At 73.3% G+C, this 42623-nt stretch carries 29 protein-coding genes and 1 rRNA gene; 20 read left to right on the forward strand and 10 right to left on the reverse strand.

Annotated features, from left to right (window positions below; all coding sequences use genetic code 11):
• Nucleotides 1-12 precede the first annotated feature (12 nt).
• Nucleotides 13-129 (forward strand): 5S ribosomal RNA (rrf, locus tag B7P34_RS18945).
• A gap of 164 nt (nucleotides 130-293) precedes the next feature.
• Here rrf and B7P34_RS36775 read toward each other — a convergent pair.
• A complete protein-coding gene (locus tag B7P34_RS36775; protein ID WP_146166852.1) occupies nucleotides 294-1565 on the reverse strand; it encodes a glycerophosphoryl diester phosphodiesterase membrane domain-containing protein in 1272 nt (423 codons plus the stop codon).
• A 190-nt stretch (nucleotides 1566-1755) separates the two neighbouring features.
• Here B7P34_RS36775 and mtnA point away from each other — a divergent pair, with 190 nt between their 5' ends.
• The 7 genes from mtnA (at nucleotide 1756) to B7P34_RS18990 (ending at nucleotide 10519) form a co-directional block, all read left to right on the forward strand.
• Nucleotides 1756-2913, forward strand: a complete 1158-nt coding sequence (gene mtnA / locus B7P34_RS18955; RefSeq protein ID WP_106677970.1) for an S-methyl-5-thioribose-1-phosphate isomerase — start codon at nucleotides 1756-1758, stop codon at nucleotides 2911-2913.
• A 152-nt stretch (nucleotides 2914-3065) separates the two neighbouring features.
• Nucleotides 3066-3743: a two-component system response regulator MtrA gene (gene mtrA / locus B7P34_RS18960; RefSeq protein WP_055539974.1), complete on the forward strand. Its 678-nt coding sequence runs from the start codon at nucleotides 3066-3068 to the stop codon at nucleotides 3741-3743.
• A gap of 1 nt (nucleotide 3744) precedes the next feature.
• The gene (gene mtrB / locus B7P34_RS18965) at nucleotides 3745-5799 is read left to right on the forward strand and encodes an MtrAB system histidine kinase MtrB (RefSeq protein ID WP_106677972.1); all 2055 of its coding nucleotides are present in this window, start codon (nucleotides 3745-3747) and stop codon (nucleotides 5797-5799) included.
• Entirely contained in the window at nucleotides 5789-7624 is a 1836-nt protein-coding gene (locus B7P34_RS18970; RefSeq protein ID WP_223267988.1) for an LpqB family beta-propeller domain-containing protein, read from the forward strand. Before mtrB ends, B7P34_RS18970 begins: the two co-directional genes overlap by 11 nt.
• Nucleotides 7625-7757: 133 nt before the next feature.
• Nucleotides 7758-8510: a ComF family protein gene (locus tag B7P34_RS18975; protein WP_106677974.1), complete on the forward strand. Its 753-nt coding sequence runs from the start codon at nucleotides 7758-7760 to the stop codon at nucleotides 8508-8510.
• 316 nt (nucleotides 8511-8826) lie between these two features.
• The gene (gene hpf / locus B7P34_RS18985; protein ID WP_223267989.1) at nucleotides 8827-9516 is read left to right on the forward strand and encodes a ribosome hibernation-promoting factor, HPF/YfiA family; all 690 of its coding nucleotides are present in this window, start codon (nucleotides 8827-8829) and stop codon (nucleotides 9514-9516) included.
• A 259-nt stretch (nucleotides 9517-9775) separates the two neighbouring features.
• The gene (locus B7P34_RS18990) at nucleotides 9776-10519 is read left to right on the forward strand and encodes a response regulator (protein WP_106677980.1); all 744 of its coding nucleotides are present in this window, start codon (nucleotides 9776-9778) and stop codon (nucleotides 10517-10519) included.
• A gap of 49 nt (nucleotides 10520-10568) precedes the next feature.
• Here the strand turns inward: B7P34_RS18990 and B7P34_RS18995 are convergent, their stop codons facing one another.
• Together B7P34_RS18995 and B7P34_RS19000 are read right to left on the reverse strand one after the other, a co-directional pair.
• Nucleotides 10569-11768 carry a winged helix-turn-helix domain-containing protein gene (locus B7P34_RS18995; protein WP_106677982.1) on the reverse strand — a complete coding sequence of 400 codons (1200 nt, stop codon included), beginning with the start codon at nucleotides 11766-11768 and terminating at the stop codon, nucleotides 10569-10571.
• Nucleotides 11769-11835: 67 nt separating this feature from the next.
• Nucleotides 11836-12426: a GNAT family N-acetyltransferase gene (locus B7P34_RS19000; RefSeq protein WP_106677984.1), complete on the reverse strand. Its 591-nt coding sequence runs from the start codon at nucleotides 12424-12426 to the stop codon at nucleotides 11836-11838.
• 254 nt (nucleotides 12427-12680) lie between these two features.
• On the opposite strand from B7P34_RS19000, the gene secA reads away from it, so the two are divergent.
• Entirely contained in the window at nucleotides 12681-15476 is a 2796-nt protein-coding gene (gene secA, locus B7P34_RS19005) for a preprotein translocase subunit SecA (protein ID WP_223267993.1), read from the forward strand.
• A gap of 88 nt (nucleotides 15477-15564) precedes the next feature.
• Here secA and B7P34_RS19010 read toward each other — a convergent pair whose 3' ends face one another.
• The gene (locus tag B7P34_RS19010; protein WP_106677988.1) at nucleotides 15565-16107 is read right to left on the reverse strand and encodes an Rv3235 family protein; all 543 of its coding nucleotides are present in this window, start codon (nucleotides 16105-16107) and stop codon (nucleotides 15565-15567) included.
• Between the two features lie 301 nt (nucleotides 16108-16408).
• Here B7P34_RS19010 and B7P34_RS19015 point away from each other — a divergent pair, with 301 nt between their 5' ends.
• From B7P34_RS19015 to B7P34_RS19030, 4 genes are all read left to right on the forward strand, one after another.
• Nucleotides 16409-16915 carry a DUF6912 family protein gene (locus tag B7P34_RS19015; protein WP_106677990.1) on the forward strand — a complete coding sequence of 169 codons (507 nt, stop codon included), beginning with the start codon at nucleotides 16409-16411 and terminating at the stop codon, nucleotides 16913-16915.
• A gap of 53 nt (nucleotides 16916-16968) precedes the next feature.
• On the forward strand, nucleotides 16969-17640 hold the full coding sequence (locus tag B7P34_RS19020; protein ID WP_106677992.1) for an HAD family hydrolase: 672 nt from the start codon (nucleotides 16969-16971) through the stop codon (nucleotides 17638-17640).
• A 347-nt stretch (nucleotides 17641-17987) separates the two neighbouring features.
• Nucleotides 17988-22976: an NAD-glutamate dehydrogenase gene (locus tag B7P34_RS19025; RefSeq protein ID WP_106677994.1), complete on the forward strand. Its 4989-nt coding sequence runs from the start codon at nucleotides 17988-17990 to the stop codon at nucleotides 22974-22976.
• A 130-nt stretch (nucleotides 22977-23106) separates the two neighbouring features.
• Nucleotides 23107-24378: a DUF2079 domain-containing protein gene (locus B7P34_RS19030; protein WP_106677996.1), complete on the forward strand. Its 1272-nt coding sequence runs from the start codon at nucleotides 23107-23109 to the stop codon at nucleotides 24376-24378.
• Here B7P34_RS19030 and B7P34_RS19035 read toward each other — a convergent pair.
• Nucleotides 24306-24908, reverse strand: coding sequence for a GtrA family protein (locus B7P34_RS19035; protein WP_106677998.1), 603 nt, complete (start codon nucleotides 24906-24908; stop codon nucleotides 24306-24308). The two genes, B7P34_RS19030 and B7P34_RS19035, sit on opposite strands and share 73 nt — an antisense overlap.
• A 147-nt stretch (nucleotides 24909-25055) precedes the next feature.
• Here B7P34_RS19035 and B7P34_RS19040 point away from each other — a divergent pair, with 147 nt between their 5' ends.
• The 6 genes from B7P34_RS19040 to B7P34_RS19065 all read left to right on the forward strand — a co-directional run bounded on the left by B7P34_RS19040 (nucleotide 25056) and on the right by B7P34_RS19065 (nucleotide 33880).
• Nucleotides 25056-26135: a sugar phosphate nucleotidyltransferase gene (locus B7P34_RS19040; protein WP_106678000.1), complete on the forward strand. Its 1080-nt coding sequence runs from the start codon at nucleotides 25056-25058 to the stop codon at nucleotides 26133-26135.
• Nucleotides 26136-26274: 139 nt separating this feature from the next.
• Nucleotides 26275-27084, forward strand: coding sequence for a polyprenol monophosphomannose synthase (locus tag B7P34_RS19045; RefSeq protein ID WP_106678002.1), 810 nt, complete (start codon nucleotides 26275-26277; stop codon nucleotides 27082-27084).
• Nucleotides 27059-28597, forward strand: a complete 1539-nt coding sequence (locus B7P34_RS19050; RefSeq protein WP_223267990.1) for a hypothetical protein — start codon at nucleotides 27059-27061, stop codon at nucleotides 28595-28597. Before B7P34_RS19045 ends, B7P34_RS19050 begins: the two co-directional genes overlap by 26 nt.
• Nucleotides 28594-29886 carry a glycosyltransferase family 87 protein gene (locus tag B7P34_RS19055; RefSeq protein ID WP_106678004.1) on the forward strand — a complete coding sequence of 431 codons (1293 nt, stop codon included), beginning with the start codon at nucleotides 28594-28596 and terminating at the stop codon, nucleotides 29884-29886. Before B7P34_RS19050 ends, B7P34_RS19055 begins: the two co-directional genes overlap by 4 nt.
• 2 nt (nucleotides 29887-29888) lie before the next feature.
• Nucleotides 29889-32738 (forward strand): bifunctional glycosyltransferase/CDP-glycerol:glycerophosphate glycerophosphotransferase, encoded by a 2850-nt coding sequence (locus tag B7P34_RS19060; RefSeq protein WP_106678006.1) that lies wholly within the window; start codon nucleotides 29889-29891, stop codon nucleotides 32736-32738.
• Nucleotides 32735-33880 (forward strand): glycosyltransferase, encoded by a 1146-nt coding sequence (locus B7P34_RS19065; protein WP_223267991.1) that lies wholly within the window; start codon nucleotides 32735-32737, stop codon nucleotides 33878-33880. The genes B7P34_RS19060 and B7P34_RS19065 overlap by 4 nt, the downstream gene beginning before the upstream one ends.
• Before the next feature lie 207 nt (nucleotides 33881-34087).
• Here the strand turns inward: B7P34_RS19065 and B7P34_RS19070 are convergent, their stop codons facing one another.
• Nucleotides 34088-35704, reverse strand: coding sequence for a glycosyltransferase family 2 protein (locus B7P34_RS19070; RefSeq protein WP_223267992.1), 1617 nt, complete (start codon nucleotides 35702-35704; stop codon nucleotides 34088-34090).
• Nucleotides 35705-35805: 101 nt separating this feature from the next.
• On the opposite strand from B7P34_RS19070, the gene B7P34_RS19075 reads away from it, so the two are divergent.
• Nucleotides 35806-37368 carry a glycosyltransferase family 39 protein gene (locus B7P34_RS19075; RefSeq protein WP_106678008.1) on the forward strand — a complete coding sequence of 521 codons (1563 nt, stop codon included), beginning with the start codon at nucleotides 35806-35808 and terminating at the stop codon, nucleotides 37366-37368.
• A 225-nt stretch (nucleotides 37369-37593) separates the two neighbouring features.
• Here the strand turns inward: B7P34_RS19075 and B7P34_RS19080 are convergent, their stop codons facing one another.
• The 4 genes from B7P34_RS19080 to B7P34_RS19095 all read right to left on the reverse strand — a co-directional run.
• Nucleotides 37594-38475 carry a carbohydrate ABC transporter permease gene (locus tag B7P34_RS19080; RefSeq protein ID WP_106678010.1) on the reverse strand — a complete coding sequence of 294 codons (882 nt, stop codon included), beginning with the start codon at nucleotides 38473-38475 and terminating at the stop codon, nucleotides 37594-37596.
• A gap of 85 nt (nucleotides 38476-38560) precedes the next feature.
• Nucleotides 38561-39913, reverse strand: a complete 1353-nt coding sequence (locus B7P34_RS19085; RefSeq protein WP_106678012.1) for a carbohydrate ABC transporter permease — start codon at nucleotides 39911-39913, stop codon at nucleotides 38561-38563.
• Nucleotides 39914-39928: 15 nt separating this feature from the next.
• Nucleotides 39929-41305, reverse strand: coding sequence for an ABC transporter substrate-binding protein (locus B7P34_RS19090; RefSeq protein ID WP_106678014.1), 1377 nt, complete (start codon nucleotides 41303-41305; stop codon nucleotides 39929-39931).
• Nucleotides 41306-41506: 201 nt separating this feature from the next.
• Nucleotides 41507-42623, reverse strand: a 1117-nt coding sequence (locus B7P34_RS19095; RefSeq protein WP_286157490.1) for an FtsK/SpoIIIE domain-containing protein, incomplete at its 5' end; no start/stop codon positions are given.

Below are 42623 nucleotides of genomic sequence, written 5' to 3' on the forward strand. Positions count from 1 at the left end.
ATTTCATAGTGTTTCGGTGGTCATAGCGTTAGGGAAACGCCCGGTTACATTCCGAACCCGGAAGCTAAGCCTTTCAGCGCCGATGGTACTGCATGGGGGACCGTGTGGGAGAGTAGGACGCCGCCGAGCAATTATTCAGCCTCAGGCCTGGGATATTCATCCCGGGCCTGAGGCTTTTTTGCGTTCCCGGAACAACGATTTCCCGGATTCCCTGGATTTCCCCGGATTCCACCGGCGCGTTCGGCTGCTTCCCTCCCGGGAAGCAGCCGAACAGCTGAGCAGAACAAACCTTCTTACTTGCCCTCGCCCGCCGACCGCGCGAGCTCGACATCAAGAGACTCACGCCGGATGCGCTGGTCCATGTACAACAGGGCCGTCATGCCGGCCGACACCGGCAGCGTAAGAGCCGAGCTGACCACCGCCGCAATACCGATCTCGATCAGCGACGCCCAGTCGGTCGCATCGGCCACCGACTGATCCCCGATGCCATGGATGAAGACGTCGAAGACGACAACGACGGCCTGCGCCATCAAAGCGACCAGCGCGGTGATGAGGATCGAGATGAGCTGGATGCCGAAGACGCGCCACCACGCCCCGCGCACCAGCTTCGCCGACCGCTGCATCGCTGCCGCGACACCCTGCTTCTCCAGCATCAGCGCCGGCGCCGCGAGGCTGTAGCGGATCCACAGCCAGGTGGCCACGACCATGGCCGCCAGCCCACCCACGGCCGTCAGCGACATTCCCGCCTGCTCCGCCCCGGCTGCCGCCGCGAGGAGCCCCCAGACGATACCGACGGCGAACACACCGATCAGCAGCATCGGCACCAGGACCATCAGGCCGGCCATCCGGCCCAGCTGCGGCCTCGCGCTCCGCCACGCCTCCCGGGCGGTGACCGGGCGGCCCAGGACCGCGCGGCTGACGATCACCGTCAGGAGGGCCGCCGCCGTGATGGAACCGACCAGGCTGAGCAGCCAGGCCACGCCGATCCCGCCCAGGCCGTTGCCTATGGCCTCGACCAGCTCCTGAGGGGTCTCCGGGGTCGCTCCGCCGAGCGGATCGAGCTCGGGCGTCCCCCGGTCCCACAGCCGGTCGACCACCGTCGCCACGGCCTGCGTGCCGACCGCGACCGTCAGCGAGATGCCGAGGACCGCCCGCCAGTGGATACGCATCGTGCGGACCGCGCCCTCCACGATCTCGCCGGCCTGCAGCGGCCGCAGCGGGATCACACCGGGCTGCGGCGCCTGCGGCCGCCCCCACTGCGGCCGGCCGGCTTGCTGCCAGCCCGCCTGCGGCCCCTGCGGGCCCGGCACGCCGCCCCCGGCCCCGTGGCTCGGTCCCGGGCCCGTCCGGGCCCGGGCTCTCTCGCCGGTGCTCCGGCGCTGCCGCGGCGGGCCCTGGGCGGAGGTCGACCAGTCCCCCGGCGGCGGCTGTTCCTGTGCCCACTGTGCGGGGCGCCCCTCCTGAGCGGCCTCGGTGGCCTCGATGGCCTCGGTGGTCTCAGCGGCCTTGTCGGTCTCTTCGGACGGGGAGGATCCGGGCGAGGTCCGGCCCGGAGAGTCAGTCATGTGCGTCTCGCTCCTTCTCGGTGCCCGCCCCTCCGCCGGTGCGGCGGCGAGCGGCTGTCAGCAATCGTGTCACGGGGTGTTCAACGCCCCACGGGGCGCAGAGGCGCCCGGCGGGGCCCGTCAGCTCGTACGGGGGAGGAATCCTCAGGCGACCTTTCCCTGCCCGGGGCGTCCGGGCCAGACTGGACAGATGGCTGATCAGTTCGCGGCATCCATGGCGTCCGTCGAGCCCGGCTCCATTCCTTCGCTGAGATGGGAGGAGCGGCCGGAGGGGCCCGTGCTCGTGGTCCTGGACCAGCGGCGGCTTCCCGCGGAGGAGGTCCAGCTGGTGTGCACGGATGTGCCGGCGCTGGTCGACGCGATCCGTACGCTCGCCGTGCGCGGAGCCCCGCTGCTGGGGATCGCCGGCGCGTACGGGGTGGCGCTGGCGGCCGTACGCGGCTTCGACGTGGCGGAATCCGCTGAACTGCTCGCGCACGCGCGGCCCACGGCCGTGAACCTCGCCTACGGGGTGCAGCGCGCCCGGGCGGCGTACGAGAAGGCCCTCCGCGACGGGCTGGGGCCCGGGCAGGCCGCCGCGGCCACCCTTGCCGAGGCCCGCGCCCTGCACCGCGAGGACGCCGAGGCCAGCGCGCGGATGGCGGAGCACGGGCTGGGCCTGCTGGCGGAGCTCGTGCCCGGCGGCGGGTTCCGGGTGCTCACGCACTGCAACACCGGGGCGCTGGTCTCCGGCGGCGAGGGCACGGCCTTCGCCGTGGCGGGGGCGGCGCACCGCGCGGGGCGGCTGAGGCGCCTGTGGGTGGACGAGACGCGTCCGCTGCTGCAGGGGGCGCGGCTCACCGCGTACGAGGCGGCCCGGGCCGGCATGGCGTACACGCTTCTCACCGACAACGCGGCGGGGTCGCTGTTCGCCTCGGGCGAGGTGGACGCGGTGCTGATCGGGGCGGACCGGATAGCCGCCGACGGCTCCGTGGCGAACAAGGTGGGCAGCTATCCGCTGGCGGTGCTGGCCCGCTACCACCACGTGCCGTTCGTCGTCGTGGCCCCGGTGAGCACCGTGGACCTCTCGACGGCCACGGGCTCGGCGATCGAGGTGGAGCAGCGCGCGGGGCACGAGGTGACGGAGTTTACGGTCGTGCCCCCGGGGGCAGGCGCGGAACCCGGGACGGGCGTGCCGGTGGCGCCGCTGGGGGCGCAGGCGTACAACCCGGCGTTCGACGTCACCCCGCCGGAGCTGGTGACCGCGATCGTCACGGAGAACGGCGTGGTGTCGCCGGTGACCCGGGCCGGCCTGGCGGAGCTCTGTGCCGGGCCGCAGCAGGGATCCGGGAATGGGATCCGGGAGTGAGCCGGGCTGATCCGCACGTGTACTGTCCACCCCTGGCGGCGAACGCGATCGGGATCCCAGGTCAACGGGACACACCGGAGTGTGTCAGTCGCGCCAGGTGAGCTCCGTCACCCGGCTCTATGGACCGGATGCGAAAATGGGATGATGTCGATATGAAGGGACGCGTCCTTGTCGTCGACGACGACACCGCACTGGCCGAGATGCTCGGCATTGTGCTGCGTGGTGAGGGTTTCGAGCCGTCGTTTGTAGCGGACGGCGACAAGGCACTTGCTGCTTTTCGTGAAGTGAAGCCCGATCTGGTGCTGCTCGACCTGATGCTGCCCGGCAGGGACGGCATTGAGGTGTGCCGGCTCATCCGCGCCGAATCCGGTGTGCCGATCGTGATGCTGACCGCGAAGAGCGACACGGTCGACGTGGTCGTCGGCCTGGAGTCCGGGGCGGACGACTACATCGTCAAGCCGTTCAAGCCGAAGGAGCTGGTGGCGCGGATCCGCGCCCGCCTGCGCCGGTCGGAGGAGCCCGCGCCGGAGCAGCTGGCGATAGGCGACCTGGTCATCGACGTGGCCGGGCACTCGGTCAAGCGCGACGGCCAGTCGATCGCGCTGACGCCGCTCGAGTTCGACCTGCTGGTCGCGCTCGCCCGCAAGCCGTGGCAGGTCTTCACCCGCGAGGTGCTCCTGGAGCAGGTGTGGGGCTACCGCCACGCGGCCGACACCCGCCTCGTCAACGTGCACGTACAGCGGCTGCGCTCCAAGGTCGAGAAGGACCCGGAGCGGCCGGAGATCGTGGTGACCGTCCGTGGTGTGGGTTACAAGGCCGGGCCGAGCTGACATGTCGCGCAACGGTGCCGCCCCGGAGCGGGGCGTGGGGCGGCCCGTCGAGACGGCGGGCGGCATATCCCTCTTCCGGCGGCTGTGGCGGGCCGGGCAGATGCTGTCCGACGGCGCGGCCTCGGGGCCGGTCCACCCCGTGCTGAGGCTGTACGTGCGCTGGGTGCGGCGGCCGCTGCTGCCCGCGATGCGGCTGTGGCGGCGCAACATCCAGCTGCGCGTGGTGGCCACGACGCTGCTGATGTCGATGGGCGTCGTGCTGCTCCTCGGCGTGGTCGTCGTCGGGCAGGTCCGCAACGGCCTGCTGGAGGCCAAGCGGCACGCGTCGCTGAGCCAGGCCGAGGGCGGCTTCAAGGCGGCGCGGGACGCCGCCGACGCCGCGGGTGACACCCGTGGGCAGGACGCGCAGTCGGGCAGCCGCAGCGGCACAGATCCCGGTGCCTGGCTGACGGCGCAGGTGCAGCAGCTGTCCAGCGGCGGGCAGGGCGTCTACCACGTGGTGGCGCTCAGCTCCGGGGGCGGCGACCTCGCGTACGGCGATCCGGGCTACGGCGACGTCTCGTCCGCCGGCGCGCGCGGCCCGCGCGCCTCCGGTGACATCGACCCCGAAGCCAGCATCCCCGCCGACCTGCGGAAACAGCTGGACACCAAGACCGGGGCGCTGTGGAAGTCCGCGTCGGTCAAGCACAACTCCTCCGACGAGGGCGAGCCCGCGCTGGTCGTCGGCAAGCGCATGTACGACCCCAACGGCAAGGCGTACCAGCTGTACTACCTCTTCCCGTACACGCAGGAGGAGAAGTCGCTGGGCCTGGTCAGGGGCACGCTCGCGACCGCCGGGGTGTTCGTGGTCGTGCTGCTCGGGGCCATCGCCTGGCTCGTGGTGCGGCAGATCGTCACGCCCGTGCGGATGGCCGCCAGCATCTCCGAGCGGCTCGCGGCGGGCGTGCTGCAGGAACGTATGAAGGTCACCGGCGAGGACGACATCGCCCGTCTCGGTGAAGCCTTCAACAAGATGGCGCAGAACCTCCAGGTCAAGATCCAGCAGCTGGAGCAGCTGTCGCGGATGCAGCGCCGGTTCGTCTCGGACGTCTCGCACGAGCTGCGGACGCCGCTGACGACCGTCCGCATGGCCGCCGAGGTCATCCACGAGGCCCGTGAGGACTTCGACCCGGTCACCGCGCGCTCGGCGGAACTGCTATACGGGCAGGTCGACCGCTTCGAGTCGCTGCTGGCCGACCTGCTGGAGATCAGCCGGTTCGACGCGGGCGCCGCGGCCCTGGAGGCCGAGCCGGTCGACCTGCGGGACGTCGTGAACCGGGTGATCGAGGGTGCCCTGCCGCTCGCGGACCGCAAGGGCAGCCGGATGCTGGTCCAGGGCGCCGAGCAGCCCGTGATGGCGGAGGCCGACGCGCGGCGCGTGGAGCGCGTGCTGCGCAATCTCGTGGTCAACGCCGTGGAGCACGGCGAGGGCCGGGACGTGATCGTGCGGCTGGCGGCGGCCGGCGGCGCGGTCGCGGTCGCGGTGCGGGACTACGGCGTGGGGCTCAAGCCCGGCGAGGCGACGCGGGTGTTCAACCGCTTCTGGCGCGCCGACCCCGCGCGCGCCCGCACCACCGGCGGTACGGGCCTGGGCCTGTCGATCGCCGTCGAGGACGCGCGCCTGCACGGCGGCTGGCTGCAGGCGTGGGGCGAGCCGGGTGGCGGCTCGCAGTTCCGGCTGACCCTGCCCGCCACGGCGGGTGACACGCTGCGCGGGTCGCCCATCCCGCTGGAGCCGGAGGACTCGCGGCGCAACCGAGGGCTGAACGACGCCGGGGTGCCGCTGGCCGTCCAGGGCCGGTCCGGGGGCGTGCCTCCGCAGGGCAGCGGCCTGAAGCCCGTACCGCCGCAGGCGAAGAACGTGCCCGCAGTGGATCCGGCGGCCCTGCCGGGCAGCGGTGCCCGAGTGGTGGCCCGGTCGGGCGGCCAGGGCGGTGCGCAGGACGGTGGCAAGCCCGCGGCCGGGGCCGCGGAAGAACGTGCGGGAGAAGGCGAAGGGCGGGCGCGTGGGCGCTGAACGCAAGCGGCGGCAGGTGCGGGGCCCGCACCGGCGGGCCGCCGGGCTCGGCGCGCTCGTCGTCAGCGGCGCGCTGCTGGCCGGGTGCGCCTCGATGCCCGACAGCGGTGAGGTGCGGCCGGTCGACTCGTCGCAGCGCGCCGACGCGGACTCGCAGGTGCGGGTCTACGGTGTGGCGCCGCACAAGGGCGAGCGTCCGCAGGAGCTGGTGACGGGCTTCCTGGAGGCCACCACCAGCGACGACCCGGACTACGGCACGGCCCGCATGTACCTGGCCAAGAGCAAGCAGCGGGAGTGGGACCCGGCCGGCGGCGACACGGTGGTGCTCGCGGAGCCCCCGCAGGTGCACGTGGAACGCGCCGACGACCGGGACCAGGACTACGTCGTCACCCTGATCGGCAAGCAGGTCGCCAAGATCGACCCCAAGCACGCGTACAAGCCGGAAGAGGGCACGTACAAGGAGCGGATCCACGTCGCGCGCGAGGGCGGCGAGTGGCGCATCGACATGCTGCCGCCCGGACTGGTGGTCGGGGTCGCCGACTTCCAGCGCATCTACCGCTCCGTCAACAAGTACTACTTCGCGGAGCTGGGCACGTCCGGGCGGGGCAAGGAGGAGATCCTCGTCGCCGACCCCGTCTACCTCCGCAAGCGCATAGACCCCGTGACGTCCACGGTCAACGCCGTGCTCGACGGGCCGACCAACTGGCTGGACCCGGTGGCCGCGACGGCCTTCCCCACCGGCACCAAGGTCGTGGACCGGCGGCTCTCCGTGGACGACTCCAACGCCCTGAAGATCCGCCTCAACAAGAAGGCCGCGGGCACCAACCAGGAGCAGTGCCGGCGCATGGCCGCACAGCTCCTCTACACCGTGCAGGACCAGTCGGCGAAGGTCTCCCAGGTGGTGCTGCAGCGGGAGAACGGCTCGCAGCTGTGCTCGCTGGCGCGGGAGGACGCGCGCAAGTACGCCCCCGACCAGGCCGCCGGCCGCGGCGCCGACCAGCAGTACTTCGTGGACGCGCAGCACCGCATGGTGAGCCTGGCCGACGGCGACGAGGAACCGCGCCGGGTGCCGGGGCCGTTCGGCGCCGACAACGCCCTGCAGCTGCGCTCGGTCGCCGTGGACCGGAAGGAGCAGCGCGCCGCGGGCGTGGCGAACAACGGCCAGGCGCTGTACGTCGCCGGCATGGAGGCGGGCGCGTCGCTGGGCGATCCGCGGGTGACCGCGCGCGGCGGGGTGAAGTCGGGGCTGACCGCTCCGAGTTGGGACGGGCTCGGCGATCTGTGGGTCGCCGACCAGGACCCGGACCGGCCGCGGCTGCTGCGGCTGCCGGGTGGCACGGGCAGCCCGGAGGAGGTCCAGGTGCCGCGGCTCGACGGGCGCATCACCGGGCTGCGGGTCGCGGCCGACGGCGTGCGGGTCGCGCTGCTGGTGACCAAGGGCGACCGCACGAGCCTGAAGCTGGGCCGGGTCGAGCGGCGCGTGAGCGGCGGGCGGCTGAGCCTGTCGGTGCAGGAACTGCGCTCCGTGGCGCCGAGGTTGGAGCAGGTCGACGCGGTGTCGTGGGCGGGCGGGAGCCGGTTGCTGGTCGCGGGGAACGAGCAGGGCGGGTTGCAGCAGCTGCAGTACATCGACACGGACGGCTCGCTGTCGAACGCCTCCGCGCTGCCCGGGATCACGGGAGTGCGCGGCGTCGCGGCGTCGGAGAGCGCGGCCAAGGCGCCGGCGCTGGTGGCGGAGCGGGACGGCGGGATCGTCCGGCTGCTGCCGGACAGCAACTGGAAGCTCGTGACCAAGGAAGGCTCGGCGCCGGTCTATCCGGGGTAGCCGGGGGTCCGGGGCGGGCGGCGCGGCCGGTGCGGGAGGCGCGGGCGGGTGCGCCGGGGGCGTTCTCGCGGGGCCGCGCCGGGAGTTTTCCACAGGGGTGGCGGGGCGCCGCGCCCGGCGGGACAGTGGATCTGTGCGCGGTTGGTGGCAGGAGATCGCCGGGCTGGTGCTGCCGGGCGAGTGCGCGGGGTGCGGGGCGCCGCGTTCCGTGCTGTGCGAGGTGTGCCGGGCAGCGCTGGGTGGTGGCGGTGCGTGGCGCGTCAGGCCGGATCCGGAGCCGGCCGGGCTGCCGCCCGTCCATGCTGCCGCGCGCTACGAGGGCCCGGTGCGCTCGGCGCTGCTCGCGCACAAGGAGCGCGGGGCGCTGGGGCTGGCGGGGCCGCTGGGGGCTGCCCTGGCGGGTGCGGTGCGCTCCGCGGCCAGTTGCCCGGGAGGTGGCCGGCGGGGCGGGGGAGGGGCCCTGGAGGCCGGTGAAAGGCCCTTGCTGCTCGTCCCCGTCCCCTCCGCCCGCCGTGCCGTCGCCGCCCGGGGCCACGACGCCGGGCGGCGGCTCGCTCTCGGGGCCGCGCGCGCCCTTCGCGCGGGCGGGTTTCCGGTCGCCGTGGCGGCCGTGCTGCGGCAGTGCAGGGCCGTCGCCGATCAGGCCGGGCTGGGCGCCCGGCAGCGCAGAGCGAATGTCGCCGGGGCACTGGGGGTACGTATGGGTACAGAGAGGCTGTTGGTGCGCGAAGGGCCGGTGGTGCTGGTAGACGATCTGATGACCACCGGGTCCTCGCTGGCCGAGGCGGCCCGAGCCGTCTCCCTCGCGGGCGGGCGCGTGCTGGGTGCCGCCGTCGTGGCCGCGTCCGGAGTTCCCCCGCCCGCGGCCGAAAAGAACCGGAACTGAAGGGCAACGTCATTCGTTGCTGATGGTAACGGCAGGAAAACACCTGAATGGAGGTACGTCCCGGTAGGGGCTACCGACAGGCGTCCGAGCGAGATATGTTCGGTTGTGAGGAATGGCAGGGGCTATGCCTCGCATTTCCGAATGGCGCGCTTTGCGCGCTTTCACGGAAGCTTGAAGTCGATGGGGTGCAGACCTTGCCGATGGGGGAGGAGGAGGTGAAAACCGCCAAGTCGGTGGCTCCGGGTATCCCCGGAGTCTGATGCAAGAGGGATGCGCTCCGCACCTTCGGCGGGGCGATCCGGGAACGGAGTTCTGCGTGGACATCGTCGTCAAAGGCCGCAAGACCGAGGTGCCCGAGCGCTTTCGCAAGCACGTGGCCGAGAAGCTGAAGCTGGACAAGATCCAGAAGCTCGACGGCAAGGTGATCAGCCTCGACGTCGAGGTGTCCAAGGAGCCCAACCCCAGGCAGGCCGACCGCTCCGACCGGGTGGAGATCACGGTGCGTTCCCGTGGCCCGGTGATCCGCGCGGAGGCCGCAGCAACCGATCCGTACGTCGCACTGGACCTGGCCACCAGCAAGCTCGAAGCACGACTGCGCAAGGAGAACGACAAGCGCCACACCCGGCGGGGCAACGGCCGCATCCCCGCGAGCGATGTCGCATCGACCGTCATCGGCGCCGCCGAGCTCACCGACAGCGGTGAACTCGCCGCCGAACAGGCGTCGGACGGGGTGCCGGTCACCCGCATGGGATCCTTGGAGATCCGGGGAGAAGGCCCCGTGGTGGTCCGCGAGAAGACCCACTCCGCAGCGCCCATGAGCCTCGACCAGGCGCTCTACGAAATGGAGCTGGTCGGGCACGACTTCTACCTGTTCGTCGACTCCGACACCAAGCAACCCAGTGTCGTCTACCGGCGGCACGCCTACGACTACGGCGTCATCCACCTCAACGCCGACCCGCTCTTCGAAGGAGAGCCCGGTGGTGCGGGCGGGGAGCTGGGCGGCTGACCCGGGAGGCCCCGGCCTCCCGCGTCCGACGCCGTAGTCCACCCGAAGCCAGGTGCCCTCGGAGCGCGCCCCCCGCGCTCCCGGGGCACCGGCGTGCGACGGCAGGTACCCGGGGAACGCGCTGCCCGCGGTCCCGGCATGAAATCATGACCCCGGCAGCCAACCACCGGCACCGGGGAACCGGTTGGGCGGCGCAGCACGCAGCACAGTGCAACCGCGAGGGGCTCTGGGCCTTCAGGGGTCTTCAGGGGGAGGAACAATGGCGGACAGGTTCGGGCCCGTACTCGAGCCCGGCGAGGACGACGACGAAGGCTCCTGCACGGACAGGGGCGCGGCGCGCGAGGAGCCCATCCGGGTCCTGGTCGTGGACGACCACGCGCTCTTCCGTCGTGGCCTGGAGATCGTCCTGGCCCAGGAGGAGGACATCCAGGTCGTCGGCGAGGCCGGGGACGGCGCGGAGGCCGTGGACAAGGCCGCGGACCTGCTGCCCGACATCGTGCTGATGGACGTCCGCATGCCCAAGCGCGGCGGCATCGAGGCCTGCACCTCCATCAAGGAGGTGGCCCCCAGCGCGAAGATCATCATGCTGACGATCAGCGATGAGGAGGCCGATCTCTACGACGCCATCAAGGCCGGGGCCACCGGCTATCTCCTCAAGGAGATCTCCACCGACGAGGTCGCGACGGCGATCCGGGCCGTGGCGGACGGGCAGTCGCAGATCAGCCCCTCGATGGCCTCCAAGCTCCTCACCGAGTTCAAGTCGATGATCCAGCGCACGGACGAGCGGCGGCTGGTGCCGGCGCCCCGGCTGACCGACCGCGAGCTGGAGGTCCTCAAGCTGGTGGCCACGGGGATGAACAACCGCGACATCGCCAAGGAGTTGTTCATCTCCGAGAACACCGTCAAGAACCACGTGCGGAACATCCTGGAGAAGCTACAGCTGCACTCCAGGATGGAGGCCGTGGTGTACGCGATGCGGGAGAAGATCCTGGAGATCCGCTAGCCGCGGATCCGCCGGCCGCGGTGGATGCCGGCGGGGCCGGCCGGCAGGCTCAGGCCAGGGCCTTCACCAGCTCCGCCGCCAGCTTCGCGTCGTCGCAGCGCTCGATCCGTACGGTGTGGCAGCCCACCCACTCCGCCGCCTCCCGCAGGGCCCGGGCCATGGGCTCCACCGCCTTGGGCCCGTCGAGGGAGACCTGCCGGGCCACCAGCGTGCCGCCGTCGCGCGCCGGGTCCACACGGCCCAGCAGCCGCCCGCCCGCCAGCAGGGGCATCGCGAAATACCCGTGTATGCGCTTGGTCTTCGGCACATACGCCTCCAGACGGTGGGTGAAGCCGAAGATCCGCTCGGTGCGGGGCCGGTCCCACACCAGCGAGTCGAACGGCGACAGCAGCGTCGTGCGGTGCCGGCCGCGCGCCGGTGCCGCCAGGGCCGCCGGGTCGGCCCAAGCGGGCTTGCCCCAGCCCTCCACCTCGACCGGCACCAGACCGGTCTCCTCGATGACGGCGTCCACCTGCTCGCCCTTGAGGCGGTGGTAGTCGGCGAGGTCCGCCCGCGTCGCCACGCCCATCGCGGCACCGGCCTGCGCCACCAGGCGCCGGGTGCACGCGGCGTCGTCCAGGTCGTCGTGGAAGAGGCCGTCCGGGACGGCGCGCTCGGCCAGGTCGTACACGCGCTTCCAGCCGCGCCGCCGGGTGCAGACCACCTCGCCGGTGTCCAGCAGCCACTCCACCGCGATCTTCGTCTCGGACCAGTCGTACCACTCGCCGCCGTTCTTGGCGCCGCCCAGCTCCGTGGCCGTCAGCGGGCCGTCGGCCTTCAGCCGGTCGCGGACGGCGGCGCAGGAGCGCTCGGCGTCCTCCATCACGTGCCAGCGGTGGCCGCGGGCCTGGAAGGCCCGGCGCCGGAAGGCGAACAGCGGCCACTCCTCGACGGGCAGGATGCACGCGGCGTGCGACCAGTACTCGAAGGCGTGGTCCCCCGACCAGTAGGCCCCCTCGACGGCGTCCCGCCCGACGGCGCCCAGCCGTGCGTACGGCACCAGCTCGTGCGAGCGGGCGAGCACCGAGATCGTGTCCAGCTGGACGGCGCCCAGGCGGCGCAGCACGCCGCGCGTGCCCGCCCGCCGGTCCGGGGCGCCGAGCAGGCCCTGGGCGCGCAGGGCCAGCCGGCGGGCGTCGTCGGCCGACAGATGGTGCTCGGGCGTGCGGGCTCCGGGCTTACGGGCCTTGGCGGAGGCGGCAGTTGTCATGCCGATCACCTTAGGCGGGGGCACTGACAACGCCCCCGGAGCCGGCCCCGGGCGGGCCCGGAGCAGGTCAGCCGCGCCCGGGGAACGGCAGGTAGGCGGCGGCGGAGGGCAGCCCGAGGTCGGAGGGGAGCAGGGAGGCGACCCACGCGTCGCGGCGCGTGCCCGCGTGAGCGATCTTCGATCGCAGGGTGCCCTCCATCGTGAAGCCGGCCTTGAGCGCCACGGCGCGGGAGCCTTCGTTGCCGGCCTCCGCGTACCACTCCAGGCGTTCGACGCCGAGGCGCCCGAAGGCCCACCGGGCGACCTCGCGGGCGGCTTCGGCGGTGTACCCGCGGCCGCGCTGCTCCTTGGCGGTCCAGTAGCCGAGCTCGGCCTGGTGCTCGCGGGAGGGCTGCGGGATCCGCGCCAGGCTCATGGAGCCGGTCAGCCTGCCCTCCTCACGGGTGAACACTCCCCACGTGTAGACGGAGTCGTCGCGCCAGCCGGCCGGGCAGGTGTCGCCGATGAAGGACCGTGCGTCCTCGGGGGTGTACGGGGAGGGCACGCTCGTGTACCGCGGGATGTCCGGGTCCTGGCAGGCGGCGTGCAGGGCGGCCGCGTCCCGGGCGGTGAAGGGGCGCAGCAGCAGGCGCTCGGTGGTGAGGCTCGTGGGCTCCATGGGCGGAGTGTAGGAACCGGGGCGGGCACCTCCGGGAGGGTTCGCTCGTTCCATGGACGGGTGACACCGCGGGTGACACCCGGCCCGGGTGATGACGGACCTCCCGGCGCGGCGGGGTCCTCGCTTACGATGGCCGTTGCGGCGGGGACTGTCCCGTCGTGCCCGCGTACCCGCCCCCTGCCCACGGCGGGGGAGAACCGGTGCCAGGCCCGACCGGCAAGGAGCTAGCCTACGTGTCCGTCTTCGGCAAGATCATGCGTGCAGGAGAAGGCAAGATCCTGCGCAAGCTGCACCGCATCGCGGACCAGGTCAATTCCATCGAAGAGGACTTCCTCAACCTCTCCGACGCCGAGCTGCGCGCCCTGACCGAGGAGTACAAGCAGCGCTATGCCGACGGGGAGAGCCTGGACGACCTCCTGCCCGAGGCGTTCGCGACCGTCCGCGAGGCGGCCAAGCGCGTCCTCGGCCAGCGTCACTACGACGTCCAGCTCATGGGCGGTGCCGCCCTGCACCTGGGGTACGTGGCCGAGATGAAGACCGGTGAGGGCAAGACCCTCGTCGGCACCCTCCCGGCGTATCTGAACGCCCTCTCGGGCGAGGGCGTCCACCTCATCACCGTCAACGACTACCTGGCCGAGCGCGACTCCGAGCTGATGGGCCGGGTGCACAAGTTCCTGGGCCTGTCCGTCGGCTGCATCCTGGCGAACATGACGCCGGCGCAGCGCCGCGAGCAGTACAACTGCGACATCACGTACGGCACGAACAACGAGTTCGGCTTCGACTACCTGCGCGACAACATGGCGTGGTCGCAGGACGAGCTGGTCCAGCGCGGGCACAACTTCGCCGTGGTCGACGAGGTCGACTCGATCCTCGTCGACGAGGCCCGTACGCCGCTGATCATCTCGGGCCCGGCCGACCAGGCCACCAAGTGGTACGGCGACTTCGCCAAGCTGGTCACCCGCCTCACCAAGGGCGAGCCGGCCAACCCGCAGAAGGGCGTCGAGGAGACCGGCGACTACGAGGTCGACGAGAAGAAGCGCACGGTCGCCATCCACGAGGCCGGTGTCACCAAGGTCGAGGACTGGCTGGGCATCGACAACCTCTACGAGTCGGTCAACACCCCCCTCGTCGGTTATCTGAACAACGCCATCAAGGCGAAGGAACTGTTCAAGAAGGACAAGGACTACGTCGTCATGGACGGCGAAGTCATGATCGTCGACGAGCACACGGGCCGCATCCTCGCCGGCCGCCGCTACAACGAGGGCATGCACCAGGCCATCGAGGCGAAGGAGGGGGTGGACATCAAGGACGAGAACCAGACGCTCGCCACGATCACCCTGCAGAACTTCTTCCGCCTCTACAACAAGCTGTCCGGCATGACCGGTACGGCCATGACCGAGGCCGCCGAGTTCCACCAGATCTACAAGCTCGGCGTGGTGCCGATCCCGACCAACCGGCCGATGGTCCGCAAGGACCAGTCCGACCTCATCTACCGCACCGAGGTCGCCAAGTTCGACGCCGTGGTCAAGGACATCGCCGAGAAGCACGAGAAGGGGCAGCCGATCCTCGTCGGCACCACTTCCGTGGAGAAGTCCGAGTACCTCTCGCAGCAGCTCGCCAAGCGCGGCATCCAGCACGAGGTCCTCAACGCCAAGCACCACGAGCGCGAGGCCTCGATCGTCGCGCAGGCCGGCCGCAAGGGCGCCGTCACCGTCGCCACGAACATGGCCGGCCGCGGTACGGACATCAAGCTGGGCGGCAATCCGGACGACCTCGCCGAGGCGGAGCTGCGCCAGCGGGGTCTCGACCCGGTGGAGCACGTCGAGGAGTGGGCGGCCGCGCTGCCCGGCGCCCTGGAGCGGGCCGAGGCCGCGGTCAAGGCCGAGTTCGAGGAGGTCAAGGAGCTCGGCGGCCTCTACGTGCTCGGCACGGAGCGCCACGAGTCGCGCCGCATCGACAACCAGCTCCGCGGCCGTTCCGGCCGTCAGGGCGACCCGGGCGAGTCGCGCTTCTACCTGTCGCTGGGCGATGACCTGATGCGCCTGTTCAAGGCTCAGATGGTCGAGCGCGTGATGGCCATGGCCAACGTCCCCGACGACGTGCCGATCGAGAACAAGATGGTCACCCGGGCCATCGCCTCGGCCCAGTCGCAGGTCGAGCAGCAGAACTTCGAGACGCGCAAGAACGTCCTGAAGTACGACGAGGTGCTCAACCGCCAGCGCGAGGTCATCTACGGCGAGCGCCGCCGCGTCCTGGAAGGCGAGGACCTGCAGGAGCAGATCCAGCACTTCATGGACGACACCATCGACGACTACATCCGCCAGGAGACCGTCGAGGGCTTCGCCGAGGAGTGGGACCTGGAGCGGCTGTGGAGCGCCTTCAAGCAGCTCTACCCCGTGAAGGTCACCATCGACGAGCTGGAGGAGGCCGCGGGCGACCGCGCGGGCATCACGGCCGAGTTCATCGCCGAGTCCATCAAGGACGACATCCACGAGCAGTACGCGGCGCGCGAGGAGCAGCTGGGCTCCGACATCATGCGCGAGCTGGAGCGGCGCGTGGTCCTGTCGGTGCTCGACCGCAAGTGGCGCGAGCACCTCTACGAGATGGACTACCTCCAGGAGGGCATCGGCCTGCGGGCCATGGCGCAGAAGGACCCGCTGGTGGAGTACCAGCGCGAGGGCTTCGACATGTTCCAGGCCATGATGGAGGGCATCAAGGAGGAGTCCGTCGGCTACCTGTTCAACCTGGAGGTCCAGGTCGACCAGCAGCTGGAGGAGGTGCCGGTCGAGGAGGCCGCGCCGTCCCTGGACAAGGTGCAGGACACCATCCCCGCCGCCCGTCCCGAGATCCGCGCGAAGGGCCTCGCGCAGCCGCAGCGGCCGGACCGGCTGCACTTCTCCGCGCCGACGGTGGACGGCGCGGGCGGCACGATCGAGACGGACTACGCGAGCGACGAGACCGGCGAGTTCCGGTCCGCCGCGGACGGCATGACCCGCGCCGAGCGCCGCAAGGCGCAGAAGAACAGCGGTGGGCGGCGCCGTAAGAAGTAAACCCGCGAGCGGTGAGACCGCGTACGGGCAGCGAGGCGGGGCGGGACCTCCCGGGTGATCCGGGGGTTCCGCCCCGCCTTGTCGCGTGTCAGCGGCGGGTGCCGTCGAGTTCGACGGCCGAGCAGCGCCACCGCTGGTCGGTGCAGTGCTCCAGGCGGAAGGCGAGGGCGAGCAGCCGGTCCCCGGCCGCGATCCTGGCGAATGCTTCGATGACGCCCGGGGAGGGCCGGAACTCGTCGCAGTGCCGGACGGCCGGGCTGCGGCCCGGCGGGGCGGGCCGCAGGGGCGCGTAGGGGGCCAGGGCGGCCAGCTGGTCGTACGCGGGGCCCAGGGTGTGGCCGAGCATCCAGTGGACGGGCCGCTGGCCGCTGAGGGTGAGCAGGAGGCGTTCGGCGAACCAGTAGCGGGGGAGGCGCTCCCGCTCGCGGCGGCGTGCGGCAGCCGTAGCGGCGGCGGAGGCGGGGGCCGGGTGGGGCCGCCGGGTGTCGGTGCGCCGCGGGGGCGCGGTTCCCGCGGCCGGACGGGTGGTGCGGGGAGCCGTCGTGGCGCGGGGAGCCGTCCGGCCTCCGCCGGGCCTGGTGCCTGCCGTCCTGCTGCTGGTGGTGGTCCTGCCGCCGGTGGTCCTGTTCATGCTGATCGCCCCCTGTGCCGCCGGGCCCGGTGGATTACCGGGCAGTAGCTTCCGTTCGGTGATCTTCTATCGAGGGGCGGGAAGGCCGGGCAAGGACGGCGGACCGCGCCGTACGGCCCACCGGCGTTTCACCTATTCGGGGGACCCACGGGGAGTACGGGGCGGCCGGGCGGCACGCGTCGTGACGCGCGCCGCCGTGGAGTCGCCCGCACACGTCTGACCTGCACTTCGAAGGGGGACCCTCGCCCGTATGCTGATCCCGCAGTCGAAAAGTCCCCGGAATCGAAGGAAAGCGGCGGTCATGCGCGTCTACGTCCCCTTGACCCTCCCCGGTCTCGCCGAGGCGCACAAGGCGGGAGCGCTGGGCCCGGCCCCGCTGGACGCCTACGCCGTCACCCCCGCCCTGCGCGAGTGGTACCGCTCCGACGACGTCGAGGAGCTGGAGTACGCGGCCCTGGGCCGCGCCGCCGAGGGCTCGCTGCGCCTGCTCGCGGCCGACCCGGAGGCCCCGCGCCGCCGCGTGGTCGTCGCCGTCGACGTGCCCGAGGGCGCCGTTCTCACCGACCCCGAGCGCGGGCTCGACCAGGCCGCGTACGGCGAGGTGCGGCTCGCCGCGGCCGTGCCGCTGTCGAAGGCCGCCGCCGTGCACGTCGACGCCGGTGACGCCGAGGAGGACGTCGCGGCGGCCGCAGCCGCGCTGGGCGCCGCGGACCGCGGCGACGACGACGCGCGGTTCACCGTCGACGGGGCCGAGGACCACGACCTGATGTGGTTCGGCGTGCAGGAGATCCCCAACCTGATCCAGTAGGGCAAAGCCGCAGGCCACGTCGCTTTGTCACAGGGAGCCCGTACAGTTTTCGCATGGGGAAGCACGGGGCGCACGGGGCACACATCGTCTGGGACTGGAACGGCACGCTGTTCCACGACGTCGACGCGGTCATGACGGCCACGAACGCCGCCTTCGCGGAGATAGGCCTGGAGCCGATCACCCTGGAGCGGTACCGCGAGCTGTACTGCGTGCCCATCCCGCGCTTCTACGAGCGGCTGATGGGCCGGCTGCCCACCGATGCCGAGTGGGAGCACATGGACGGCGTCTTCCAGCGGCACTACCACGACCACCACCTGCGCTGCGGCCTCGCGGAGGGCGCCGAGTCGCTGCTGGAGCACTGGCAGGACGGCGGCGGCACCCAGTCGATCATGTCGATGTACGGGCACGAGAAGCTGCTGCCGCTCGTGCGCACCTTCGGCATCGAGCGCAGGTTCGTCCGGGTCGACGGCCGCACGGGCCCCTCGGGCGGCAGCAAGGCCGAGCACATGGCGCGCCACCTCGCCGGCCTGGAGGGCATACCCGCGGCGCGCACGGTCGTCATCGGGGACGCGCTCGACGACGCGGTGGCGGCGGCTCACGTGGGGGCGCACGCCGTGCTGTACACCGGCGGTTCACACGACCGGGCGGGTCTCGCCGGCGCCGGCGTGCCCGTCGTGGACACGCTGGCGGAGGCCGTTGCCGAGGCGGAACGCCTCGTCGGCTGAGCGCGCTGTGCAGAGTGTCAAAGTTCGGGCCCGGGTTTTGTACACAAACGGCTCATGACGGCTCCCCCGGGAAGGGCGATAGCCTTACCAGGTGATCAGCGCGATATCCAGCAGGGGCGACGGCGCCCCTGTCCTGCGCCCGGAGTGCCACGGCACCCGGGGAGCCGCTGTTCGCTCGGGCGGGGCGCGTCCCACGAAGATGACCACTCCTTTCATGAAGTTGGCCACGAACGCCCCTGTCACCCCTCATTCCGGCATACCGTCGAAGACGACCGGAGACCCCGCGTCGCGACGTGATGCCTTCACCACCTATGTCACGCAACGGCGCGCGACAGGAGCCAGAGGACATGCAGACCAAGCTGGACGAAGCCAAGGCAGAGCTGCTGGCGAGGGCGGCCCGCGTCGCTGAGAACAGCCCGGCCGGGGGGCAGCAACCGCCGGGGCCGAAGAGCGAGGCGGGGCTCGACCCGGAGACCCTGACCGCGTACCTCCAGCGCTACTACCTGCACACCGCGCCGGAGGACCTGGCCGGTCGCGACCCGGTCGACGTCTACGGCGCGGCCGTCTCCCACTACCGCCTCGCCGAGGTCCGCCCGCAGGGCACGGCCAACGTCCGGGCGCACACCCCGACGGTCGAGGAGAACGGCTGGACGTGCAGCCACTCCGTCGTCGAGGTCGTCACCGACGACATGCCCTTCCTGGTCGACTCGGTCACCAACGAGCTCTCCCGCCAGGGCCGCGGCATCCACGTCGTGATCCACCCGCAGATGGTCGTGCGGCGTGACGTCACCGGCCGCCTGCTCGAGGTCCTCGGCTCCAGCTGCGACGCCCACGGCGCCGGCAAGGACGCCGTCCTGCCGCACGACGCCGTCACCGAGTCCTGGATCCACGTCGAGATCGACCGCGAGACCGACCGCGGCGACCTCAAGCAGATCGCCGCCGACCTGCTGCGTGTCCTCTCCGACGTCCGCGAGGCCGTCGAGGACTGGTCCAAGATGCGCGACGCCGCCCTGCGCATCGCCGACGCCCTGCCCGAGGAGCCCGCCCCGGCGGACGTCCCCGGCTCGGAGACCACCGAGGCCCGCGAGCTGCTGCGCTGGCTGGCCGCCGACCACTTCACCTTCCTCGGCTACCGCGAGTACGAGCTGACGAAGCTCTCCACCGACGGCGGCGAGGAGGACGTGCTCAGCGCCGTCCCCGGCACCGGCCTCGGCATCCTGCGCTCCGACCCCTCGCACCACGACGAGGACCACCACGGCCCGCACTCGCACCTCCCGCGCCCGGCGTCCCCGTCGTTCAACCGGCTGCCCGCCGACGCCCGCGCCAAGGCCCGCGAGCACAAGCGGCTCGTCCTGACCAAGGCCAACAGCCGCGCCACGGTCCACCGGCCCTCCTACCTCGACTACGTGGGCGTCAAGAAGTTCGACGCCGACGGCAACGTCATCGGTGAGCGCCGCTTCCTCGGCCTGTTCTCCTCGGCCGCGTACACCGAGTCCGTGCGCCGCGTGCCGGTGATCCGCCGCAAGGTGCAGCGGGTCCTCGCCGACGCCGGCTTCACGCCCGACAGCCACGACGGCCGCGACCTGCTCCAGATCCTGGAGACCTACCCGCGCGACGAGCTCTTCCAGATCTCCGCCGACCAGCTGCGCTCCATCGCCACCAGCGTGCTCTACCTGCAGGAGCGCCGCCGGCTGCGGCTGTACCTGCGCCAGGAGGAGTACGGGCGCTACTACTCGGCGCTGGTCTACCTCCCGCGCGACCGCTACACCACCGGCGTGCGGCTGCGCCTGATCGACATCCTCAAGGAGGAGCTCGGCGGCACCAGCGTCGACTTCACCGCCTGGAACACCGAGTCGGTCCTCTCCCGGCTGCACTTCGTCGTCCGCGTCGCGCCGGGCGCCACCCTGCCCGACCTCACCGACGCCGACGCCGACCGCATCGAGGCCCGCCTCGTCGAGGCCGCCCGCTCCTGGGCGGACGGCTTCGCCGAGACGCTGACCGCCGAGGTGGGCGAGGAGCGCGCCGCCGAGCTGCTGCGCCGCTACGGCCAGGCCTTCCCCGAGGGCTACAAGGCCGACCACAGCCCCCGCGCCGCCGTCGCCGACCTCGGCCACCTGGAGAAGCTGACCACCGCCGGCGGCGACCGCGACTTCGAGCTCAGCCTCTACGAGCCGGTCGGCGCGGCCCCCGGCGAGCGCCGCTTCAAGATCTACCGCACGGGCGAGCCGGTCTCCCTCTCCGCCGTCCTGCCGGTGCTCCACCGCCTCGGCGTCGAGGTCGTCGACGAGCGCCCGTACGAGCTGCGCTGCTCGGACCGCACCACCGCCTGGATCTACGACTTCGGGCTGCGCATGCCCGAGCGGATCGAGGGCGACGACGCCCGCGCCCGCTTCCAGGAGGCGTTCGCGGCCGTGTGGACCGGCGCCGCGGAGAACGACAACTTCAACAACCTGGTGCTGCGGGCCGGTCTCGACTGGCGGCAGGCCATGGTGCTCCGCGCCTACGCCAAGTACTTGCGGCAGGCCGCCTGGCCGTTCAGCCAGGCGTACATGGAGGACACCCTCAGCAACAACGTCCACACCACCCGCCTGCTGGTCAACCTCTTCGAGGCCCGGATGTCGCCCGCGCTGCAGCGCGCCGGCAACGAGCTCATCGACGGCCTGATGGAGGAGCTCGACGGCGCCCTCGACCAGGTCGCGAGCCTGGACGAGGACCGCATCCTGCGGGCCTTCCTCACCGTCATCAAGGCCACGCTGCGCACCAACCACTTCCAGCGCGACGCGGACGGCCGGCCCCGCCCGTACCTGTCCATCAAGCTCGACCCGCAGGCCATCCCCGAGCTGCCGGCGCCCCGCCCGGCCTTCGAGATCTGGGTGTACTCGCCGCGCGTCGAGGGCGTGCACCTGCGCTTCGGCAAGGTCGCCCGAGGCGGTCTGCGCTGGTCCGACCGCCGCGAGGACTTCCGCACGGAGATCCTCGGCCTGGTCAAGGCCCAGATGGTGAAGAACACCGTCATCGTGCCGGTGGGCGCCAAGGGCGGCTTCGTCGGCAAGCGCCTGCCCGACCCGTCCGTGGACCGCGACGCGTGGCTGGCCGAGGGCATCGCCTCGTACAAGACGTTCATCTCCGGCCTCCTCGACATCACCGACAACATGGTCGGCGGCGAGGTCGTGCCCCCGAAGGACGTCGTCCGCCACGACGAGGACGACACCTACCTCGTCGTCGCCGCCGACAAGGGCACCGCGACGTTCTCGGACATCGCCAACGAGGTCGCCCAGTCCTACGGCTTCTGGCTCGGCGACGCCTTCGCCTCCGGCGGCTCGGCCGGCTACGACCACAAGGGCATGGGCATCACCGCCCGCGGCGCCTGGGAGTCGGTCAAGCGCCACTTCCGCGAGCTGGGCCACAACACCCAGACCGAGGACTTCACGGTCGTCGGCGTCGGCGACATGTCCGGTGACGTCTTCGGCAACGGCATGCTGCTCTCCGAGCACATCCGCCTGGTCGCCGCCTTCGACCACCGGCACATCTTCCTCGACCCCACGCCGGACGCGGCCGTCTCCTACGCCGAGCGCCGCCGCCTGTTCGAGCTGCCCCGCTCGTCCTGGGCCGACTACGACAAGGAACTGCTGTCCGCGGGCGGCGGCATCCACCCGCGCAGCGCCAAGTCGATCCCCGTCAACGCGCACGTGCGGGCGGCCCTCGGCATCGAGGCGGGCGTCACCAAGATGACCCCCGCCGAGCTGATGAAGGCCATCCTGCGCTCGCCGGTCGACCTGCTGTGGAACGGCGGCATCGGCACGTACGTCAAGGCCTCCACCGAGTCCCACGCGGACGTCGGCGACAAGGCCAACGACGCCATCCGCGTCGACGGCCAGGACCTGCGCGTCAAGGTCGTCGGCGAGGGCGGCAACCTGGGCCTGACCCAGCTCGGCCGGATCGAGTTCGCCTCGACCGGTGGCCGGATCAACACCGACGCGATCGACAACAGCGCCGGCGTGGACACCTCCGACCACGAGGTGAACATCAAGATCCTGCTCAACGCACTGGTCACCGACGGCGACATGACCGTCAAGCAGCGCAACAAGCTCCTCGCCGAGATGACCGACGAGGTCGGCGAGCTCGTCCTGCGCAACAACTATGCGCAGAACGTGGCCCTGGCCAACGCCGTGGCGCAGGCCCCCAGCCTGCTCCACGCCCACCAGCGGATCATGCGCCGGCTCGGCCGCGAGGGTCACCTGGACCGGGCCCTGGAGTTCCTGCCCACCGACCGGCAGATCCGCGAGCGGCTCTCCGCCAACCGCGGCCTGACCCAGCCGGAGCTGGCCGTCCTCCTCGCCTACATCAAGATCACCACGGCCGAGGAGCTGCTCGCCACCGGGCTGCCCGACGACCCGTACCTGGAGCGGCTGCTGCACGCCTACTTCCCGCAGCCGCTGACCACCGGCTACCGCGAGCAGGTCGACGGGCACGCGCTGCGCCGGGAGATCATCACGACCGTCCTGGTCAACGACACCGTCAACAGCGGCGGCTCCACCTTCCTGCACCGCCTGCGGGAGGAGACCGGCGCCTCGCTGGAGGAGATCGTCCGGGCGCAGACCGCGGCCCGCGCCATCTTCGAGCTGGGCTCCGTGTGGGACGCCGTCGAGGGCCTGGACAACGTGGTGCCGGCCGAGGTGCAGACGCAGATCCGGCTGCACTCGCGGCGCCTGGTCGAGCGCGGCACCCGCTGGCTGCTCAACAACCGGCCGCAGCCGCTGGAGCTGGCCGGGACGATCGAGTTCTTCCACGACGGCGTGGCCAGGGTCTGGAGCGAGCTGCCCAAGCTGCTCAAGGGCGCGGACATGGAGTGGTGGCAGTCCATCCACGACGAGCTGGTGGCGGCCGGGGTGCCGGACGAGCTGGCCGTGCGCGTGGCGGGCTTCTCCTCCGTCTTCCCGGCGCTGGACGTCGTCGCGGTCGCCGACCGCGCCGGCAAGGAGCCGCTGGACGTCGCCGAGGTCTACTACGACCTCGCCGACCGGCTGCACATCACCCAGCTGATGGACCGGATCATCGAGCTGCCGCGGGCCGACCGCTGGCAGTCCATGGCCCGCGCCTCCATCCGCGAGGACCTCTACGCGGCGCACGCCGCGCTCACCGCGGACATCCTCTCGGTGGGCAACGGCGCCTCGACGCCGGAGCAGCGCTTCGCCTCCTGGGAGGAGAAGAACGCGGCGATCCTCGGCCGGGCGCGCACCACGCTCGACGAGATCCGCGGTTCGGACGCCTTCGACCTGGCGAACCTGTCGGTCGCCATGCGGACGATGCGCACGCTGCTGCGGACGCACTCCTGACGGCGCGCGGGCACTGCGCCGGCGGCGGACGGGCGGGAGAAGTGACGCACCGCTGACGCCGGAGTGAACAAGGGACGGCCCCGGGGACAAATCCCCCGGGGCCGTCCTTTTGGCGTGCTATGAGGGACGGATGAAGGCCGTTTCCCGGTTGACGTCCGGCCCCTCGGGCCCCGCGTCCCCCTCCTCAGCAGCCCTTTCCGCCTCCGCTCCGGCCGTCGCCGGGAGGCCCGCCGCCAAGGCCGCCGCCCGGCCGGGCCCACCGGCGTACGCCCGGTACCAGGCCGCCCGGGCGGTGGCCCTCTACCTGGTGGTGGCGGCCGTCGGCTTCGCGGTCATGCTGCTGGTCAGCCGGCACTTCGGGCGGGCGCCGGAGGTGGTGCTGCGCCGCTGGGACAGCGGTCACTACCTGCACATCGCGCAGCACGGCTATCCGGGGGAGATCCCGTACGGGCCGGACGGTGAGCCCAAGTTCAGCAGGCTGGCGTTCTTCCCGCTGGTGCCCGCGCTGATCCGGGCGGTGCACCTGATGACGGGGCTGCCCGTGGTCTGGGCCGGGGTGGTGGTGTCCTGGACGGCGGCCTGCGTGGCCGCGGCGGGGGTGTTCCGGCTGGTGCGGGCGGTCGGCGGGCGGCCGGGCGCGGGGTACGCGTGCGTGGCGCTGTGGGCGTGCTCGCCGTACGCGTTCGCGCTGTGGGTGCCCTACTCGGAGGCCGTCTTCAGCGCGGCGCTGATCTGGACGCTGCTGGCCGTGCTGGAGCGCCGCTGGCTGACGGCGGCGGCGCTGTGCGTCCTGGCGGGGGCGGTGCGGCCGTCCGCGTCCGTGGTGGTGGGCACGGTGGGGCTGGCGGCCGGGTGGGAGCTGGTGCGGCAGCGGGGCTCCCGGAGCGCCTGGCGCGCCTGGGTGGCCCTGCTGACGGCCCCGCTGGGGATAGTCGCGAGCTGGCTGTTCCTGGGGAGCAAGGTGGGGCGCGTCGACGGCTGGTTCGAGGCCGAGCGCGCGTGGGGGCAGTCGTTCGACTTCGGCGCGGGGACGGCGCACGTGCTGAAGGACATGCTGCTGTACCGGCACGCCGGGCGGGTGGCGGACCTGCGGACCGCCGCGGTGATCGCGGTGCTGGTGCTGGGCGCGGTCGGGGTGTGGGCGCTGGCCCGGGACCGGCGGGTGCCGTGGCCGCTGGTGGCGACGGTCGCGCTGGCGTGGGTGCTGATAGTGGGAACGCCGGGTTCGCCGCTGTCCAAGCCACGCTTCATGCTGCCGTTCCTGCCGGTTCTGCTGCTGTTGGCGGCGAGGCCGCTCGCGCGTGCTCCGCTTGGGGTGCGGGTGTGTCTCTACGGTGGAGGTGCGGTGGTCTCGGGGTGGTACGCGGCGGGGTTGCTCGTGCTGTTCGAGGGCTCGCCGTGATCCGTGGGGCCGCCGGTGCCGCCGATGCCGCCCGTGTCGCCGGTGCCTGTGCCGCCCGCGCCGCCCGTGCTTCCTGTGTCGCCGGCGCCGCCCGTGTCGCCCGGGAGCAGCGCCCTGAACACCCACGCCCGGTAGGACCAGAAGCGGAAGAGGGTGGCGGCGCCGATGCCCAGGAACTTGAAGAGGTTGTTCTGGAACGGGGTGTCCCAGCCGAAGGTGTACGTGGCCGCGTAGAGCACCCCGTTCTCGATGACCAGCCCGACGGCGCTGAACGCGGCGAAGAGGGCGACCTGGCGGCTGCGCCTGCTCCTGTCGCGGTCCCGGTAGGCGAAGTGACGCAGCCCCAGGTAGTTGAAGGCGATGGCGACCACGGTGGCGACCACGCTGCAGCGCACGACCGGCAGTCCGGTGACCGCGCGGCAGAGGTTGAAGACCGCGAGGTTGACGACGATGCCGAGGCCGCCCACGGTGCCGAACTTGGCGAACTCCCGGCCGAGGGCCGCGAGCCCCGGTGCCGCTGCCGGTCGCAAGGATCGCAGGGGTCGCAAGGGCCTCTCCCATTACGGTCGTCCCGGTATGGCCGCCACGCAAAGCAGACATTTGTCGCAGAGAACTGATTGTAGTGTAAATTGCCGCAAAAACTGACACAGTGCGATGACGACGGCGAGGACAGTGGCATGACAGAGGCGGTACTGCTCGTCGGCGGCAAGGGCACCCGGCTCCGGCCGCTCACCCTCAACACGCCGAAGCCGATGGTCCCGGCCGCCGGAGTGCCCTTCATCGCCCACCAGCTCGCCCGCGCCCGGGCCGCCGGCGTCCGCCACGTCGTCCTGGCCACCTCCTACCTCGCCGAGGTCTTCGAGCCCTACTTCGGCGACGGCGCGGCCCACGGCCTGCGCCTGACCTACGTCACCGAGAAGGAGCCGCTCGGCACCGGCGGCGCCATCCGCAGCGCGGCGGACGCCCTCACCACCGGCCCTGCCGGCCCCGTCCTCGTCTTCAACGGCGACATCCTCACCGGACTCGACATCAGAGGTCTGCTGCACCGCCACGAACGGGCGCAGGCGGACGTCACCCTGCACCTGACCAGGGTGGCCGACCCGAGGGCCTTCGGGCTCGTCCCGACCGACGCCGACGGGCGCGTCCTGGCCTTCACCGAGAAGCCCGGCCGCCCCGAGGAGATCGTCACCGACCAGATCAACGCCGGCGCCTACGTCTTCCGGCGCGATGTCATCGACACCATCCCCACGGGCCGCCCGGTCTCCGTCGAACGCGAGACCTTCCCCGGCCTGCTGGCCTCCGGCGCGCTGTTGCACGGCGTGGTCGACGCCTCGTACTGGCTCGACCTCGGCCGCCCCGCCTCCTTCGTGCAGGCGTCGGCCGACCTCGTCCGGGGCGTCGTCCGCTCGCCCGCCGTCCCCGGGGAGCCGGGTGAGCACCTGCTGCTGCCCGGGGCCCACGCCGAGCCCGGCGCCCGGCTGACCGGCGGCACGGTCGTCGGTGCCGGGGCGTACGTCGCGGCGGGCGCCGAGGTCGACGGCTCCGTCGTCCTGGACGGCGCGCGCATCGAGGCGGGCGCCCGGATCCGGGCGAGCATGATCGGCCAGGGCGCGCGGGTCGGCCCGCGCACCGCCCTCGACGGCGTGGTGATCGGCGACCACGCGGAGGTCGGCGCCGACAACGAACTGTGCGACGGGGCCCGCATCTGGTGCGGCACGGTCATCCCCGATGCGGCCATCCGCTTCTCCGCCGCCTGACGCTTCCCCTTCGTTCCTCCTCTCCGACGTGCCTCCTGCCCGACGTTCCGCCCGCTTGATGCTCCTCCCGCTCGATGTCCCTCCCGTTTGATGTCCCTGGCGTCTTCCCCGCCGTCCGACGAACCCCGAGGACCAGCCCATGAGCGCACCCCGTACCCCCGCCCCGGCGCCCCCGCTGCCCGCGGAGTGGGGCCGCACCACGACGACCGTCGTCATGCCCACCTACAACGAGGCGGCCAACCTCGCCACCATGGCCGAGGCGCTCATGGCCCTGCCCCTGGAGGGCCTGCGGCTGCTGGTCGTCGACGACAACAGCCCCGACGGCACCGGCGCGATCGCCGAACAACTGGCCGAGAAGTACAACGAGCCCGGCCGCACCCGCATGGGCGTCCTGCACCGGACCACCAAGGACGGCCTCGGCCGCGCGTACGCCGCGGGCATGGCCCGGGCCGTCGCCGAAGGCGCCGCCTACGTCCTCCAGATGGACGCCGACGGCAGCCATCCCACGGAGAAGGTCCCCGAACTGCTCGGGGTCGCCCTCGCGACCGGCGCGGACGTCGTCGTCGGCAGCCGCTACGTGCCCGGCGGCTCCCTCTCGGACGCCTGGAAGGTCCACCGCAAGCTGCTCTCCCGCTGGGCCAACGCCTACGCCAGCACCATCCTGGGCACGCGCGTGCGGGACATCACCAGCGGCTTCAACCTGTGGTCCGCGGCCGCCATCTCCGCCATCGACCTGGGGACCGTCGACAGCGCCGGCTACAGCTTCCAGGTGGAGATGAAGTACCGGGCGCTGAAGGCCGGGTACACCGTCATGGAGGTGCCGATCCACTTCGAGGACCGCACCGCCGGGGAGTCGAAGATGAACCTGGCCGTCCAGCTCGAATCGGTGGTCATGCCGTGGCGGCTGCGCACGAGGCCGGCCCGTGCTGCCGGTCGCCGCACCCGCTGAGCCGGCGGCCCCGCCCGGGGCCGCCCCGCAAGGCCGTGCGGCGGGCCTCCGCCTGCCCGTCCCGGCCTGCGCCCTGCTGACGGCCGTCCTCCTGCTGCTCATGACCGTCCGGCTGCCCTGGGCCGGGGACCTCGGGATGCACGCGGCCGTCCTCGAACGGCTGCGCGCCGACCTGCTCCACCCCGGCAACCCCCTGGTCGACGCCGCCACCCCGAGCCCGTACTACTCGCCCTGGGCGGTCCTGCTCGCGCTCACCGGGTCGGCGACCGGCTGGGGGACCTTCACCGTGCTGCGCCTGGGCGCGCTCGCCGGCCTTGTGCTGCTCGGCACGGGCGTGCACGCCTTCGTACGGACGTTCACCCGCAGCAGGGCGGCGGTGCCGCTGGCGGTGCTCTGCCTGCTCCTGCTGTACGGAGTGAGGCTCTTCGCGTGGAGCGGCGTCCCGGGCCTCACGTCGATGTCCCTCACTCTCGCCTACCCGAGCACGTTCGCCCTCGGACTGGCCTTCCACCTGTGGGCGCTGCTGCGGCGCGCCCTGGCCGCCGGCCGGGGAACCGCGGCCTTCCTGGGGGCCGGGCTGCTGCTCGCCGCGATCCTGCTCGTCCATCAGTTTACCGGCGCCGTCGCCGCGCTGGGCTGCGCCGCGATGCTCCTGGGCGCCCGGCCGTGGCCGGCGCGCGCGGTGCGGCTGCGGGTGGCCGCGGCGGGCGCCCTGGCCGCGGCCGTGCCCGCCTGCTGGCCGTACTACGCCTTCTACTCCCTGCTCGGCACGGGCAGCGGCCTGGACGACATCCACCGGCCGCTCTACGACCACCTCGCGACGAAGTTCTGCCTGACCGCGCTCGGCGCGGCCGCCCTGGTGCTGCGCGCGCGGCGCGACCGCCGCGACCCGCTGGTGATCTTCTTCGTGCTGGGGCTCGCCGTCTTCGCCGCCGGAGGGCTGAGCGGGCATCAGGCGTGGGGCAGGATCCTGCCCGCCGTCCTCGTCCCGGCCCAGCTCGCGCTCGCCCTGGAGACGGTGGACGGCGGGCGCCGGGCGCGGGCGGCCCTCGCCCCGCTGACCGCCGTCGCCCTGCTGGCCGGAGCCTGGACGCAGGCCGGGGTGCTCGGCTACGTCCTGCGGCCCCAGGCCGTCCCGCCCGTCCTGCGCCACATCCACACCGTCGCGCTCTGGCCACGGTTCACGTGGGCGGCGCGCGAAGTGCACGCCGGGCAGACGGTGATGACCGACAACTACTACGCGCTGCGCATGCTCCCCGCGTACGGGCCGTACACCGTCGCCCCCGCCTATCCCGACGTCTTCCTCCCCGACGCGGCCCGCCGCCGCGCCGAGACCCGCCGCTTCTTCGCCCGGGACACCTCCCGGGCCGAGCGGCTCGGCATCCTCAAGGAGTACCGCGTGCGCTGGGTGCTGCAGCAGAACGGCGGCCCGGGCCTGGACCGGGGCGATCCCGCCGTGCGCCGGACCGTCCGCGGCCCGGCCGGGTTCACCCTCTCCGAGGTCGCTCCGTGAGCGCCGGGCACCCGCCGCGCCCCGCCGCGCCCGGCGGGGGCGCCGACCTCTTCGGGCGCTGGCTGCGCGGGCGGGCCCCGTGGCCGGTGCTGCTCGCCGCGCTGCTGGTCCTCGCGCTGGACGTCGTGCGCGTGGTGCAGGGCCCCCGGACGCCGGGGATCGACAACGCCGTGGTGGTGCGGGCGGCGCGGGCCCTGCTCGACGGGGGCTCGCCGTACGCGGACAAGCGCTTCCTCTACCTGCCGGGCGCGGTGTTCGCGGCGCTCCCGCAGACGCTGGTCGCCGGGGACGCACTGGCCACGGCCGTGCCCGTGGCCGCCGCGCTGTTCGTCCTCGCCGGGGTGGTGCTCGCCCTGCGGGTCTTCGGGGTGCGGCCCGACAGCAGGCTCGCGGCGGGCGTCACCGCCGCGCTCGGCGTCTTCGAGCCCTTCCACGGCGTCGTCTACCTCGGCAACTGGACGGTCCTGTCGGCCGTCGCCTTCCCCGCCGCCCTCCTGCTCGCGCGCGGCGGGCGCTGGAGCGCGGCCGGGGGAGTGGTGGGGGCCGCGCTGGCGCTGAAGCCGATGCTCGTGCCGCTGCTGCTGCTGTTCGTGCTGGCCCGGCGGTGGCGGGCGCTGGCCTGGGCCGTGGGCGTTCCCGCCGCGGTGTCCCTGGCGTCGGCGCTCGCGATGCCCCGCCCCGGGCTGTTCTTCACCCGGACGCTGCCGTTCCTGATGCGCGGACAGGACGCGTACGCCCGCCCGTTCGACGCCGCCTGGCCGTCGGTGCTGCCGCGCCTCGGGGTGCCGGAGCCGCTCGCGCTCGCCCTCGCGGCCGGCGCGGCGGTGGCGGTGCTGCTGTGCGCGCGGTGGAGGTGGCGGGCCGGCGGCGATCCGGCCCTGCGGCTGGTGGAGTGCGCGTCGCTGCTGATGCTCGCGGCCTTCCTGGTCTCGCGCCCCTCGTTCCAGCACTACATGCTCGTCGTCCTCCCCTCGCTCGCCGCGTCGCTGGTGGTGCGCGCCGCCGCGGCACGCTCGGTGTGGCTGTGGCTGCCGTTGCTCCCCGAGGCCGCCGGGGTGACCTGGCCGTACCTGGACACCGCCCGGAGGCATGCCTTCCGCGATGTCGTCCTGATCGCCGGGGTGACCGCGGCCCTCGCCCTGCACGCCTGGCGCACCCGCTCGGACCCCTCGCGGGAGGTGACTGTCAGTACCCGCATCTACGCTTTGGGTAATCGCGAATCCGTCCGCGCGGACGGCGGGCCGCCCGACCGTGCCCGCGACGCGCCGGACCGCACCGAGACGAGGTGACAGTGACCACCGCACATCCCGCCCCCGGCCCCGATGTCAGTGTCGTCGTGATCGTCCACAACGACGCCGAACGCCTGCCGCGCGCCGTGCGGTCGGTCCTCGCCCAGTCCCTGCGCAACCTCGAAGTGATCATCGTCGACGACTGCTCGACGGACGGCACCTTCGCCGCCGCCGAGCGGCTGGCCGCCGCCGACCCCCGGGTCCGGCTCATCCGGCTGCCCGTCAACAGCGGCGGCTGCGGCGCCCCGCGCAACGCCGGCATCGACGCGGCCCGCGCCCCCCGCCTGATGTTCCTCGACAGCGACGACGAACTGCCCTACCACGCCTGCAAGTCCCTGCTGCTCACCGCCGAGGAGACCGGCGCCGACCTCGTCACCGGCGAAGTCACCCGGCTCTTCGAGGAGTCCGGCACCACCGGCCTGTGGTACCCGGAGCTGTTCGAGGACGTCCGCGTCGTCCACGGCATCCGCTCCGCCCCCGAGTTCTTCCTCGACCACCTCTCCACCAACAAGCTCTACCGCGCGGACTTCCTCGCCCGCCACGCCCTCCGCTTCCCCGAGGACATGCACTACGAGGACCAGCTCTTCACCGCCCGCGCCCTCACCCTCGCCCGCACCTTCGCCGTCGTCCCCTGGCCCGTCTACACTTGGCGCCTCGCCGCCGACCCCGCCACGCTCTCCATCTCCTCCAGCCGCCACAAGCTGCGCAACGCCGTCGACCGCATCAAGGCCGCCCGCCTCATCGACGCCTTCCTGGAGGAGTCCGGCAACGCCGCCCTGCGGCCCGCGAAGGACGAGAAGTTCCTCCGCCACGACTTCCGCCTCTACCTCGGCGACCTGCCCTTCCGCGACCCCGAGTGGATCGCCGGCTTCGCCGCCGCCGTCACCCCGTACCTGGCGGAGATCGCCCCCGAGGCGCTCGCCGCCATGCCCCGCGAACAGCAGATCTGCCAGTTCCTGCTGTGCGCCGGGCGATACGAGGAGGCCGCCGAGTGCGCCCGCACCCTCGACCGGCCCCGGCTCGCCCCCCGCCACGTCGTCCGCGACGCCGGCCGCATGTACTGGGGCCCCGCCCTGCCGCGCGACGCCGAGGAGGCCGCCGGCCTCGACATCACCTCCTGGCGCCTGGACGACCAGCCCTTCGCCGCAGGCCCCCTGCGCCACGAAGTGGCGGGCATCGACGCCGACGGCCCCCTGCTGCGGATCCGGCTGCGCACCCACGACCCCGCCCTCCTGCTCACCGCACCGGGCGCGGTCACGGCCGAGCTGCGCATCGCCACCACCGGAGAGCCCCTCGCCGTGCCCTTCGCCTACGAGCCGGCCGCGCCCGGCGAGGACGGCGACCCCGCCTGCCGCACCGCCGAGGCCGTCCTCGACCCCCGCCGCATCCCCCTCGGCCCCAAGGGCTTCCGCGGGCGCCGCCACCCCGTCGTCGTCCTCGAACGCCTCGGCCTCACCCGCTCCGACCCGCTCCTCGCCCCCGCCGGCCTCACCCCGCTGCGGGCGAGGATCCCCCGGCGCGGCCCCCTCGCCGCCCACACCGTGCGCGTCGCCTGCGAAGGGCACGGCGCCGGGCGGCTGGAGCTGTCCTGGCGGCGCGCCGGCGCCCTCGGCCGCGCCGAAGCCGCCGCCGGGAAGGCCGAGCCCGTCCGCCGCGGCCTCCAGCGGCTCACCCGCCGCGTCACCGGCCCCCGCATCAAGGCCCTCACCTACCACGAGCTCCAGAAGCTGCCCGTGGACGACGGCCTCGTCGTCTTCGAGGCCCTGGAGGGCCGCGGCTACGCCGACAGCCCCCGCGCCATCCACGAGGAGCTGCAGCGGCGCGGCCTGCCGCTGCGCGCCGTCTGGTCGTACGCCGGCAACCGCTCCTCCTACCCCGAAGGGCTGCCGCTCGTGCGCCGCGGCAGCTGGGAGTACGTCCACGCCCTCGCCCGCGCCCGCTACTGGGTCGACTCCCACGGCTTCCCCCCGCTCTACGACAAGCGGCCCGCCACCCGCTATCTGCAGACCTGGCACGGACAGGCCTTCAAGCACATGGGCTTCGACGTGCCCGAGCTGCGGCTCGCCAACGCCGAGCGGCAGCGGCGGCACCGCGAGACGATCGCCCGCTGGGACGCCCTCATCGCCCCCAGCGAGGAGTTCGAGCGCACGTTCGTCCGCGCCAACGGGTACGAGGGCGAGCTGCTGCGCACCGGCCTGCCCCGCAACGACGACCTCGTCCGCTGGGAGGACCCCGCCCGCCGCGAGCGCGCCGCCGCCACCCGCGAGCGCCTGCAGATCCCCGACGGCCGCCGCGTCCTGCTGTACGCGCCCACGTTCCGCGACGGGGCGCGCGGCAGCGGCGACTCCGTCCGCGCCGACCTCGCCGAGCTCGTGCGCTCCCTCGGCGAGGACTGGACGATCGTCGTCCGCCCGCACTACTACGAGCGGTACACCGTCCCCCGCGAGCTCGGCCACGCGGTCCGCGACGGCCGGGAGTTCCCCGACCTCAACGACCTGCTGCTCGCCTCCGACGCCCTCCTCACGGACTACTCGTCCCTGATGTTCGACTACGCCAACCTCGGCCGGCCCATCCTGTTCTTCACCGACGACTACGAGCACTACCGCGCCACCGCCCGCGGCACGTACTACGACCTGCCCGACATCGCCCCCGGCCCCATGCTCACCACGACCGGCGAGCTGATCGCCGCCCTGCGCGACCTGAAGGCCGTCCAGGAGGAGTGGGCCGGGGCCTACGCCCGCTTCCGGGAGCGCTTCAACCCCCACGAGACGGGGCGGTCGAGCGAGGCCGTGGTGGACCTCTTCTTCGGCGCCGCCGCCCCCCGGGCCGGTGCGGGAGGCGGGCCACGGTGAAGCGGCGCAACCTCTTCCTCCTCGGGATCGACGTCGACTCCATGGGCGGCTCGCAACGCGTCCTGCACACCCTCGCCCAGGGCTTCGCGGAGCGCGGCCACCGCGTCGAGCTCATCGGCATCCGCCCCAGCCCCGAGCCCCACACCTACCTCGCCGACCCCGCCTACCGGCACCTCACCCTCTACCGCAGCCCCGCCGCGCCCGCCTGGCGGGCCGCGTCCTTCGCCGAGCGGCTGAGCCCCGCGCGGCTGAGGGCGGCGCGCGCCGAGCGGCAGGAGCGGGACCGGGCCCGGCAGCGGCTCGCCCGCCGCTTCGCGGCCGTCCGCGACGGCATGGTCGTCATCGGCTCGCCCTGGGCGGCGGCGTGGCTGGAGCCCGTCGAACGGGCCCATCTGCGGGGCATCGGGCAGTACCACGAGTCCTTCCACCAGGCGCGCACGTCCGAGAACCTCCAGCTGATCCTGCGTCACTACCCGGCCCTGGAGAAGGCGCTGTTCCTCAGCGAGCCGGACGCGGCCGAGTTCCGGCGGCGGCGCCTGCCCAACGCGGGCGTCCTGCCGAACCCGCTGCCCTTCGCTCCTGCGGAGCGGGCCGCCGCGCTCGACACCCGGCGTGTCGGTGCGGTCGGGCGGCTCGAAGCCGTCAAACGCCTCGACCGGCTGCTCGACGCCTTCGCCGAAGCGGGGGGCGGACGGCCCGGGTGGGAGCTCCATCTCTTCGGCGACGGGCCGCTGGAGCCGGAGCTGCGCGCCCGGGCCGAGCGGCTGGGCATCGCCGACCGCGTCCGCTTCCGCGGCAGCGTGCGGGACATGGCCGCGGCCTACGCCGAACTCTCCGTCGTCGCCCTCACGAGCGAGCGGGAAGGCCGGCCGATGGCTCTCGCCGAGGCGTCCGCGGCGGGGGTGCCGTGTGTGAGCTTCGACCTGTCGGGCGGTGTCCGTGAGCTGGTCCGCCACGGACGGACGGGCACGCTCGTGCCTCCCGGCGAGGTTGCGGCCTTCGCCGCGGCGCTGGGTGAGCTTATGGATGACGGTGCGCTGCGGGAGCGGTACGGGGCCGCTGCGCGGGAGCATGTGGCGCCGTTGCGGCTGCCTGCGGTGCTGGATCGGTGGGAGGCGCTGTTCGAGGAGATCGATCGCTGACGGGGCGGGGCGCCTGCGGCTCGGCGAAGCGATGTGAGGAGGGGGAGCGTGAGCATGGAGCACGGCTGCGGGTCGTCTGTGGCCGGTCGCGCAGCTCCCCGCGCCCCTGACGCGTCCGGGGGACTGCAGGGAGCGTGGTCGGGCGGCCGCGGGCCGTGCGTGGCTGAGCGCGCAGTTCCCCGCGCCCCTATCGGGGCGTGGTGGGCTCTAGCTTCGTCTTGCCACCGCCCACGCCCCCCGTGCTCCCGACGCCAGCCGCAGGGCCAGCGAGCCGTTCACCGTGGCGTAGGGGCGGGCCAGGAGCAGGCCGTGGCGCAGGCTCGGCAGGGCCGCGCGGTGCAGGCCGCGCCCCACGGCCCGTACGGTCGTGCGGAAGGCCCCGCCCGCGCACTGCACCCGGACCCGCACGTCCCACGTCTGCGACGGAGCGGCTCCGTCGCGCCGGTCGCGTCCGGCGAGCACGGACAGCGGCAGGACGACGCGCGCGGTCCACGCCGTGCCCTCGTCCGTCAGCGGCACGGCCCGCCGCAGCACGGGCCCGCCGTCGCGGTGCCGCAGTTCGACCTCCGCGGCCTCGGGCGCGATCGTGGCGAGGCGCCCGTAGAGGTCGTGGACGCGCAGGCGCAGCCGGGCGCGGGCCCGGGCGGTGAGGCGCAGTTCGGCGTCCACGGTCACCGGCAGGTGGTGCGGCGGCACGGCCCCCGGCCCGAGGACGCCGTCCAGGGCCGCCCGGGGCAGGTCCGCCGACCAGACGGGCGAGGCGGCCGCGTCCTGCGCGTAGGGCGGCAGGAGCCGGGCGGGCCGGGCGGCGAGCTGGGCCAGTCGCTCCAGGTCGCGCGGGGCCTCCGCGGCCAGCACGACGCGGGCGATCCAGCGGGCCGGCGGCCGGGCCGCGCTCAGCTCGGCCTCGTCGAAGCCGGCGAGGTAGCCGCGGGTGACGCGCCACCAGGCGTGCCGGTAGCCCGCGCTGCGGGCGGGCAGTTCGCGGACGTACATCCGCAGGTCGTGGTCGAGGAACTTCACCCGTGCGGCGCGGGCCAGCGGCTTGCTGCCCGCGTCGAGGAAGACCTCGACGCTGCTCCGGTGCGCGGCCACGCGCGCCTGCCAGTTGGCGATGCGCTCACGGTCGAGGGAGATCGAGGGCGCGGCGGCGTCGCGCCGCACGTGCCAGATGTAGACGGTGTCGGGCACCGTCGCCACGCGCGGCGCGGCGGCCATGACCCGGGCGGCGAAGACGAAGTCCTCGTAGATGAAGCGCCCTTCGGGGAAGGCGATGCCGTGCTCGGTGAGGAAGTCCCGCGCGTAGAGCTTGTTGACGCACAGGGTGTCGCGCAGGAGCGCGGGCCGGGCCTCGGGGCCGGAGTACACGGCGGGCCGCCGGTAGAGGGCGGGCTGCCAGGCGGTGTCGCGCCGCTGGGGGAGCTCGCGGCGCACGCACAGGCCGGCCGCCACGGGGGCGCGGTGGCGCAGGGCCGCGCCGAGGAGGGCGTCGGCGGCGCCCTCGGGCAGCGTGTCGTCGCTGTCGAGGAACATCACGTACGGCGCGGTGGCGGCCCGTACGCCGTCGTTGCGGGGCGTGCCGCAGCCGCCGCTGTTGGCCGCGCGGTGGACGACCCGCAGGCGCGGGTCGGTGTCGGCCAGCTCGTCGAGGATCGCGGCGGTGCCGTCCGTGGAGGCGTCGTCGACGGCGATGACCTCGGCGACGGCGGGCCCTTGGGCGAGCGCGGAGCGGACGGCGTCGCGGATGTGGGCGGCGTCGTTGAACCCGATGACGATGACGCCGACCTGCGCGGCGGGCAGGGTTCCGCTCCCGTTCACTGTCACGAAAGACAGTTTTACCGATGAATGCGTATAAACCAGCGCATTGGGAAGCCCGGGTGTGGCCGGGTGTCCGGGGCCGTCAGGGCCGGGGAGGGGACGGAGCGATGGGGCTGACAGAGCTGGAGCCGCCCGGGGCCGCCGCGCCGGAGGCCGCGGCGCAGCCCCCTCCGGCCCGCGCCCGCACCACGCGCGGCGCCGTCCTCGCCGTGGCCGTCCCCGCTGCCGTCATGCTCGTCCTCGGGCTGTGGGGGCTGGACCGGGGGACGATGTGGCGGGACGAGAGCGCCACGTTCCAGGTGGCGCGCCGCTCCTTGCCGGAGATGTGGCACGTGCTGGGCACGATCGACGCCGTCCACGGCCTCTACTACCTGCTGATGCACGCGGTCCTCGCCGTGCGCCCCGACGAGACAGCGCTGCGGCTGCCGTCCGTCGCCGCGTCCGCCGCCACCGCCGCGCTCGTCGGCGCCCTCGGCTGCCGGCTCGCCCGGCCGCGCGTCGGCCTCTGGGCCGGGCTCCTCTACGCCGCCACCCCCTTCGTCAGCCACTACGCGCAGGAGGGCCGCTCGTACGCCCTCGTCGCGGCGGGCGCCGCGCTCGGCACCTGGCTGCTGGTCCGCGCGGTCGAGCACGGCTCGTACGGGCGGTGGGCCGGCTACGGCGCGGTGGTGGCCGGCACGGCGCTCCTGCACGAGTTCGCGGTCCTGCTCCTCGCGGCGCACGCCGTGACCTTGCTGCTCTCCCGGGCGCCGTGGCGTACCTGGCGGCGCTGGGGGTGCGCCGCGGCGGCCGCCTGCCTGCTGCTGATACCGCTCGTGGTCGTCTCTCGGGGGCAGAGCGCGCAGGTCTCCTGGATCCGCACCCCGGGGGTCCCCGAGGCGGAGGCGCTGGTGAAGGCGTTCGCCGGTCCGCAGCAGCCCGTCCTGGGCGCGGTGCTCGTCCTGGCCGCGGTGGCTGTCCTCGTCCCCGCGCGCGGGGGGCGGGCGCCGCGCCGCGGCGGGTCCCTCGGCCTCGCCGCGGTCGCCCTGCCGTGGGCGCTCGTCCCGCCCGTGCTGCTCTACGCCGCCGCCCAGTACCAGCCGCTCTTCCTCGACCGCTATCTGCTGTTCTGCCTGCCCGGCGTGCCCCTGCTCGCCGCGGCCGGCGCGGACCGGATCCTGGGCCTCGTGCCGTGGCGGCGCACGGTGACGGCGCTCGGCGCCGCGGTCGTGCTGGCCGCCTTCGCCGTGCAGCTGCCGCTGCACGAGCGCGAGCGCCTGCCCACCAGCCGCGGCGACGAGCTGGCCCCGGTCGCCGCGGCGGCCGGCCGGTCGGCGAGGCCGGGGGACGCGGTGCTGTTCCTGCCGCAGTACGAGCGGCGCGTGGCCCTCGCCTACCCCCGCGGCTTCACCGGCCTGCACGACCTCACCCTCAAGCGGTCACCGGCCGCGTCCGGCACGCTCTTCGGCGAGGAGGTCACCACCGCCGTGCTGCGTGACCGGCTGGCCCGGCTGCCGTCCGGGAGCCGGGTGTGGGTCGTGGGGGACACCCACAACGTCGGCACGCGGTGGTTCCGGGCCCAGCGGGCCGAGTCCGCGAAGGTGACCGCCCTGGAGGAGTTCTGCCGGGAGGAGAGGCAGGCGGCGGTGTTCGTCCGCGGGGGGTCGGTGTCCCTGTACGTACGGCGCTAGAGGGCGGAAGGGACGTGGTGGTGCCGGTGTGCGCGCATTCCGCCGGACCCTCGCCGCGGGGGTTGCGCGCCGCGGCGGCGGCAGGGTTTCACGGGCTGCCCTGCCGTGTCCACGCCGTGCCGTCTCCACGCCGTGCCGTCTCCGCGCCGGGGCGCGCCCGCCGCCCGGCGGGCGCCCGTAGGCCCGGACAGGCTGCCCGCCCGGCAGGGCCCCCGCAGCGGGCCCTCATTTCACCGCCCCCGCCATCACCCCGCTCACGAACTGCCGCTGGAAGGCGAAGAACACCGCGAGCGGCACGGCCATCGACAGGAACGCGCCCGAGGCGAGGATGTCGATGTTGTCGCCGAACTGCCGCACCTGCTGCTGCAGGGCGACCGTGACCGGCGGGTGCCCGCTGTCCGCGAAGATCAGCGCGATCAGCATGTCGTTCCACACCCACAGGAACTGGAAGATCCCCAGCGAGGCGATGGCCGGCCCGCCCAGCGGCAGCACCACCCGCAGGAACAGCCGCAGTTCGCCCGCGCCGTCCAGCCGGGCGGCCTCCAGCAGCTCGCGGGGGATCTCCGCGAAGAAGTTCCGCAGCAGGAAGACCGCGAAGGGCAGGCCGAAGGCCGTGTGGAAGAGCACCACGCCGGGCGTGCTCTCGAAGATCCCGAGGGTGTTGAAGAGCTTCGCCACCGGGATCAGCGCCACCTGCACCGGCACCACCAGCAGTCCCACCACGGCCATGAACCACCAGTCGCGGCCCGGGAAGTCGAGCCAGGCGAAGGCGTAGCCGGCGAGGGCGCCGACGAGGATCACCAGCACCGTCGCCGGCACGGTGATGAGGGCCGTGGTGCCGAGGGACTCCATCACCGTGTCGTTGTGGAAGAGCTTGCTGTAGCTGTCGGTGGTCAGCTGCGCCGGGTGGGCGAAGACCTGCCACCAGCCCGAGGCCGCGATGTCCCGCTTGTCCCGCAGCGAGGACAGGAGCAGTCCCACCGTCGGCGTCAGCCAGAACAGCCCGACGGCGACGAGGAAGAGCCGCACCGCCCCGCCGCCCAGCCGCGCGGCGATCCGCGCGGGAAGCGACTGCTCGGCCCGTACGGCCGTGTCCAGCGTGGTCATCCCTGCCGCCCCCTCGTGGTCATCGGCGTCGCCCCCGTAAGCACTCTCGTAAGCGCTCCCGTAAGCGCTCCCGCAGGCGCCCCCCTCATCGCCGCCGCTCCCTTCGGATCCGCCGGAGGTTGACGTACATCACCGGCAGCACGAGCACCAGCAGGAAGACCGCGATGGCGCTGCCCACGCCCTGATTGACGTCCGTGCCGAACGACGACTGGTACAGCTGCAGGGCCAGCACGTTCGCCTTGTCCAGGCTCGCCCCCGGCGCGATGATGTAGACGAGGTCGAAGATCTTCAGCACGTTGATCATCAGCGTGATCAGCACGACGGCGAGCACGGGCGCCAGCAGCGGCACCGTCACCCTGCGGAAGACCTGCCACTCGTTCGCGCCGTCGACCCGCGCCGCCTCCAGCAGCTCCCGCGGCACGCTCGCGAGCCCCGCCGCGATCAGCACCATCGCGAAGCCCGCCCACATCCAGATGTACGCGGCGATGATGGCCGGGGTGACGAGCGAGGGGCCCAGCCAGTCGACGCCGTTGTAGGGCGCGGCGAAGTTCGAGGCGGGCAGCCGCAGCTGGGCGCCGTCCGCCGCGGCGGGCAGGGTGAAGGTGCCGTCGGCGTCCGAGGTGGCCGAGGCGACGGTCCGGCCGTCCTTGACCGCCTCCACCGTCACGCCCTCCAGGGCCTTCTCGCCCTGGTCGATCTTCCCGGGCGTGCCGGTGCCGCCGCGCGTGAAGTCCCGCCACACCGTGCCGGTGACCTTCCCGGCGACGTCCCGCGCGGGGATGGCGTCCTTGGCGCCCTTCATGTCCGCGGGCTTCGCGCCCACCAGCGGCAGTGCGGTCGCGCTGCCGGCCCTCACCACGGCCCGGGTCGTGAACGCGCCGTGGCTCTCCGTCAGGAGCTCGTCGCCCCTGGGGTGCGCGCCGGGGAACGGCGCGGGCGGCGAGAACGTGTCGTGGACGCCCACCCACACCGCGTTCGCCACGCCGCGGTCGGGGTTCTGCTCGTACACGAGCCGGAAGATGATGCCCGAGGCCAGCATCGAGATCGCCATCGGCATGAAGACGACGAGCTTGAACGCCGTGCCCCAGCGCACCCGTTCGGTGAGCACCGCGAAGACCAGCCCGAGGGCGGTCGCCACGGACGGCGCCACGACCACCCAGATGACGTTGTTCTTCAGCGCCGTACGGATCCGGTCGTCCGTGAACACCTCGTGGTAGTTGTCCACGCCCACGAACCCGTTGCCGCTCGCGTCGAAGAGGCTGCGCCACACGGAGTAGCCGATGGGGTAGACGACGAGCGCGCCGAGCAGCGCCAGCGCGGGCAGCAGGAAGAGGGCGGCCACCCACAGGCGGGTGCCCCGCATGCTCCTGGGCTTCTTCGCGGTGGGGCGGCGGGGCGGCCCGGAGGCCGCAGCGCCGCCCGCGGTCGCGGTCGACATCGTGCGGGCCTCCCGTCAGCTCTTGAACGCCTTGGCCGCGTCGGACTCCAGCTTCTGCTGGGTGCCCGCCACGTCACCGGGGTCCTTCAGGAAATCCTGGAGGTGCTTCCACTCGCCCTGGCCCGGCTTGCCGCCGAAGGAGGCGGGCGCCAGGTCCGACATGTCGAAGCGGAAGCCGTCGCCGGCCGCCACCACGGCCCCGGCGATGGACCGCAGCGTGTCGTCGGGGTAGGCGGCGAGGTCCAGGTTCTTGTTGGCGGACAGGAAGCCGCCCTGCCCGGCCCACACCCGCGCCGCGTCGGGCGAGGCGAGGAAGGTCAGCAGGGCCTGCGCCGCCGGGCCGTCCTTCAGCGCCACGCCCACGTCGCCGCCGGTCACCACCGGCGCCTTCGCCCCCACCGCGGGGAACGGGAAGACCCTGGCCTCCTTGCCGATCCGCGCGCCCGCCCCGATGACGTTGGCCGCCGCGAAGTCACCCTCGAAGACCATCGCGGCCTTCGGTTCCTCGCCCCCGGTGAACGTCTGCGTGACGGAGGTGGGGAACTGCGTCTGCAGCGCGCCCTGGTTGCCGTCCGCCAGCAGGCCCTTGCCGCCGAAGAGCCGCCCGAGCGCCGTCAGGGCGTCCTTCACGGACGGGTCCGTCCACGGGATCCGGTGCTGCGCCAGCTGGTCGTACTTCTCGGGGCCCGCCTGGGAGAGGTAGACGTTCTCGAACCAGTCGGTGAGCGTCCAGCCGTCCGCCCCGCCCACCGAGACCGCCGGGATGCCGTAGTCGGCGATCAGCTGCGCGGTGCTCAGGAACTCCGGCCAGGTCTTCGGCTCCTTCGCCCCGGCCCCCTCGAAGACCCCGGTGTTGTACCAGACCAGGGACTTGTTGCTGACCTTGAAGTAGACGCCGTAGCGCTTGCCCTCGTACGAGCCGAGCTCCTGCCACCCCCGGGTGAAGTTCTTGCCCAGCTCCGCCGCCGCCTCGCTGCCCAGCGGCTTGAGCCAGCCCTTCCGCGCGAACTCCCGTAACGCTCCGGGCTGCTGCAGCATCGCCACGTCCGGAGGGTCGCCGCCCGCGATCTTCGAGCCGACGAACGCGGACATGTCGTCCCCGCTGGGCACGTAGGCCACTTCCGCGCCCGTCCGCCGCGAGAACTCGTCCAGGACCTTCGTGAAGCCCTTCTGCTCGGCGCCCGTCCAGACCGCCGTCACCTTCAGCTTCTGCCCGTCGAGCTTCGGGAGCCGCACCGTCTGCCGGACCGTGTCCGACGCGCCCTTGCCGCCCGGCGGGCCGCCGCCGTCCCCGTCGTCACCGCACCCCGCGGCCGACAGGGCCAGGGCCCCGGCCGCGAGGAGCGCCAGGGCGCTGCGCGCCCCGCGCACCGAACGAAGCGAAGTCCGCATAGCCGCCCCTCCCGTACGAGCTCCCCGCCGGCGGCCGCCGCACGTCGGCCCCCGCATCCGCGCCCGCCTCCCGTGCGACAGTCCTACGCCCGCCCGGGAGCCGCCGCAATACCACCATCGGGCACGATTCACCGATCGTGACCGGGATGTGATGCGCCGTCACCTGTGCGGGGACGTACGGTTTCCGGGCCGCGGCCCGCGTCAGAGCAGCGGTGGCGCCGCCTCCGCCCCCGCCGACTGCGCGGCGCGCTGCAGGGCGCTCGCGAGCAGCGCCAGGTCCGTCGGACCGTTGCCCAGCTCGCGCACCTGGCGCCGGGCCGGCGGATCGCCCATGCGCTGCCAGTCGATGGCCACGACCGTCGGGCGCAGCGTCGCCGTCCGCGGGATGCGGCCCGTCACCCGGCCCGCCTGGAACGGAGTCGTCGCGTCGTCGTCCGGCCGCATCAGCCGGCCGCGGCCCGGAGCCGGCTCGCCCGCGCCGCTCCCGTCGCCCGGCGTGCCGTCCGCCGACGGCGGGGCGATCTCCAGCGTCGCGCGCAGCCCGGCCCGCTCGACCGCCGCCGTGTCGGCCGTACGGTCCGGCCGGCCCGACGCCGCCACCAGGTGCACGCCGAGCCGCTCGCCGTCCCGGGCCACGGCCTCCAGCGCCCGGACCACCGAACCCGCCGACGGGCGCCCCGTACTGCCCAGCGCCGGGGCCACCAGCGCGTCGAAGTCATCCACCAGGACCACCAGGCGCGGCAGCGCCGTCCGGGACGTGAGCGACGGACCGTCCTTCTGCGTCCGCAGCTTGAGCGTCCCCGTCGGTACGGACTCCAGGTCGCCCGAGCCGTCCGCCGTCCGCCGCGGCGCGACCATCTGCGCGGCCGACGCGGCCGCCTGCTGCGTGTGCCACGCCGTGAAGTCCAGCCGGCCCAGCAGCTCCGCGCGCCGCTTCAGCTCCGACGTGAGCGCCTGGGCGAACTCCCGCATCCGCACCGGATCCGCGGCCGCCAGATACGTCGACACGTGCGGCAGGTCCGTGCACGGCCGCAGCCCCTCGCCGCGCTCCGCGCCCGCCCCGTCCACCAGCACCAGCGAGAGCCGGTCGGGCCGGTCCGCCGCCGCCAGCGACGCCGCGAGCGAGCGCAGCAGCTCCGTCTTCCCGCTGCCCGCGCAGCCCTCCACCAGCAGGTGCGGGCCGTCCGCCGCCAGGTCCACGGCCAGCGGCCCGTGCGGGCCCGCGCCCAGCACCGCCACCGCCCGGCCCCCGGGGCGCGAACCCCGGTCCGTGGCCGCCGCCCAGCGGGCCGTCAGCGACGCCGGAGTCGCCCGGGCC

This window comes from Streptosporangium nondiastaticum, from assembly GCF_003011965.1.
Lineage (GTDB): Bacteria > Actinomycetota > Actinomycetes > Streptomycetales > Streptomycetaceae > Streptomyces > Streptomyces nondiastaticus.

What these genes read in the sequence shown, in the direction of transcription:
- B7P34_RS36775 (WP_146166852.1), bottom strand. Translation starts at nt 1,565, where the DNA reads ATGACTGACTCTCCGGGCCGGACCTCGCCCGGATCCTCCCCGTCCGAA.
- mtnA (WP_106677970.1), top strand. Translation starts at nt 1,756, where the DNA reads ATGGCTGATCAGTTCGCGGCATCCATGGCGTCCGTCGAGCCCGGCTCC.
- mtrA (WP_055539974.1), top strand. Translation starts at nt 3,066, where the DNA reads ATGAAGGGACGCGTCCTTGTCGTCGACGACGACACCGCACTGGCCGAG.
- mtrB (WP_106677972.1), top strand. Translation starts at nt 3,745, where the DNA reads ATGTCGCGCAACGGTGCCGCCCCGGAGCGGGGCGTGGGGCGGCCCGTC.
- B7P34_RS18990 (WP_106677980.1), top strand. Translation starts at nt 9,776, where the DNA reads ATGGCGGACAGGTTCGGGCCCGTACTCGAGCCCGGCGAGGACGACGAC.
- B7P34_RS18995 (WP_106677982.1), bottom strand. Translation starts at nt 11,768, where the DNA reads ATGACAACTGCCGCCTCCGCCAAGGCCCGTAAGCCCGGAGCCCGCACG.
- B7P34_RS19000 (WP_106677984.1), bottom strand. Translation starts at nt 12,426, where the DNA reads ATGGAGCCCACGAGCCTCACCACCGAGCGCCTGCTGCTGCGCCCCTTC.
- secA (WP_223267993.1), top strand. Translation starts at nt 12,681, where the DNA reads ATGCGTGCAGGAGAAGGCAAGATCCTGCGCAAGCTGCACCGCATCGCG.
- B7P34_RS19010 (WP_106677988.1), bottom strand. Translation starts at nt 16,107, where the DNA reads ATGAACAGGACCACCGGCGGCAGGACCACCACCAGCAGCAGGACGGCA.
- B7P34_RS19015 (WP_106677990.1), top strand. Translation starts at nt 16,409, where the DNA reads ATGCGCGTCTACGTCCCCTTGACCCTCCCCGGTCTCGCCGAGGCGCAC.
- B7P34_RS19020 (WP_106677992.1), top strand. Translation starts at nt 16,969, where the DNA reads ATGGGGAAGCACGGGGCGCACGGGGCACACATCGTCTGGGACTGGAAC.
- B7P34_RS19025 (WP_106677994.1), top strand. Translation starts at nt 17,988, where the DNA reads ATGCAGACCAAGCTGGACGAAGCCAAGGCAGAGCTGCTGGCGAGGGCG.
- B7P34_RS19030 (WP_106677996.1), top strand. Translation starts at nt 23,107, where the DNA reads ATGAAGGCCGTTTCCCGGTTGACGTCCGGCCCCTCGGGCCCCGCGTCC.
- B7P34_RS19040 (WP_106678000.1), top strand. Translation starts at nt 25,056, where the DNA reads ATGACAGAGGCGGTACTGCTCGTCGGCGGCAAGGGCACCCGGCTCCGG.
- B7P34_RS19045 (WP_106678002.1), top strand. Translation starts at nt 26,275, where the DNA reads ATGAGCGCACCCCGTACCCCCGCCCCGGCGCCCCCGCTGCCCGCGGAG.
- B7P34_RS19075 (WP_106678008.1), top strand. Translation starts at nt 35,806, where the DNA reads ATGGGGCTGACAGAGCTGGAGCCGCCCGGGGCCGCCGCGCCGGAGGCC.
- B7P34_RS19080 (WP_106678010.1), bottom strand. Translation starts at nt 38,475, where the DNA reads ATGACCACGCTGGACACGGCCGTACGGGCCGAGCAGTCGCTTCCCGCG.
- B7P34_RS19085 (WP_106678012.1), bottom strand. Translation starts at nt 39,913, where the DNA reads ATGTCGACCGCGACCGCGGGCGGCGCTGCGGCCTCCGGGCCGCCCCGC.
- B7P34_RS19090 (WP_106678014.1), bottom strand. Translation starts at nt 41,305, where the DNA reads ATGCGGACTTCGCTTCGTTCGGTGCGCGGGGCGCGCAGCGCCCTGGCG.